Origin of the sequence: Pseudomonas algeriensis, assembly GCF_048847255.1 — a bacterium.
GTDB lineage: Bacteria > Pseudomonadota > Gammaproteobacteria > Pseudomonadales > Pseudomonadaceae > Aquipseudomonas.
Genome location: NZ_JBKKRK010000003.1, coordinates 339,250 through 396,920, shown reverse-complemented (window position 1 = coordinate 396,920; position 57,671 = coordinate 339,250). Strand labels below are relative to the sequence as shown.

General features: G+C 62.4%; 39 protein-coding genes (2 of these 39 only partly in view). 21 read left to right on the top strand and 18 right to left on the bottom strand.

Annotated features, from left to right (window positions below; all coding sequences use genetic code 11):
* Positions 1 to 244 carry the beginning of a 3'-5' exonuclease gene (locus tag ACLK1G_RS07010; protein WP_420764765.1) on the bottom strand. 299 nt of this gene lie to the left of the window's left edge, so only the first 244 of its 543 coding nucleotides appear in the window; it begins with the start codon at positions 242 to 244; its stop codon lies beyond the left edge, outside the window.
* 213 nt (positions 245 to 457) lie between these two features.
* Between ACLK1G_RS07010 and ACLK1G_RS07005 the strand changes: the two genes are divergently transcribed.
* The 3 genes from ACLK1G_RS07005 to ACLK1G_RS06995 all read left to right on the top strand — a co-directional run bounded on the left by ACLK1G_RS07005 (position 458) and on the right by ACLK1G_RS06995 (position 3,032).
* Positions 458 to 1,117, top strand: a complete 660-nt coding sequence (locus tag ACLK1G_RS07005) for a TetR/AcrR family transcriptional regulator (protein WP_420764764.1) — start codon at positions 458 to 460, stop codon at positions 1,115 to 1,117.
* A gap of 54 nt (positions 1,118 to 1,171) precedes the next feature.
* On the top strand, positions 1,172 to 1,951 hold the full coding sequence (locus ACLK1G_RS07000) for a substrate-binding periplasmic protein (RefSeq protein ID WP_420764837.1): 780 nt from the start codon (positions 1,172 to 1,174) through the stop codon (positions 1,949 to 1,951).
* Between the two features lie 67 nt (positions 1,952 to 2,018).
* Entirely contained in the window at positions 2,019 to 3,032 is a 1,014-nt protein-coding gene (locus tag ACLK1G_RS06995) for a GNAT family N-acetyltransferase (RefSeq protein WP_420764763.1), read from the top strand.
* A gap of 104 nt (positions 3,033 to 3,136) precedes the next feature.
* Here the strand turns inward: ACLK1G_RS06995 and ACLK1G_RS06990 are convergent, their stop codons facing one another.
* Entirely contained in the window at positions 3,137 to 3,685 is a 549-nt protein-coding gene (locus tag ACLK1G_RS06990; protein WP_039589001.1) for an RNA polymerase factor sigma-70, read from the bottom strand.
* A gap of 282 nt (positions 3,686 to 3,967) precedes the next feature.
* Here ACLK1G_RS06990 and ACLK1G_RS06985 point away from each other — a divergent pair, with 282 nt between their 5' ends.
* Together ACLK1G_RS06985 and ACLK1G_RS06980 are read left to right on the top strand one after the other, a co-directional pair.
* Positions 3,968 to 16,954: a non-ribosomal peptide synthetase gene (locus ACLK1G_RS06985; RefSeq protein ID WP_420764762.1), complete on the top strand. Its 12,987-nt coding sequence runs from the start codon at positions 3,968 to 3,970 to the stop codon at positions 16,952 to 16,954.
* Between the two features lie 277 nt (positions 16,955 to 17,231).
* On the top strand, positions 17,232 to 18,044 hold the full coding sequence (locus tag ACLK1G_RS06980; RefSeq protein ID WP_420764761.1) for an alpha/beta fold hydrolase: 813 nt from the start codon (positions 17,232 to 17,234) through the stop codon (positions 18,042 to 18,044).
* A gap of 149 nt (positions 18,045 to 18,193) precedes the next feature.
* Here ACLK1G_RS06980 and dsbG read toward each other — a convergent pair whose 3' ends face one another.
* The 4 genes from dsbG to ACLK1G_RS06960 form a co-directional block, all read right to left on the bottom strand.
* Positions 18,194 to 18,961, bottom strand: a complete 768-nt coding sequence (gene dsbG / locus ACLK1G_RS06975; RefSeq protein ID WP_420764760.1) for a thiol:disulfide interchange protein DsbG — start codon at positions 18,959 to 18,961, stop codon at positions 18,194 to 18,196.
* Positions 18,937 to 19,806: a TlpA family protein disulfide reductase gene (locus tag ACLK1G_RS06970; RefSeq protein ID WP_420764759.1), complete on the bottom strand. Its 870-nt coding sequence runs from the start codon at positions 19,804 to 19,806 to the stop codon at positions 18,937 to 18,939. The genes dsbG and ACLK1G_RS06970 overlap by 25 nt, the downstream gene beginning before the upstream one ends.
* The gene (gene dsbD, locus ACLK1G_RS06965) at positions 19,806 to 21,533 is read right to left on the bottom strand and encodes a protein-disulfide reductase DsbD (protein ID WP_420764758.1); all 1,728 of its coding nucleotides are present in this window, start codon (positions 21,531 to 21,533) and stop codon (positions 19,806 to 19,808) included. Before dsbD ends, ACLK1G_RS06970 begins: the two co-directional genes overlap by 1 nt.
* Before the next feature lie 103 nt (positions 21,534 to 21,636).
* On the bottom strand, positions 21,637 to 22,575 hold the full coding sequence (locus ACLK1G_RS06960; protein WP_420764757.1) for an SEL1-like repeat protein: 939 nt from the start codon (positions 22,573 to 22,575) through the stop codon (positions 21,637 to 21,639).
* Between the two features lie 212 nt (positions 22,576 to 22,787).
* On the opposite strand from ACLK1G_RS06960, the gene ACLK1G_RS06955 reads away from it, so the two are divergent.
* From ACLK1G_RS06955 to ACLK1G_RS06940, 4 genes are all read left to right on the top strand, one after another.
* Positions 22,788 to 23,468, top strand: a complete 681-nt coding sequence (locus tag ACLK1G_RS06955; RefSeq protein WP_420764756.1) for a response regulator — start codon at positions 22,788 to 22,790, stop codon at positions 23,466 to 23,468.
* Positions 23,468 to 24,799, top strand: coding sequence for an ATP-binding protein (locus tag ACLK1G_RS06950; protein ID WP_420764755.1), 1,332 nt, complete (start codon positions 23,468 to 23,470; stop codon positions 24,797 to 24,799). The genes ACLK1G_RS06955 and ACLK1G_RS06950 overlap by 1 nt, the downstream gene beginning before the upstream one ends.
* Before the next feature lie 122 nt (positions 24,800 to 24,921).
* Positions 24,922 to 26,331, top strand: a complete 1,410-nt coding sequence (locus ACLK1G_RS06945) for an aspartate aminotransferase family protein (RefSeq protein ID WP_420764754.1) — start codon at positions 24,922 to 24,924, stop codon at positions 26,329 to 26,331.
* An 83-nt stretch (positions 26,332 to 26,414) separates the two neighbouring features.
* Positions 26,415 to 26,642 (top strand): MbtH family protein, encoded by a 228-nt coding sequence (locus ACLK1G_RS06940; protein ID WP_420764753.1) that lies wholly within the window; start codon positions 26,415 to 26,417, stop codon positions 26,640 to 26,642.
* A 121-nt stretch (positions 26,643 to 26,763) separates the two neighbouring features.
* On the opposite strand, the gene ppsR is transcribed toward ACLK1G_RS06940, so the two are convergent.
* Entirely contained in the window at positions 26,764 to 27,582 is an 819-nt protein-coding gene (ppsR, locus tag ACLK1G_RS06935) for a posphoenolpyruvate synthetase regulatory kinase/phosphorylase PpsR (RefSeq protein WP_420764752.1), read from the bottom strand.
* 184 nt (positions 27,583 to 27,766) lie between these two features.
* Between ppsR and ppsA the strand changes: the two genes are divergently transcribed.
* The 8 genes from ppsA (at position 27,767) to ACLK1G_RS06895 (ending at position 35,869) form a co-directional block, all read left to right on the top strand.
* The gene (gene ppsA / locus ACLK1G_RS06930; protein ID WP_420764836.1) at positions 27,767 to 30,142 is read left to right on the top strand and encodes a phosphoenolpyruvate synthase; all 2,376 of its coding nucleotides are present in this window, start codon (positions 27,767 to 27,769) and stop codon (positions 30,140 to 30,142) included.
* 136 nt (positions 30,143 to 30,278) lie between these two features.
* Positions 30,279 to 31,268, top strand: a complete 990-nt coding sequence (locus ACLK1G_RS06925; protein WP_420764751.1) for an alpha/beta fold hydrolase — start codon at positions 30,279 to 30,281, stop codon at positions 31,266 to 31,268.
* Positions 31,269 to 31,396: 128 nt separating this feature from the next.
* On the top strand, positions 31,397 to 31,888 hold the full coding sequence (gene rraA / locus ACLK1G_RS06920) for a ribonuclease E activity regulator RraA (protein WP_420764750.1): 492 nt from the start codon (positions 31,397 to 31,399) through the stop codon (positions 31,886 to 31,888).
* A 25-nt stretch (positions 31,889 to 31,913) separates the two neighbouring features.
* Complete coding sequence (locus tag ACLK1G_RS06915) at positions 31,914 to 32,909, top strand: zinc transporter ZntB (protein ID WP_420764749.1); 996 nt, start codon at positions 31,914 to 31,916, stop codon at positions 32,907 to 32,909.
* A 63-nt stretch (positions 32,910 to 32,972) separates the two neighbouring features.
* Positions 32,973 to 33,218 carry a CrfX protein gene (locus tag ACLK1G_RS06910; protein WP_420764748.1) on the top strand — a complete coding sequence of 82 codons (246 nt, stop codon included), beginning with the start codon at positions 32,973 to 32,975 and terminating at the stop codon, positions 33,216 to 33,218.
* 2 nt (positions 33,219 to 33,220) lie between these two features.
* Positions 33,221 to 34,045, top strand: coding sequence for a mechanosensitive ion channel family protein (locus ACLK1G_RS06905; RefSeq protein WP_045155488.1), 825 nt, complete (start codon positions 33,221 to 33,223; stop codon positions 34,043 to 34,045).
* Positions 34,046 to 34,136: 91 nt separating this feature from the next.
* Positions 34,137 to 34,727 carry an RNA polymerase sigma factor SigX gene (sigX, locus tag ACLK1G_RS06900; RefSeq protein WP_420764747.1) on the top strand — a complete coding sequence of 197 codons (591 nt, stop codon included), beginning with the start codon at positions 34,137 to 34,139 and terminating at the stop codon, positions 34,725 to 34,727.
* Between the two features lie 107 nt (positions 34,728 to 34,834).
* On the top strand, positions 34,835 to 35,869 hold the full coding sequence (locus ACLK1G_RS06895) for an OmpA family protein (protein WP_186609887.1): 1,035 nt from the start codon (positions 34,835 to 34,837) through the stop codon (positions 35,867 to 35,869).
* Positions 35,870 to 36,055: 186 nt separating this feature from the next.
* Here the strand turns inward: ACLK1G_RS06895 and cobA are convergent, their stop codons facing one another.
* From cobA to ACLK1G_RS06855, 8 genes are all read right to left on the bottom strand, one after another.
* On the bottom strand, positions 36,056 to 36,811 hold the full coding sequence (gene cobA / locus ACLK1G_RS06890) for a uroporphyrinogen-III C-methyltransferase (protein ID WP_420764746.1): 756 nt from the start codon (positions 36,809 to 36,811) through the stop codon (positions 36,056 to 36,058).
* Between the two features lie 10 nt (positions 36,812 to 36,821).
* Positions 36,822 to 39,539 (bottom strand): nitrate reductase, encoded by a 2,718-nt coding sequence (locus tag ACLK1G_RS06885; protein ID WP_420764745.1) that lies wholly within the window; start codon positions 39,537 to 39,539, stop codon positions 36,822 to 36,824.
* Entirely contained in the window at positions 39,536 to 39,856 is a 321-nt protein-coding gene (gene nirD / locus ACLK1G_RS06880) for a nitrite reductase small subunit NirD (RefSeq protein ID WP_420764744.1), read from the bottom strand. The genes ACLK1G_RS06885 and nirD overlap by 4 nt, the downstream gene beginning before the upstream one ends.
* Complete coding sequence (gene nirB, locus ACLK1G_RS06875; protein WP_420764743.1) at positions 39,853 to 42,306, bottom strand: nitrite reductase large subunit NirB; 2,454 nt, start codon at positions 42,304 to 42,306, stop codon at positions 39,853 to 39,855. Before nirB ends, nirD begins: the two co-directional genes overlap by 4 nt.
* 428 nt (positions 42,307 to 42,734) lie before the next feature.
* Entirely contained in the window at positions 42,735 to 44,405 is a 1,671-nt protein-coding gene (locus ACLK1G_RS06870) for a bifunctional protein-serine/threonine kinase/phosphatase (protein WP_420764742.1), read from the bottom strand.
* 9 nt (positions 44,406 to 44,414) lie between these two features.
* Positions 44,415 to 45,626 (bottom strand): nitrate/nitrite transporter, encoded by a 1,212-nt coding sequence (locus ACLK1G_RS06865; RefSeq protein ID WP_420764741.1) that lies wholly within the window; start codon positions 45,624 to 45,626, stop codon positions 44,415 to 44,417.
* A 333-nt stretch (positions 45,627 to 45,959) separates the two neighbouring features.
* Complete coding sequence (locus ACLK1G_RS06860; RefSeq protein WP_420764740.1) at positions 45,960 to 46,535, bottom strand: ANTAR domain-containing response regulator; 576 nt, start codon at positions 46,533 to 46,535, stop codon at positions 45,960 to 45,962.
* Between the two features lie 14 nt (positions 46,536 to 46,549).
* Entirely contained in the window at positions 46,550 to 47,761 is a 1,212-nt protein-coding gene (locus ACLK1G_RS06855; RefSeq protein WP_420764739.1) for a CmpA/NrtA family ABC transporter substrate-binding protein, read from the bottom strand.
* A gap of 234 nt (positions 47,762 to 47,995) precedes the next feature.
* Between ACLK1G_RS06855 and ACLK1G_RS06850 the strand changes: the two genes are divergently transcribed.
* On the top strand, positions 47,996 to 49,015 hold the full coding sequence (locus tag ACLK1G_RS06850) for a quinone-dependent dihydroorotate dehydrogenase (RefSeq protein ID WP_420764738.1): 1,020 nt from the start codon (positions 47,996 to 47,998) through the stop codon (positions 49,013 to 49,015).
* A gap of 205 nt (positions 49,016 to 49,220) precedes the next feature.
* Here the strand turns inward: ACLK1G_RS06850 and rmf are convergent, their stop codons facing one another.
* Positions 49,221 to 49,436 (bottom strand): ribosome modulation factor, encoded by a 216-nt coding sequence (gene rmf / locus ACLK1G_RS06845; RefSeq protein WP_003223300.1) that lies wholly within the window; start codon positions 49,434 to 49,436, stop codon positions 49,221 to 49,223.
* A 532-nt stretch (positions 49,437 to 49,968) separates the two neighbouring features.
* Here rmf and rlmKL point away from each other — a divergent pair.
* Both rlmKL and ACLK1G_RS06835 read left to right on the top strand, forming a co-directional pair.
* Positions 49,969 to 52,239 (top strand): bifunctional 23S rRNA (guanine(2069)-N(7))-methyltransferase RlmK/23S rRNA (guanine(2445)-N(2))-methyltransferase RlmL, encoded by a 2,271-nt coding sequence (gene rlmKL / locus ACLK1G_RS06840; RefSeq protein WP_420764737.1) that lies wholly within the window; start codon positions 49,969 to 49,971, stop codon positions 52,237 to 52,239.
* Between the two features lie 141 nt (positions 52,240 to 52,380).
* Entirely contained in the window at positions 52,381 to 54,765 is a 2,385-nt protein-coding gene (locus ACLK1G_RS06835) for a sensor domain-containing diguanylate cyclase (RefSeq protein WP_420764736.1), read from the top strand.
* 129 nt (positions 54,766 to 54,894) lie between these two features.
* On the opposite strand, the gene dacB is transcribed toward ACLK1G_RS06835, so the two are convergent.
* Positions 54,895 to 56,361, bottom strand: a complete 1,467-nt coding sequence (gene dacB / locus ACLK1G_RS06830; RefSeq protein WP_420764735.1) for a D-alanyl-D-alanine carboxypeptidase/D-alanyl-D-alanine endopeptidase — start codon at positions 56,359 to 56,361, stop codon at positions 54,895 to 54,897.
* Positions 56,362 to 56,594: 233 nt separating this feature from the next.
* On the opposite strand from dacB, the gene ACLK1G_RS06825 reads away from it, so the two are divergent.
* Positions 56,595 to 56,939 carry a YggL family protein gene (locus ACLK1G_RS06825; protein WP_249875505.1) on the top strand — a complete coding sequence of 115 codons (345 nt, stop codon included), beginning with the start codon at positions 56,595 to 56,597 and terminating at the stop codon, positions 56,937 to 56,939.
* 154 nt (positions 56,940 to 57,093) lie between these two features.
* Here the strand turns inward: ACLK1G_RS06825 and ACLK1G_RS06820 are convergent, their stop codons facing one another.
* Positions 57,094 to 57,671, bottom strand: the 3' portion of a protein-coding gene (locus tag ACLK1G_RS06820; RefSeq protein WP_420764734.1) for a benzoate/H(+) symporter BenE family transporter. It continues 613 nt past the right edge of the window; only the last 578 of its 1,191 coding nucleotides appear in the window; its start codon lies off the right edge, out of view; the stop codon is at positions 57,094 to 57,096.

Sequence of the window (57,671 nt, the reverse complement as noted above, 5' to 3'; positions counted from 1 at the left end):
CCGGCCAGACCTCGGTCAGAGGCCCGGCACTGTCGATGTTGGCCTGGCTGATGTGGGTCAGCGAGCGACAGAAAGGGGTGAGCAGCGGTCGCCTCAGCGGCCGTACGAACCGCTGGAAATGATCGATTTCCCGGCCGTCTCGATTCACCAGGGTCGCGCCGATTTCGATAATTTCCATTTCGGTTACCGGCCAGCCACCTTCATCGGTGGTGGCCTCCAGATCAATCACCAGCCAGTGAGGCATTGCAGAGTTCCCGGTATCGACGTGCTGATGGGTTTGAGCGTAGTCAAACCCGGCGCTTGCGCCTAGCCCTATCGTGAGGCGCCGACACGAAGGACCGAGCGCAGGTTCTTGCGCCCGAGCGCTTGCTTGGTTGCCCCGGCCAGCTTAAATTGCCGTGTCACTGCGATTCTGAGAGTGGCCGCGCATTGATCGTTCGACTGAGGAGCAAAGTAGGTGAACGAGCAAAAAGCCTTGGACGTGATGCGTGAGCTGGTCGACGCCGGGCAACTGACCGATCCGGACAGCGCTCGCGGCAAACTGCTCCAGACCGCCGCCCATTTGTTCCGCAACAAAGGCTTCGAGCGCACCACGGTGCGGGATCTGGCCAGCGCCGTGGGCATTCAGTCGGGCAGTATTTTTCATCATTTCAAAAGCAAGGACGAAATCCTGTGGGCGGTGATGGAAGAGACCGTCCGCTACAACACCGCGATGATGCGGGCAGCCCTGGCAGAGGGCGGCAGCATTCGCGAGCGGGTGCTGGCGTTGATCCGCTGTGAATTGCAATCGATCACGGGGGAAAACGGCGAGGCGATGGCGGTGCTGGTCTACGAATGGCGCTCTTTGTCCGAGGAAGGGCAGCGGCAAGTGCTGGCCTTGCGTGATATCTACGAACGTGTGTGGCTTGAAGTCCTGGGAGAGGCCAAGGAGGCCGGGTATATTCGCGGGGACGTATTCGTTACCCGACGTTTCCTGACAGGTGCATTGTCCTGGACCTCCACCTGGTTTCGCGCCGGAGGTAGCCTGAGCCTTGATCAATTGGCTAACCAGGCGCTGATTCTGGTATTGCAAGAAAACGATAAACCAGCGGCTGGCCAAGCGCCTGAAACCGCCTAGCTTGAACAAATTGAACGGACTTCTGGGGGAGTGGTTATCTTGACGTTTTCGCCGATGGGGGTGACCTCGCGCGTTCTGGCTGCTCTGGCCTTGTTATGGATGTTGCCCGTCGAGGCGGCGCAGCTGGTCCGGATCGGTGCGGCACATTTTCCGCCCTATACCGTTCGACCCGAAAAAGGTGCGGACACCGGCCTGCTACCGGAACTGGTCGAGGCGTTGAATCGCGCCCAGGCCGATTACCAGTTTGTGCTCGTCCCTACCTCGATCCCGCGGCGCTTCAATGATTTCAAGCAAGGGCGGATCGACATGGCCATCTTCGAAAACCCTGACTGGGGTTGGCAGGATGTGCCGCATACCACGGTGGACATGGGCCTGGAGGATGCGGAGATCTTCGTGACCCAGCGTTTGCCTGACCGCCAGCAGAGCTATTTCGCGGACCTGCGGGCCAAGCGGCTGGCTCTGTTCAGCGGTTATCACTACGCTTTTGCCGAGTTCAATGCCGATCCCAAGTTCCTGATCGGCCAGTTCAACGCCACGCTGACGTATTCCCATGACAGCAATCTGCAAATGGTCTTGCGTGGGCGCGCGGACGTTGCGCTGGTGACCCGTTCGTACCTCAGCGACTATCTGCTGCGCAATCCTCAAGTCGCTCCGCAACTGCTCGTGTCCGAGCGTATCGACCAGATTTATCACCATTTCGCGCTGCTGCGACCCCAGGCGCCGATCTCCGGGGAGGCGTTTGGGCAATTGCTGGGCAAGTTGAGAGACAGCGGGCAGCTGTTGGAGATTTTCAAGCCCTACCAGATCGAGCTCGTGTCGACCCCTCGCCACTGAGGCGACACTAAATTTCCCCTTCCGGCTCACGTCACACGTTGACTACCGACGAATACGTGAGCCTTCAATGCCAGACCTCAATCCTGCAGCGACGCTGCCCTTGCCCGGCGGTCGCTGCCTGGGCGCCGATGAAACCGAACGTCACCTGAGCCTGATGCTCGAAGGCGCGCCGCTGATCCGGCTGCGCCTGGAACGAGGCGCGCCCTTGCACGTGCATTTGCAGGAAACCAACGGGCGCCCGGTGGGGCCGGCGCTTTGGGCGGCCTGCTATTGGCTGTTTACCCGGGATCCGGGCTGCCAGTGCCTGGTCTGGCATCTTGACGAGCGTCCTGGTGAAGCATTGCTCAGCGGCCTGCTGGTGGGTACCGCGCAACCCAACGAATACGCATGCGAACGTACGCTGTTCTGGCAACTGCCGCAGCCCTGGCTGGGGGAGTCGTTCAGTAGCAGTTATCCGCAACAGATGATCATCACCGATGGCAAGCGTCATCCTCGCCGGCCCATCAAGCCTCGGGGCGAGGTGTATCGGCGTTTCGACGCGCGGCTGGGTGCCTGGGTGTCCTTGCGAACCCTTGAAATCGAGCAGGACCTGACGCGTTTCAATCGTTGGCAGAACAGCCCTCGGGTCGCCAGCTTCTGGCAGGAGGAGGGTAGCCTGGAGCAGCATCGGGAGTACTTGGGCAACTTGCAGCACGACCCTCGGGTCTTGACGCTGATCGGCTGTTTCAACGACGAGCCATTCGCCTATTTCGAGGCCTACTGGGCCAAGGAGGATCGAATCGCACCGTTCTACCAGGCCAACGATTATGACCGTGGCATTCACATGCTGGTGGGCGAGGAACAACACCGTGGCCCGCATAAGGTCGCCAGCTGGCTGTCGGCATTGGTGCACTATCTGTTTCTGGACGATCCGCGCACCCAGCGCGTGGTAGCCGAGCCCCGGGCCGACAACGCCCGCATGATCGGGCATCTGCACAACCAGTGTTTCCACTGCGAAAAGGAATTCGACTTTCCGCACAAGCGAGCGGCGCTGATGATCCTGGGGCGCGAGCGGTTTTTTGACCGGTGTTCGTTGATGTAGATCTCACCGCAATTCTCTAGGCCCCATCGCGAGCAAGCTCGCTCCCACCTGGACTGCGACGACGCTTGCGTGGGAGTGAGTTGCTCGGTCAGCCCACCGCGGAATCACCGCCGAGCGAAGGTATCTCCACGCACCCCGGACACCTTGCGGCAATGCACCAGGGCATCGCGGATCATGAAGTTCACCAACGTCGGCGAGACCCCCAGCTCCTTGGCGATGTCTTTCTGCGGCACGCCGTGCAGGCGATACATCTCGAAGGCATAGCGGGTGCGGCTCGGCAACTCGGTCAGGGCCTCGGCAATGTGCTCGAGCGTGGAGAAGTTGATGTGAGACGTTTCCGGCGAAGCACCCTGGATCACCACGTTCAGCCCTTCCTCTTCCGGCCCCGAGTATTTCTGTTCCAGCGCTTGCTTGCGGTAATGATCGATGGCCAGGTTGCGCACGATCTGGAACAGATAACTGAGCTGGGCCTTGAAGGACGAGGTGATCTGGGGCGCCGACTGCAACCGGAAAAACGCATCCTGGACCACATCTTCGGCCCGGGACCGGCAGCCCGTGATACGCGCTGCGATCTTGACCAGGATGGTTCGGTTATCGACGAATGCCTGGAGTAGCGGTGAGTCGCACCTGCTTGTGGATACTTGTTCCGTCATGGAATTCACCTTGCTGCAAATAGTTAGCAGGACGACCGGTCCGGCGGACATGTCCTACACATCGACGGCCAAATTATGCGTAATGATAATTATTGTCAATTGAGAAGAAGAATTATTGATGAAAGGAAGTCCAGCCCGATAGCTGCGACCCGTTGTCGCGGCGCGTGATGGCCTGCAGTTCTGCCACCCGCGTGAGGACAAGGTCGCCGACTAATTATTTGCCGGTGTTATCCGTCCCCATGGGTGACCACTTGCAAGCCGAATTTCAGGCAGGAACCCCCCATGACCGACGCGTTCGAACTTCCCCGCACCCTGGCTCACGCACTCCAGCGCCGCGCCGCGTTGACCCCGGATCAGGTGGCCTTGCGCTTCCTGGCCGATACCCCGGAGCAGGGCGTGGTGTTGAGTTATCGCGACCTGGATCAACGCGCCCGGACCATCGCCGCCGCCTTGCAGGCCGAGGCCCGATTCGCTGATCGAGCGGTGCTGTTGTTCCCCAGCGGCCCGGATTATGTCGCGGCATTCTTCGGTTGCCTGTATGCCGGCGTGATCGCCGTACCGGCCTATCCGCCGGAATCCTCCCGTCGGCATCATCAGGAGCGCTTGCTGTCGATCATCGCCGATGCCGAACCGCGGCTGTTGCTGACCACCGCTGACCTGCGCGACACCTTGCAAGCCATCGAATCGGCACCGCCGGTGCTGTGCGTCGATACGCTCGATCCGACCCGCGCCGAGCAATGGCAAGCGCCGCAGCTGCAATGCGATGACATTGCTTTCCTGCAATACACCTCCGGTTCCACCGCCTTGCCCAAGGGCGTGCAGGTCAGCCACGGCAACCTGGTCGCCAATGAACTGTTGATCCGCCGTGGCTTCGGCATCGATGTGAACCCCGACGATGTCATCGTCAGCTGGCTGCCGCTTTACCACGACATGGGCCTGATTGGCGGCTTGCTACAGCCGATCTTCAGCGGCGTGCCTTGCGTGCTGATGTCGCCGGCCTATTTCCTCGCCCGGCCGTTGCGTTGGCTCGAAGCGATCAGCGAGTACGGCGGCACCATCAGCGGCGGCCCGGACTTCGCCTATCGCTTGTGCAGCGAACGGGTCAGTGAGTCCGCCCTGAGCCGCCTCGACCTGAGTGGCTGGCGCGTGGCCTATTCCGGCTCCGAGCCGATCCGCCTAGACAGCCTGGAGCGCTTTGCCGGGAAATTTGCCGCGTGCGGCTTCACGGCCGACCGTTTCATGGCCTCCTACGGGCTCGCCGAGGCGACGTTGTTCGTGGCCGGCACGCCACGTGGCCGAGGCATCCCGTCGATGCGCATGGACGATGCAGCCTTGACGCAAAACCGTGCCGAGCCGGGGCAGGGCTGCGCGGTGATGAGTTGTGGCGTGAGCCAGCCGGATCATGCGGTGCTGATCGTCGAACCCAACACCCTGCAACCGCTGGCCGACAGCCAGGTGGGCGAGGTCTGGGCCGCCGGCCCGAGCATCGCCCACGGTTACTGGCGCAACCCCGAGGCCAGCGCCAAGACCTTCGTCCAGCATGACGGCCGCACTTGGCTGCGCACCGGCGACCTGGGTTTTATGCGCGAAGGCGAGCTGTACATCACCGGCCGCCTGAAGGACATGCTGATCGTGCGCGGGCACAACCTCTACCCCCAGGACATCGAGCAAACCATCGAACGGGAAGTGGAAGTGGTGCGCAAAGGACGGGTTGCCGCCTTCGCCGTCGATGAGGCGGGCGAGGAAGGCATCGGCATCGCTGCTGAAATCAGCCGCAGCGTGCAGAAGATCCTGCCCCCCGACGCCTTGATCAACGCGATTCGCCAGGCCGTGGCCGACGCCTGCCAGCAAGCGCCGAGCGTGGTGGTGTTGCTCAACCCGGGGGCGCTGCCCAAGACGTCCAGCGGCAAACTGCAACGTTCGGCGTGCCGCGCCCGGTTGGCGGACGCCAGCCTCGACAGCTATGCACGGTTCCCCTCGGCCAAGGCTGAAACCGGCGATGAAACCGCGCCATCATCCGAGCTGCAAGAACTGATCGGCCGCCTCTGGTGCGAGCAGCTACATGTTGAGCGGGTTCGTGGCGACGATCATTTTTTCCTGTTGGGCGGCAATTCCATCGCAGCCACCCAAGTCATTGCGCGGCTGCGTGAAGTGCTTGGTCTGGAACTCAACCTGCGCCTGCTCTTCGAAGCGCCGACCCTGGACGCGTTCGCGACGGCAGTGGCAAATCTGCAACAGGACGGCGGCCAGGCCCAAGGCGCCATCAAAGCGTTGGCGCGCGATGAAGCCCTGCCGCAGTCCCTGGCCCAGAACCGTTTGTGGCTGACTTGGCAGCTGGACCCTGCCAGCCGCGCCTACAACATCCCCGGCGCCCTGCGCCTGCGCGGTGAGTTGGACGAACAAGCGCTGCGCGCCAGCCTCCAACAATTGACCGAGCGCCATGAATCCTTGCGCACACGGTTCCTGGAGCGCGACGGCGTGGCCCTGCAGCGGATCGATCCGGCCGGCGAGTTCAATCTGCAGGTGATCGACCTCAGCGACGTGGCCACCGATCAACGCGAAGCCCAGGCCCAGCGTATCCGCGAAGACGAAGCAGCCACTCAATTCGACTTGGAAAAAGGCCCGCTGCTGCGGGTCGCCTTGCTGCGCCTGGCGGAAGACGATCACCTGCTGTTGGTGACGATGCACCACATCATTGCCGATGGCTGGTCGATGAATGTGTTGATCGAAGAATTCTCGCGACTGTACGCCGCAGCGTCCCAAGGACAAATCGCCGCGCTGGCGCCGTTGCCGCTGCAATACGCCGACTACGGCAGTTGGCAACGGCAATGGCTTGCCCAGGGCGAAGCCGATCGCCAACTGGCGTATTGGAAACAGCAGTTGGGCGACGAGCACCCGACCCTGGCGCTGGGCACCGACCACCCGCGCAGTGCCCAACTGCGTCGCAGCGCCGCGCGCCATAGCCTGCGCGTGGACAAGTCACTCAGTGATGCTCTGCGCCAGATCGCCCAGGCCCATGACGCGACGGTGTTCATGCTGTTGCTGGCGGCGTTCCAGGCCTTGTTGCAGCGCTACACCGGTCAGTCCGACATTCGCGTCGGCGTACCCAACGCCAACCGCCCGCGCCTGGAAACCCAGGGCTTGATCGGTTTTTTCATCAATACTCAGGTGCTGCGCGCGCAAACCGATTCGCGTCAACCCTTCGCCGCGCTGCTGGCCCAGGCCCGGGAGGCGACGCTCGCCGCCCAGGCCCATCAGGACCTGCCCTTCGAACAGCTGTTGGAAGCCTTTCCCCAGGCTCGCGATCAAGGTCTGTTCCAGGTGATGTTCAACCACCAGCAGCGCGACCTCGGCGCGTTGCGGCGTCTGCCGGGACTGTTGGCGGATGAGTTGCCATGGCACAGCCGCGAGGCCAAGTTCGACCTGCAGTTGCACAGCGAAGAAGACCGCAACGGTCGGCTGACACTGTCGTTCGACTACGCAGACGAGTTGTTCGAGGCGGCAACCATCGCGCGCCTGGCCGAGCACTTTTGCAGTTTGCTGCGGGCGGTCTGCGCTGATCCGCAGCAGGCCCTGGGCGATTTGCCGTTGTTGAGCGCCGATGAACTCGCCCAGCAGCAGCGTTGGGCGGCGGCACCCTGCGCGCCCGCCACGCAATGGCTCCCGGAACTGCTTAATGACCAGGCCCGGCTCACACCGCAACGCAGGGCATTGCAGTGGGATGGCGGCTCGCTGGACTACGCTGAATTGCACGCCCAGGCCAATCGGCTGGCCCATTATCTTCGGGACAAAGGCGTGGGCCCGGACGTGTGCGTGGCGATTGCCGCCGAGCGCTCGCCGCAATTGCTTATCGGCGTGCTGGCGATCATCAAGGCAGGTGGCGCCTACGTGCCGCTGGATGTCGATTACCCGAGCGAACGCCTGGCCTACATGCTCCACGACAGCGGCGTCGATCTGCTGCTGACCCAAACCGCGCTGCTCGAACGCTTGCCTGCCTGCGAGGGCGTCAGCGTCATCGCCATGGATGCGCTGCACCTGGAGCAATGGCCGAGCAATCCGCCGCGGTTGCACCTGCACGGCGATCATCTGGCCTACGTGATCTACACCTCCGGCTCGACCGGCCAACCCAAGGGTGTCGGCAATACCCACGCGGCCCTGGCTGAACGCTTGCAGTGGATGCAGGCCGCCTATGAGCTGGATGAAACCGACGTGTTGATGCAAAAGGCGCCGATCAGTTTCGACGTGTCGGTGTGGGAGTGCTTCTGGCCGCTGATCACTGGCAGCCGATTGGTCCTGGCCGGCCCGGGGGAACACCGCGACCCGCACCGCATCGCTCAATTGGTCGAGCAGTTTGGCGTAACCACGCTGCATTTCGTCCCGCCGTTGCTCAGCCTGTTTATCGACGAGCCGTTGAGTGCCCGTTGCACCGGCCTGCGGCGGATTTTCTCCGGGGGCGAAGCGTTGCCAGCCGAATTGCGTAACCGGGTGCTGGCGCAGTTGCCGGCGGCGCAATTGCACAACCGTTATGGCCCGACCGAAACCGCGATCAACGTCACTCATTGGCACTGCACCGCAGACGATGGCGAGCGCTCGCCCATCGGCCGGCCCTTGGCTAACGTGCTGTGCCGCATCCTCGACAGTGAACTCAATCCCGTGCCCGTCGGCGTGCCGGGTGAGCTGTGCATCGGTGGCCTGGGCATGGCCCGGGGTTACCTCGGGCGCCCCGGGTTGACCGCGGAGCGCTTCGTCGCCGACCCCCAAGGGCTGGCGGGCGCGCGGCTCTACCGGACCGGGGACCGGGCGCGCTGGGGTGTCGACGGCGTCATCGAATACCTCGGCCGCCTCGATCAGCAGGTGAAGCTGCGCGGTTTCCGCGTCGAACCTCAGGAAATCGAGGCGCGGTTGCTGGCCCAGGACGGCGTCGCCCAGGCGGCGGTGCTGGTGCGCGATACGGCGGCCGGTCCGCAGTTGATCGGCTATTACACCGCAGCAGTCCTTGATGAAGACGATATCGCCCAGGCCGCGCGCTTGAAAAACGCCCTTGCCAGTGAGCTGCCTGACTACATGGTGCCCGCCCAACTGCTGCGCCTGGACGCCATGCCCCTGAGCCCGAGCGGCAAGCTCGACCGTCGTGCCTTGCCCGAGCCGCAATGGCAGGTGCGCGAACACGTCGAACCGGCCAGCGCTCTCGAACAGCAGATCGCCGCGATCTGGCGCGACGTGCTGGGCCTTGCCCGCGTCGGCTTGAGGGACGATTTTTTCGCCTTGGGCGGCCATTCGTTGCTGGCGACTCAGATCATTTCCCGCACGCGCCAGGCCTGCGATGTCGAGCTGCCGTTGCGTGCGTTGTTCGAAGCCAGTGAGCTGGGAGCGTTCGCCGAGCAAGTGCGGTTGATCCAGGCCAGCGGCCGGACCAACCGTCAGCCGCCGATCGAGAAAGTCGACCGCAGCCAACCGGTGCCGTTGTCCTATTCCCAGCAACGCATGTGGTTCCTCTGGCAGATGGAACCGCATAGCCCGGCCTACAACGTCGGTGGCATGGCGCGGCTGCGCGGGGTGCTGGATGTCGGGCGCTTCGAAGCGGCGTTGCAGGCGTTGATCCTGCGCCATGAAACCTTGCGCACCACGTTCCCGAGCGTCGACGGCGTGCCTCGCCAGCACGTACACGACGAGACGGGCCTGCGCATGGACTGGAAGGACTTCTCCATGCTCGACGCCGACATTCGCCAGCAACGGGTGCAGCAACTGGCCGACAGCGAAGCTCACGAGCCCTTTGACCTGGAAACCGGGCCGCTGCTGCGGGCCTGCCTGGTCAAGACCGCCGAGCACGAACATTACCTGGTGCTGACGCTGCATCACATCGTCACCGAGGGCTGGGCGATGGACATCTTCGCCCGGGAGCTAAGCGCGCTGTACGAAGCCTTTATCGATGATCGCGAGTCGCCGCTGGAACCGTTGCCGGTGCAGTACCTGGACTACAGCGCCTGGCAGCGCCAGTGGTTGGAATCCGGCGAGCGCCAACGCCAACTCGATTACTGGACCGCGCAGCTGGGCCGCGAACATCCCTTGCTGGAATTGCCGGGGGACCGCCCGCGTCCGCCGGTACAAAGCCATCGCGGTGAACTGTTCCGTTTCGACCTCAGCGATGACTTGGCCGCACGGGTTCGTGCCTTCAACGCCGAGCATGGCTTGACCCTTTTCATGACGATGACCGCTGCCCTGGCCGTGCTGCTCTATCGCTACAGCGGCCAGACCGACCTGCGCATCGGCGCGCCGGTGGCCAACCGCATCCGTCCGGAAAGTGAAGGGTTGATCGGCGCGTTCCTCAACACCCAAGTGCTGCGTTGCCAACTCGACGGGCAGATGTCCGTTGGCGAGCTATTGGAGCAGGTGCGCCACACCGTGATCGAGGGCCAGTCCCACCAGGACCTGCCGTTCGATCATCTGGTGGAAGCGTTGCAGCCACCGCGCAGCGCGGCGTACAACCCGCTGTTCCAGGTGATGTGCAACGTGCAGCGGTGGGAATTCCAACAAAGCCGCACGCTGGCCGGCATGAGCGTCGACTATCTGGTCAACGATGCGCGGGCCACCAAGTTCGACCTCAACCTGGAAGTCACCGATCTGGACCGGCGCCTGGGTTGCTGCCTGACCTACAGCACCGATTTGTTCGACGAGCCACGCATCGCCCGCATGGCCGGGCACTGGCGCAACCTGTTGGAGGCGCTGCTGGTGGATCCGGCCCGGCGGCTGAGCGAGCTGCCGTTGCTGGAGGCCGGCGAACAGCGGCAGTTGCTCGAGAGTCTGGGCGAAGAACCGGGCGAGCATCGCCTGGATCGATGCATCCATTCATTGTTCGAAGAACAGGCCAGGGTGCGCCCGGACGCGCCGGCGCTGACGTTCGCCGAGCAGGCCCTGACCTATGGCGAACTCGAACGCCGGGCCAATCGCCTGGCCTGGATGTTGCGCGAACGTGGTGTCGGGCCTCAGGTTCGCGTGGGCCTGGCCCTGGAGCGCTCGCTGGAAATGGTCGTCGGCTTGCTGGCGATCCTCAAAGCGGGTGGCGCCTACGTGCCGCTGGATCCGGAATACCCGCTGGACCGCTTGCTCTACATGATCGAGGACAGCGGCGTCGGTCTGTTGCTCAGCGATCGGGCCATGTTCCAGGCCCTAGGCCAACTGCCGGAAGGCGTGCAGCGCTGGTGCCTGGAAGACGACAGCGCGGCCGTGGCGGATTACCCCGACCAGTCGCCAGGGCTGATCAATCTGCCGCAACACCAGGCTTACTTGATCTACACCTCCGGCTCCACCGGCAAACCCAAGGGTGTGGTGGTGTCCCACGGCGAAATCGCCATGCATTGCCAGGCGGTGATCCAGCGCTTCGGCATGCGCTTTGATGACTGCGAGCTGCATTTCTATTCGATCAATTTCGACGCCGCCACCGAGCGCTTGCTGGTGCCCTTGCTCAGCGGGGCCCACGTGGTGCTGCGCGCTCAGGGCCAGTGGGATGCCGAGGAAATCTGCGGCCTGATTCGCCAACACCGCATCAATATCCTCGGTTTCACCCCCAGCTATGGCAGCCAATTGGCGCAATGGCTGGCGACCCAGGGCCAGACGCTGCCGGTGCGCATGTGCATCACCGGTGGTGAGGCCCTGACCGGCGAGCATTTGCAGCGTATCCGCGCCGCGTTCAGCCCGGATCTATTCTTCAACGCCTATGGGCCGACCGAAACCGTGGTCATGCCGCTGGCGAGCCTCGCCCCGGAGCGACTGGAGGAGGGCGCCGGCAGCGTGCCCATCGGCAGCGTGATCGGGGCTCGGGTCGCCTACGTTCTCGACGCCGACCTGGCATTAGTGCCGCAGGGCGCGACCGGTGAGTTGTACGTTGGCGGCGCCGGGCTGGCCCAGGGTTATCACCAGCGCCCGGGCATGACCGCCGAGCGTTTCGTTGCCGACCCGTTTGCCGCCAATGGCGGACGGTTGTATCGCACTGGCGATTTGGTGCGCCAGCGCGCCGACGGCCAGGTGGAGTACCTTGGACGCATCGACCATCAGGTGAAGATTCGCGGTTTCCGCATCGAGCTGGGGGAAATCGAAAACCGTTTGTTGGAGCACGATGCCGTGCGCGAGGCCGTGGTACTGGCCCTGGACATGCCCGGCGGCAAGCAACTGGCCGGTTATCTGGCCACCGACATCGCCGCTCAGGACGCCGCCGGGCAAGCGGCGCTGCGCGAAGCGCTGAAGAACCACCTCAAGGCGCAACTGCCGGACTACATGGTGCCCGCGCACTTGATCCTGCTGGCGAGCATGCCGCTGACCGCCAACGGCAAGCTCGACCGCCGCGCCTTGCCGATGCCGGACCCGGAACTCAATCGCCAACAATACGTGGCGCCGAGCAATGCCTTGGAGCAAGCGCTGGCGGCAATCTGGTGCGACGTGCTGAACCTGAAGCAGGTCGGCCTCAACGACAACTTCTTCGAGCTGGGCGGCGATTCGATCCTGTCGATCCAGGTCGTCAGCCGGGCCCGGCAACAGGGCCTCCACTTCACGCCACGCGACCTGTTCCAACACCAGACCGTGCAGGCCCTGGCGGCGGTCGCGACTCGCAGCGAACAGGTGAGCGCCGAGCAAGGGTTGTTGAGCGGTGAGTCGGGGTTGACGCCGATCCAGCACTGGTTCTTGGCCAACGAAATACCCAACCGTGAACATTGGAACCAGGCGTTGTTGCTGGAGCCGACCACGCCCTTGGAAGCGGATGGTCTGGAGCAAGCGTTGCGCGCCGTTTTCGAGCAGCACGACGCCTTGCGCCTGGGCTTTGGCAACAGCGCCGGTCAGTGGCGCGCCGAGCATCAGCCAGTATTCGAGGGAGCGCTGCTGGAGACGGTATCGGTGGGCTCGCCGCACGCCTGCGAAGCCGTGTTTGCCCAGGCTCAGCGTGGCTTCGAACTGGCGACTGGGCCGCTGCTGCGGGCCGTGCTGGCGCAGCTGCCGGACGGTCGGCAGCGCCTGCTGATCGCGATTCACCACCTGGTGGTGGACGGTGTGTCATGGCGGGTGCTGATGGACGATCTGCAAACGGCTTACCGCCAATGCGTCGCCGGACAAACGCTGCAATTGCCAGCCAAGACCAGCCCCTTGCGTGATTGGGCCGCGCGTTTGCGGGCCTACGCCGGTAGCGAATCCCTGCGCGAGGAAATGAGCTGGTGGCAAGGTCAGTTAAGTGGCCCGCAGGTGACACTGCCTTGCGCGCGGCCCGACGGCGGGCGGCAGGAACGGCATGCCGACATCGTCAGCCTGCGCCTCGACGCCGAGCGCACCCGGCAATTGTTGCAACAGGCGCCCAGTGCCTACCGCACCCAGGTCAATGACCTGTTGCTCACGGCGCTGGCCCGGGTGCTGTGCCGTTGGAGCAATCACGATTCGGCGTTGGTCCAGCTCGAAGGTCATGGTCGCGAGGCGCTGTTCGATGACATCGACCTGACCCGCACCGTGGGATGGTTTACCAGTGTCTATCCGCTGCGCCTGAGCCCATCGGCCGATGATATCGGCACCTCGATCAAAGCCATCAAGGAGCAACTGCGCGCCGTGCCCCATAAGGGCCTCGGCTATGGCGTGCTGCGTTACCTGACAGACAGCGGCACCCGCGAGGCGATGGCTGGCCTGCCGCAAGCGTTGGTCACTTTCAACTACCTCGGCCAGCTCGACCATGCCCTCGGCCAGGACGCGCTGTTCCAACCGCTGGACGAGCCGCTTGGCGCGATTCACGACCCCGACGCTCCGCTGCCCAACGAGCTGAGCCTCGACTGCCAGGTCAGTGGCGGCGAATTGGCGTTGCGCTGGACCTTCAGTGCCGAGCGTCATGACCGCCAGAGCATCGCCGTGCTGGCCAACGCTTACCTCGACGAACTGCAGCACTTGATCGAACACTGCCTGACGGACGAGGCGGGCGGCCTGACGCCGTCGGACTTCCCGCTGGCGAAACTGACCCAGGCGCAACTGGACAACCTGCCGGTGCCGGCCGCGGAGATCGAAGACGTCTACCCACTGACGCCGATGCAGGAAGGCATGCTGCTGCACACCTTGCTGGAACCGGGCACGGGCCTTTACTACATGCAGGACCGCTACCGCATCAACAGTGAACTCGACCCTCAGCGTTTCGCCCAAGCCTGGCAGGCGGTGATCGCCCGTCACGAAGCCTTGCGCGCCTCGTTCTGCTGGAATGTCGGTGAAGACATGCTGCAGGTCATCCACAAACCCGGCCGCACGCCGGTGCAATACCTCGACTGGACGCAAGTACCCGACGACGCCCAGGAGCCCAAACTCCAGGCGCTGCTCAAGAGCGAACGGGAGGCCGGTTTCGATCTGTTGAACGAGGCGCCGTTCCAGTTGCGCTTGATCCGGGTTGGCGCGGCGCGTTACTGGTTCATGATGAGCAACCACCACATCCTCATCGATGCGTGGTGCCGTTCGCTGCTGATGGACGATTTCTTCGAAATCTACACGGCCCTTGGCGAACAGCGCGAGCCCCACCTGGCCGTGCCGCCGCGCTATCGCGACTACATCGGTTGGCTGCAACACCAGGGCCTGGCCGAAGCCCGGCAGTGGTGGCAGAAGAACCTGCAAGGCTTCGAGCGGACCACGCCGATCCCCGCGGATCGACCGTTCCTGCGCGAGCACGCCGGTGACAGCGGCGGCATGGTCGTCGGCGATTGCTACACCCGGCTCGACGTTCGAGACGGTGCGCGTTTGCGCGAGCTGGCCCAGGCCCATCAGCTGACTGTCAACACCTTCGCCCAGGCCGCGTGGGCCTTGGTGCTGCGTAGGGTCAGCGGCGATCGCGACGTGCTGTTCGGCGTCACCGTGGCCGGCCGTCCGGTGGAGCTGCCGCACATGCAGCGCACGGTGGGGCTGTTCATCAACAGCGTCGCCTTGCGAGTGCAGATTCCGTCGGATGACCAGCGTTGCAGCGTGCGCCAATGGCTCAACGGTTTGCTGGACAGCAACATGCAACTGCGCGAGTACGAATACCTGCCGCTGGTGAGCATCCAGGAGGTCAGCGAACTGCCCAAGGGCCAGCCGTTGTTCGACAGCCTGTTCGTGTTCGAGAACGCGCCGGTGGAAGTCTCGGTGCTGGACCGCGCCCAGAGCCTCAACGCCACCTCGGATTCAGGGCGCACCCACACCAACTTCCCGCTGACGGCGGTGTGTTACCCGGGCGACGATCTCGGACTGCACCTGTCCTACGACCAGCGTTACTTCAATGAGTCGACGGTCCAGGGGCTGCTGGGTGAGTTCAAGCGATTGCTGCTGGCGCTGATCGAAGGTTTCCACGGTGACATGGCCGAGCTGGCGCTGATCGGGTCTGAAGAAAAGACTTTCCTCATCGAGGGCTGCAACCAGAGCGAACGTGCCTATCCGCTGGAGCAGAGTTACGTGGAGCTGTTCGAGGCCCGGGTGGCGGCTCATCCGCAACGCATTGCCGCCAGTTGCCAGGACGACAGCTGGACCTACGCCGCGTTGAACGAACGCAGCAACCGCCTCGGTCATGGGCTGATCGAGGCGGGCGTCGGTCTCGACCAGCCGGTGGCGCTGCTGGCCGAGCGCGGCCTGGACTTGCTGGGCATGATCATCGGCAGCTTCAAGGCCGGCGGCGGTTACCTGCCGCTGGACCCAGGCCTGCCGAGCCAACGCCTGAGCCGCATCATCGAGCTGAGCCGCACGCCGTTGCTGGTGTGCACGAGAGCTTGTCGCGAACAGGCGTTGGCCTTGCTGGAAGAGTTCGCCTGTGCCGGGCGGCCGAAGCTGCTGGTCTGGGAAGACGTCCAGGCCAGTGATACGGCGGTGGACAATCCTGGCGTTTACAGCGGGCCGGACAACCTCGCCTATGTGATCTACACCTCTGGCTCCACCGGCTTGCCCAAAGGCGTGATGGTGCAACAGCGCGGCATGCTCAACAACCAGCTCAGCAAAGCGCCGTACCTGGCGCTGGATGAAACGGACGTGATCGCCCAGACCGCGTCCCAGAGCTTCGATATTTCGGTGTGGCAGTTCCTGGCCGCCCCGTTGTTCGGCGCCCGGGTGGACCTCGTGCCCAATGCCATCGCCCACGATCCCCAAGGACTGTTGGACCATGTGGGTCGTCAGGGCATTACCGTGCTGGAAAGCGTGCCTTCGTTGATCCAGGGCATGCTCGCCCAGGAGCACACCGGTCTGGATGGGTTGCGCTGGATGCTGCCCACCGGCGAAGCGATGCCACCGGAACTGGCCCATCAATGGCTGGTACGTTACCCCGACATCGCCCTGGTGAATGCCTACGGACCGGCGGAATGTTCCGATGACGTGGCGTTCTTCCGGGTCGACATGGCCTCGACCCGTGGCACCTACCTGCCCATCGGCACGCCGACCGACAACAACCGTTTGTACGTGCTCGACGGCGCGCTGGAACTGGTGCCATTGGGTGCGGTGGGCGAGTTGTGCGTCGCCGGCACCGGAGTGGGGCGTGGTTATGTCGGCGATCCGTTGCGTACGGCGCCGGTCTTCGTGCCCAACCCGTTCGGCGCGCCGGGCGAGCGGCTGTACCGCACTGGCGACCTGGCGCGCCGCCGCAGCGATGGCGTGCTGGAATACGTCGGGCGCATCGATCATCAAGTGAAGATCCGCGGTTACCGCATCGAACTGGGGGAAATCGAAGCACGGCTGCATGAGCAGCCCGAAGTCCGCGACGCGGCGGTCGGGGTGCAGGAGGGCGTCAATGGCAAGCATCTGGTGGGTTATCTGGTTGCTGCCGACTCGACGCTCAGCCCGAGCGAACGCCTGGATCGGATCAAACAGCGCCTGCGCAGCGAGCTGCCCGAATACATGGTGCCGCTGCACTGGCTGTGGCTCGACCGCTTGCCCCTCAATGCCAACGGCAAGCTCGATCGCAAGGGGCTGCCGGCGTTGGAAATCGGCCAGTTGCACGGCCACGACTACCAGGCGCCCGCCAATGCGCTGGAGCAGACCCTGGCGGATATCTGGGCCGAAGTGTTGAAGGTCGAGCGGGTGGGGGCGCGGGACAATTTCCTTGAGCTGGGCGGGCACTCCTTGCTGGCGACACAAATTGCCTCCCGCGTGCAGAAGGCCTTGCAACGCAACGTGCCGCTCAGGGCGATGTTCGAGTGCAGCACCGTGGAGCAATTGGCTGAATACATTGCGGGGTTGCAAGCCAGCGAAATGACCGAGGAGAAAGTGGACCGCTTGAATGATCTGATGGCGGAGTTGGAGGGATTGTAGTGCTGTGATGCCTGTCGCGGCCTCATCGCGACAGGCTCGCTCCCACAATGGATCGGAGTCCAGAGATCAAAATGTGTGAGCGAGCCTGCTCGCGATGGGGGGCGAGACTTTTGTCGCGGTTTTGCGATCGAACCGTCGAGCTATCGCCAGTGGCTGCGTTTATCTACTGTCAGACCTTACAGGTCGTTACGAAGCGGTTTAGGCCAGCGGTTGACGCTCAGTGCGGGTCACGGCAGTCTCCCCTGGGCCATTCCATTGCCAAACAAGGAGGTCACCGATGCCCTTTGCAACGATTGACGGACAACCGCTCCATTACCTGGACCAGGGCCAAGGCCCGGTAGTGGTGCTGGGTAGCAGCTATTTGTGGGACCAGAGCATGTGGGCGCCACAGGTCGATGCCCTGTCGAAACACTATCGGGTCATCGTCCCGGAGCTATGGGGCCACGGGCAATCCGGGCGACTTCCCGAGGGCATGACCTCACTGGACGACCTGTCCCGCCAGACACTGGCGTTGATGGATCACCTGGATATCGACTGCTTCAACCTGGTCGGCCTGTCGGTGGGCGGAATGTGGGGGGCGCGGTTGGCGCTGGCAGCGCCTAAGCGAGTGAGTTCGCTGGTGTTGATGGACACCTACGTCGGGGTAGAGCCGGAACCGACCCGCCAGTATTATTTTTCACTGTTCGACAAGATCGAGGCCAGTGGCAGCGTGCCCGAGCCGCTGCTGGATATCATCGTGCCGATTTTCTTCCGGCCGGGCATCGATCCGCAGTCGGCGCTCTACCAGCAGTTCCGTGCCACCTTGGCCGCGCTGCCAACGGATCGCCTGAGGGACAGTATCGTGCCGTTGGGGCGGATCATTTTTGGTCGGGACGACATCCTGTCGCGCCTGCCTGAACTGGATGCAAGGCGCACGCTGGTGATGTGTGGCGACCAGGACAAGCCGCGGCCACCGTCCGAGGCCCGGGAAATGGCCGAGCTGATCGGTTGCGAACACATGCTGATTGCGCAGGCGGGGCATATATCCAACCTGGAGAATCCGGAATGTGTGACTGAAGCGTTGTTGGGATTTCTGAAACGGATGCACTGACTTTGTGGCGAGGGGATTTATCCCCGCTGGGCTGCGCAGCAGCCCAAAACCAGATACCTCGGTGAAGCTGCCAAACCAAGTCGACAGGATTGGGGCCGCTTCGCGACCCAGCGGGGATAAATCCCCTCGCCACAGTTCAGTGTTCCGGATCACTTAGGCCCGAGAATCTTCACCAGTTTGTCCGACGACGGCGCGCCTTGCTGCTGTTGCAGTTCGCCCTGGTCATCGAGGTAGAAAATGGCTGGAGTGGAGGACAGCTCCAACTCGTCCATCAATTGCTGATTGGCGTCCAGTTTCGCCTGGATGGCCGGTGGTATTTCCTTGAGCGGCTTGAGCGAGCTGCCCTTGCCGGCTTTCTCATGGTCGGCCAGCGCCTTTTCTGGCGCCTTGGCCGCGAGCAGGGCGGCCGATTTGCCGGGGCTGTCTTCGCGGATGATGCCCACCATGATGTGACGCAACTGCACCTTGCCGGCCTTGACCCACGGCCGGGCCTGTTCCCAGAACATGTTGCAATACGGGCAATTGGGGTCACTGAACAGGTACACGGTGCGCGGTGCGTCCTTGCTGCCGTCGGCGATCCAGTTGCTGGCCTCCATTTTCGCCCAGATTTCCTTGGCCATCGGGGCATAGACCAGTTTTTGCAGCGGTTCGGCGCTCAAGTCCTTGCCGTCGGCGTCGTACAGGTTGCCCAGCAGGACGTGTTTGCCGTCCGGCGTCAGGTACAGCGCCATCCCACGGTTCTGGTATTGCGCCGCGTAGCCGCGCAGGCCGTCCGGTGCTTGGAAGGTGCCGACGATTTTCGCGCCCTTGGCTTCGATCTTCTTGATGGCCGCTGGCAATTCTTCGGCGTGAAGCAGCGGTGCCTGCAGCAACGCGCCGGCGAAAGCCAGGGTCAGCAGGTGGTGGAGGCGGGGCATGGCAGTTTCCTTGTAGAAGGTGGGATCGCCGAGGTTGGACCCGGCGTTTCGAAATTTTCCAGGGCGCGGGCCAGGCTGGCTTCCGACAGTTCACCCAGATGACTGCCGAGCAGGCGGCCATCGGCGCCATAGAACAGGGTCGTCGGCAAGGCCATTGACCCGACGGCCTGAGCGAGACGGCCACTGCCGTCGAACAGCACGTTGTGCAGGCTCAGGCCCTGGGTGGCGAGGTAAGTGCTGACGCTATGCATGCTTTCGGCCTGATTGACGAACAGGAACGTCAGGTCCGGGCGTTCCAGTTGAGCGGCTTCCAGCACCGGCATCTCGCGACGGCAGGGCGGGCACCAGGTGGCCCACAGATTGACCACCAGAGGCCCGCCCTGATAGTCGGTAAGTTTCACCGTTTGGCCGTCGGCGTTGCGCAGCTCGATCTCCGGCAACCGCGTGCCTTGGTCATAGATGGTCAATGACATTGTCGCCACCAGCCAGAACAGCAGGCCGCTGCCCACACCAAAGCCCAATGGCCGGCGCAGGGTCGGTCGGCGCCGCGCCCACAGCAGCGCCGCGGCCAACAGCACCAGTATCCCCGGCCATGCAAGGAAACCGCCATCGCGCAGATCGACGATCTGCCAGCGGTCGTCTCGATAATGATTCCAGTACGCCACGACAAAACCTGTTCGCGCGGCGAGCAGCCCGAGGAGAAACAGCACGAACAGCACCGACTCGGGGTTCTCGCCCCCGCGCTTGGCCACTCGCCAGCCGACGAACGTCGCCAATGCCAGCGCGCTGATCAACAGGAGGTGATGGATAGCGATGGCAAAGGTGCCCAGGGTAAAGGTCAGCATCAGCCTGCATCCCGGGTCAGGTTCCAACGCTCCAGGAAGCCTTTGGCATCGATCTCGCCCGTGATGCGCTGGCCACGGCGTTCTTCTGCGTCGGGCCCGATCCACAGCAGGCTGGGCGGGCCCGGCACCTGGTAGCGCTGGAGCAGCGCTCGGCTGGCGGCGTTGTCGGCAGTGACGTCCAGGCGCAGCAGGCGCACGTCGCTAAGCGCGGCCATGACTTCGGCGCGGCCAAACACCTGTTTCTCGATGATTTTGCACGACACGCACCAATCGGCGTAGTAATCCAGCAGGACCCATTGGCCCTGGGCCTTGGCGCTGTCCAATTCCCGTTGCAGGGCGGCGGGCTCGCTGACGGTGATGAAGGCGTCGTGTGCCTGGGCAGTCGCATTGCCCCGGGCACCGCTGTAGACCTCCAGCGGCTTGAACAGATCGTCGCTGCCTCCCGCCGCCCCGACCACCAGCAGGCTTCCCCACAACCCGAACAGCAGCGATACGCTGCCCCACAGATAGGGCGCGCGACCGAACCCCTGGGTCTGGCGCCAGGCGCAGTAAGCGGCAATCAGCAGCAGAGCGCCCCAGAGGCCGATCCACAGCGAGCCGTCGATGACCGGGCGGATCATCAGCAACGCGGTACCCAGGAACAGGAAGCCGAATACGCCCTTGAGCAGGTTCATCCAGGCGCCTGGCTTGGGCAGGAAACGATTGCCGACGGTCACCAGCAACAACAGCGGCAGGCCCATGCCGACACCCATGGTGAACAGGATCAGGCCGCCATGCAGCGCGTTGCCGCTCTGGGCGATGTACAACAGCGCGCCGGCCAGCGGCGCAGTCATGCACGGCCCTACCAACAGACCGGACAGGGCTCCCAGAACGCCGGCACCCACCAGGCTGCCACCGCGGCGCTGGCGGCCGGCGTTTTCCAAGCGATCACGCAGGGCGGCTGGGAGTTGCAGTTCGAAAAAGCCAAACATCGGCAGTGCCAATACAACGAAGATGGCCGCGAAGGTGCCCAGCAACCACGGCTGTTGCAGCAATGCCTGCAGATTGGCTCCCAACAGCGCGGCAAGCACGCCCATGGCGGCGTACACCATCGCCATGCTGATCACGTAGCTGCCGGCCAACGCCAGGCCGCGCCGGGGGCCGGCGCCGCTACCCACCACCAATCCCGCCAGGATTGGCAGCATCGGCAGCGAACAAGGGGTAAACGCCAGCAACAGCCCAAGGCCGAAGAACACCAGCAGGCTCCAGCCCAGCGCGCGCTGCTGCAAGCCGCTGGCCAGCGCCTGGTCTTGCGCCTCGCCAGTGCTTGCCACCGGTGCGGCGCCGCCCAGGTCTACGATTTGGGTCTGGGGCGGATAGCACAGGCCCGCATCGGCGCAGCCCTGGAAACCGACCTTGACCTTGCCGGTAGCCCCGGCGGGAATCTTCAGCTCCAATGCCTGGCGGTAGACTTGCTGGTCGCCGAAGAACTCGTCGCTGTGGGCTTCGCCCTCGGGCAGCTTCGGTTTCTGCGCTTCGGCCAGGCCATCGAACTTGAGCCGCTGCTGATACAGGTAATACCCGTCGGCGATCTGCCAGAACAACTGAGTTTCACCGGAGTCCAGGCGTTCGGAAGTAAAGACGAATGCCTTTTCCACCGGCAGGAAGTCGGGCTTGGTTTCGAAGGGATTGGCGGCCTGGGCCAGGCCCGAGATCAGAAACAGCCACAGCAAAAACAATCGACGCATGGGGTAGAGCCTTAGAACCAGGAGAGTGAGGCGCACAGTGGCGGCTGGCGATTAACCTTAAGTTAACGCCAGCCTACAAACGTGCCGGCACCCGTCGGGCCAATCAGAATTCCTGATAGGTTAACCGGTATTCGGACATCGGGGGATGGCTCAGTTTCCACGCTTGGGCCTGTTGCTTGGCGTCGGTGATTTCTTGCGCGGTCAATTGCGCTTCGAGGTGGGCGAGATTTTTGACAGTATCAGCGTGGCGCTTGAATTGGCGCGTTGTATCACTGACCAGCCAGAGCAGAGCGTAGGCTTTGACAAGGTCTTTTTCGTAGCCGTATTCCTGTTCATCCTCGTCCATGTCGTATTCCGTCGAGATCGCAAAGGCGTAGTCCAGCAAGGCATTGACATCATTGAGCTGAAGCCTCTTTTCCAGCCAGGCACGTCTGGTTGTCTTATCGCGTACTGTTAACAGTCTGGGGTACCACGCCATGGCTTTGGGCAAGCCCGCAATCGCGGCCTCCAGCAGGAGTCTCGTCTGTTCAGCCGTTGGGGTGAGGCCGGAGGGGACAAGTTTTTCATCCCTTCCATACAAGTAAGCCAGGATACATTTGGCCTCGGAGGAACCGGCTCGCTCGGATTTTCTCAACGACTCGATGTCCCCCGTCAATTCGTAAAGCTGTAGCAGGCGCTCAGCCGGGTCTGCGTTGGCTTCAGCCAATGCCTTGGCCTTGGCCAACGACGTTTCGTCCGCCAGTCGCAGCAGGGCGTAGAAATGATCTTGACCAGCAGCCTTTTGGTACCAGTTTCGCGCCTCTTCGGTCATGTTTCCGGCGTCACGCCTCAGCACCTCCGCCAAGGCATATTGCGCTTCTTTGTTGCCATCCGTGGCAGCTATCAATAGATGGAGTTTCGCTCTGTTGAATTCTCCCAGGTTGTATAACTCCAGGCCCTCGTTTGTCGCCATTGTTCGTTGCTTTTTTACATGGTCGACCAGGTTTTGGATCGCGGTGACAAAGTCGGCGTAACTGAGCAGCGCGTTCGTATGCGTATACATGTTGGGATACCTGCTTCAATAAGGAAAATATGTGTCCAGCGGGTACCAAAGTAAAAGCGACGGTCCATTCGGGTGCGGTATATATGTATGGCGATGGGTTCGAATGTTTCCAACGGTTACTGGTATGCCTCGCACCCACGGCTTTGCGGGCTGCCATAATTGCGCCTTAATGTTCACTTGGTTCAATCGCGGCTTTTGCCCATGGAGCGTTCATGCACGTATTGGTATGCGAAGATGACGCGCTGATTGCCAGCGGCATCGTGGCCGGGCTCACGGCTCAAGGCCTGACGGTCGAGCACGTCGCCACAGCATCGGCGGCGCGGGCCATGGTCGGCGTGGCGACGTTCGATGTCATGGTGCTGGACCTCGGCTTGCCCGATGAAGATGGCCTCAAGCTGCTCAAGCAATTGCGCCAGCAGGGCCTGGAAATCCCGGTGCTGATCCTGACCGCGAGGGACTCGGTGACCGACCGTGTCGACGGCTTGCAGGCCGGCGCCGATGACTATCTGCTCAAGCCCTTCGACCTGCGCGAGCTGGCGGCGCGCCTGCATACGTTGTTGCGGCGCGTTGCCGGGCGCAGCGTCAACCTGATCGAGCACGGTCGCCTGACGTATGACCCCAGCAGCCGGGAAACCACCCTGGACGGCCAGCCGGTTGACCTCTCCCGGCGCGAGCAGGCGCTATTGCAGGCGTTGTTGCACAGCCGTGGCCGGGTGCTCTCCACCGAGCAACTCAAGGACAGCGTCTACGGCTTCAATGACGAGCTGGAAAGCAATGCGCTCAACGTCCATATCCACCACCTGCGACGCAAACTGGGCAATGGCGTTGTCGAGACGGTGCGCGGGCTGGGCTATCGCCTGGGGCCGGCCGACGGCGGGGAATCTTCCAAGTGATGAGCCTGCGATTGCGCTTGAGCCTGACCCTGGGCGCGGCATTTGCCCTGATCTGGGCCTTGGCGGCGGCGTGGATGCTCAGCGACCTGCGCAATCAGATGATGTTTTCTCTCGATCAGCGCCTGGTCGCCTCGGCACAGATGGTCGCCGGGCTGCTGGAGCAATTGCCGCCGGTGCCCAGCAAGGGTGAGGGTACGCATTTCAGCGCCGAACAACTGAGCGTCCCGGGGGGCATGGCTTGTCAGGTTACCTCGTTGCGGGGCGAGATCCTGGCACGTAGCCACGACACCCCGGGACAACCGCTGGAAGCCGAGAAGATGGGCTTTCATGACCAGATGATCGATGGCGCGCCGTGGCGCAGCTTCACCCTGGCCCGTGGCGACTTGCGTATCACCACCGCCGACCGCCAGATTGAACGCGAAGCCTTGAACATGTCGGTGCTGCTGGCGGCGTCGGTGCCGGTCGGCGTGGCGTTGCTCGGTTGCCTGTGCCTGTTGTGGCTAGGCGTCGGCCAGGGCTTGGCGCCGCTCAATCGCATGCGCGATGCGTTGACGCGGCGTAACGCGGACTCCCTGGAGCCGTTGCAGATCCAGCCGTTGCCCAGCGAGTTGCAACCCTTGCTGGAAACCCAGAACCAGCTGCTGCTGCGCATCGGCAAGGCCATCGAGCGTGAGCGCCGCCTGACCGGTGACGCGGCCCATGAATTGCGCAGCCCCTTGACCGCCATCAAGACGCACCTGCAGGTGGCGCGCATGACCGACGGCGCCGCTCGCGACCAGTCCCTGGCGCGGGCGGAGGAGGGCGCCGATCGGTTGCACCGTACCCTGGAACAATTGTTGTTGCTGGCCCGGGTCGAGGGCAGCCTGTCGTTTGACGACGGTGTGCAATGCAATGCCGCGCAAGTCGCGCGGCTGGCTATCCAGGACGCGGCCAATGGCGCTCCCCAGCGAATCAGGCTGCATGTCTCGCCGCAATTGTCCGATGCGCCGGTCCAGATGCCGGCGGTCTTGTCCATAGCCGCGCTGCGCAATCTGTTGGACAACGCCTTGCGCCATACCCCGGACGATACTGACGTCGAGCTGAATCTGGAAATGGTGGGCCAGCGCGTGCGTTTCCAGGTACGCGACCACGGGCCCGGCATTGCCGCCGACGATGTCCAGCACCTGACGCAGCGCTTCTGGCGCAATGGGCAGAGCGAAGGTTGCGGGTTGGGGCTGGCGATCGTCCAGGCCATCGTTCAGCGATGCGGCTGCGGCTTGCAGTTCGATAGCCGCCCGGACGGGCTGCGGGTCGAGCTGACCGTGCCGGTGCAAGCCTCTTTGACTCAGTAGATAGCCCGAGGCAGTAAATCCGTGCCTCGCTGATGCGTTCCCACAACAGGAAACCTGCATGTGCGCTGCGAATGCGCACCTGCCCGGTGCGCCGTTTGGTCACTCATTGCGGGGTCGAGAACATGTCAGTCACAAGTCCTATCGAAGCATCGCCAGTACGAGGCGGCTCCACGCCGGTCGAGACGCTTTACCAATTCGACGAATCACCGTTGCTGGCGCGCCAGAACCGCCAGGAATCCAATGCACGCAGTTATCCCCGACGCATACCCCTGGCGCTCAAGCGCGCCAAGGGGCTGTACGTCGAAGACGTCGAGGGCCGTACTTTCATCGATTGCCTGGCTGGCGCCGGCACGCTGGCGCTCGGGCACAACCACCCGGTGGTGATCGAGGCGATCCGGCAAGTGCTTGCCGATGAACTGCCCCTGCATACCCTGGACCTGACCACGCCGGTGAAGGACCGCTTTGTCCAGGATCTGTTCGGCCTGTTGCCGGCAGCCCTGGTCGCCGAGGCGAAGATCCAGTTCTGCGGCCCCACCGGCACCGACGCCGTAGAAGCGGCGCTCAAGCTGGTACGTACCGCGACGGGGCGTAGCACGGTGCTGTCGTTCCAGGGCGGCTATCACGGAATGAGCCAGGGTGCGTTGAGCCTGATGGGCAGCCTGGGGCCGAAGAAGCCCTTGGGCGCCTTGCTCAGCAACGGCGTGCAGTTCATGCCGTATCCCTACGATTACCGCTGCCCGTTCGGTTTGGGCGGCGCGGAAGGCGTCAAGGCCAACCTGCATTATCTGCAAAACCTGCTGAACGATCCGGAGGCCGGCGTGCAATTGCCAGCGGCCGTCATCGTCGAAGTGGTGCAGGGCGAGGGCGGCGTCGTACCGGCCGACCTCGACTGGCTGCGTGGCTTGCGGCGGATCACCGAGCAGGCCGGGGTGGCGTTGATTGTCGATGAAATCCAGAGTGGCTTCGGCCGGACCGGCAAGATGTTTGCCTTCGAGCATGCCGGAATCGTCCCGGACGTGGTCGTGCTGTCCAAGGCCATCGGCGGCAGCCTGCCGCTGGCGGTCGTGGTGTATCGCGACTGGCTCGACACCTGGGCGCCGGGCGCCCATGCCGGCACGTTCCGGGGCAACCAGATGGCCATGGCAGCCGGTTGCGCTGTGATGCGTTATCTGGTGGAACACGACCTGCCGGCCCACGCCACCGCCATGGGCGAGCGCTTGAGCGAGCATTTGCTAATCCTGCAACGGGATTTCCCGCAGATGGGCGATATTCGCGGTCGCGGCCTGATGCTCGGCGTCGAGTTGGTCGACCCTGCGGGCGTGCCGGACACCCAAGGTCACCCACCGGTGCATGCGCGTCTGGCGCCACGCTTGCAGCGCGAGTGCCTCAAGCGTGGGCTGATCCTGGAATTGGGCGGCCGACAGGGCGGCGTGGTGCGGTTCCTGCCGCCATTGATTATCACGGCGACGGAAATCGATCGGGTCGCCGACATTTTCCGGCGCGCCCTGGAAGCCGCCGTGGCCGATGCCTAATTTTCCCTCGGCCCGGTACGTTTCTTTCATACCTTGGCTGCGCCCGTGGCGCGGCGAACCTTGAGCAATGACGGAGAAACACCATGACTTCAGTATTCGATCGCGAGGACATCCTCTTCCAGGTCGTGGTCAACCACGAAGAACAATATTCGATCTGGCCGGACTACAAAGCCATCCCGGAAGGCTGGCGTACGGTCGGCAAAAGCGGCTTCAAGAAGGAATGCCTGGCGTATATCGAAGAGGTCTGGACCGACATGCGCCCGTTGAGTTTGCGCAAGAAGATGGAAGAGCAGGCGGCCTTAGCGCAGTAGACCGCGGACACATGTGGGAGCGAGCCTGCTCGCGATGCAGGCAACTGGGTCTGTCAGTCAGACCAAGGTGATGCTATCGCGAGCAGGCTCGCTCCCGCAGGGCTTTGTGGTGTTGCGGGTTTTATTTGAACCGCCGCTCCACGCCTTTCTCCACCAGGATCTTCGCCGATATCTCTTCCACGGAAAAATGCGTGGAGTTGATATGGGGAATGTTCTCCCGCCGGAACAGGTTTTCCACTTCGCGCACTTCGAACTCACACTGGGCGTAGCTCGAATAGCGGCTGTTGGGCTTGCGTTCGTTGCGGATCGCGGTGAGGCGGTCCGGGTCGATGGTCAGGCCGAACAGTTTGTGCTGGTGGGCGCGCAACGCATTGGGCAGTTGCAGGCGCTCCATGTCGTCTTCGGTCAACGGATAGTTGGCCGCGCGGATGCCGAATTGCATCGCCATGTACAGACACGTCGGCGTCTTACCACACCGCGACACACCCACTAGGATCAGGTCGGCCTTGTCGTAATAATGCGTGCGGGCGCCGTCATCGTTGTCCAGCGCAAAGTTGACCGCCTCGATCCGCTCCATGTAGTTGGAGTTGTGACCAATGGAATGGGACTTGCCGACCGAATAGGAAGAATGTTCGCTCAGTTCCTGTTCCAGGGGCGCCAGGAACGTGGAAAAAATGTCGATCATGAAACCATTGGACGTTGCGAGAATCTCACGGATGTCCTGATTGACGATGGTGTCGAAGATAATCGGGCGAAAACCGTCGTTTTCGGCGGCTTTATTGATTTGCTGTACCATGGCCCGCGCCTTGTCGACGCTGTCTATGTAGGGGCGTGTCAGCTTGGTGAAGGTAATGTTTTCGAACTGCGCCAACAGGCTCTGGCCCAGCGTTTCGGCCGTGATGCCGGTGCCGTCGGAGATAAAGAAAGCAGATCGTTTCATTTGCGCCTTGGGCCTTAAGCTAGTGAGCTAGTCACGATTCTTGGATATGATAGGCGCGATTTGCCGGCCGCCCGTGGCCCGCATTCTCACTTATTTTCCAGGTCCAGGCCATATCGCCGGTGAGCGCTCCCCTGGAGCCGCCGGTACCTTGAGCTTTTCCAACACAGTCAGTGGAGAGATCACCTTGGTAGAGTACGTAGTTTCCCTCGATAAGCTCGGCGTCCATGATGTAGAGCATGTGGGGGGCAAGAACGCATCCCTGGGCGAGATGATCAGTAACCTCGCGGGCGCCGGAGTATCGGTGCCGGGTGGCTTCGCCACGACCGCCCAGGCTTATCGTGACTTCCTGGAACTGAGCGGCCTGAACCAGCAGATCCACGATGCGCTCGACGCCCTGGACGTCGATGACGTCAATGCCCTGGCCAAGACCGGTGCCCAGATCCGCCAATGGATCATGGAAGCCGAGTTTCCCGAGAAGCTGAACAGCGAAATCCGCACGGCTTTTGCCAAGCTCTCCGAAGGCAACCCCGACATCGCTGTCGCCGTACGCTCCTCGGCCACCGCCGAAGACTTGCCGGACGCCTCGTTCGCCGGCCAGCAGGAGACTTTCCTGAATATCCGTGGCGTGGAAAACGTCATCCGAGCCGCCAAGGAAGTCTTCGCCTCCCTGTTCAACGACCGGGCCATTTCCTACCGCGTGCATCAGGGCTTCGACCACAAACTGGTCGCCCTGTCCGCCGGTGTGCAGCGCATGGTCCGCTCCGAAACCGGCACCGCCGGCGTAATGTTCACCCTCGACACCGAGTCGGGCTTTCGTGACGTCGTGTTCATCACCGGCGCCTATGGCCTGGGTGAAACCGTCGTGCAAGGCGCGGTGAACCCCGATGAATTCTATGTCCACAAGGGCACCCTGGAAGCCGGTCGTCCGGCCATCCTGCGCCGCAACCTGGGCAGCAAGGCCATCAAGATGGTCTATGGCGACGAAGCCAAGGCGGGTCGTTCGGTCAAGACCGTCGATGTCGACAAGGCTGATCGCGCGCGCTTCTGCCTGACCGACGCCGAAGTCAGCGAGCTGGCCAAGCAGGCAATGATCATCGAGAAGCACTACAAGTGCCCGATGGACATCGAGTGGGCCAAGGACGGCGACGACGGCAAGCTGTACATCGTGCAGGCCCGTCCGGAAACCGTGAAGAGCCGCACCCAGGCCAACGTCATGGAGCGCTACCTGCTCAAGGAAACCGGCACCGTGCTGGTGGAAGGCCGCGCAATCGGCCAGCGCATCGGCGCCGGCAAGGTGCGGATCATCAAGGACGTCTCGGAGATGGACAAGGTCCAGGCCGGCGACGTGCTGGTCTCCGACATGACCGACCCGGACTGGGAACCGGTGATGAAGCGCGCCAGCGCCATTGTCACCAACCGCGGTGGACGCACTTGCCACGCGGCGATCATCGCCCGTGAGCTGGGCATTCCGGCCGTGGTCGGTTGCGGCAACGCCACCGAGCTGCTCAAGGATGGCCAGGGCGTGACCGTTTCCTGCGCCGAAGGCGACACCGGCTACATCTTCGAAGGCGAGCTGGGCTTCGACATCAAGAAGAACTCCGTGGACGCCATGCCGGAGCTGCCGTTCAAGATCATGATGAACGTCGGCAACCCGGACCGTGCCTTCGACTTCGCGCAGCTGCCGAACGCCGGCGTGGGCCTGGCCCGCCTGGAGTTCATCATCAACCGCATGATCGGCGTGCACCCCAAGGCACTGCTGAACTATGACGGCCTGCCACAGGACATCAAGGACAGCGTCGACAAGCGCATTGCCGGCTACGACGACCCGGTCGGTTTTTACGTCGAGAAGCTCGTGGAAGGCATCAGCACCTTGGCGGCGGCGTTCTGGCCGAAGAAAGTCATCGTGCGGCTGTCGGACTTCAAGTCCAACGAATACGCCAACCTGATCGGCGGCAAACTCTACGAGCCCGAAGAAGAGAACCCGATGCTGGGCTTCCGTGGTGCGTCGCGCTACATCAGCGAATCGTTCCGCGATTGCTTCGAACTCGAATGCCGTGCCCTCAAGCGCGTGCGTAACGAGATGGGCCTGACCAACGTCGAGATCATGGTGCCGTTCGTGCGCACCCTCGGCGAGGCGAGCCAAGTGGTCGACCTGTTGGCGGAAAACGGCCTGGCCCGTGGCCAGAATGGCCTGCGCGTCATCATGATGTGCGAACTGCCGTCCAACGCGATCCTGGCCGAAGAATTCCTCGAGTTCTTCGACGGCTTCTCCATCGGCTCCAACGACCTGACCCAACTGACCTTGGGTCTGGACCGCGATTCGGGGATCATCGCCCACCTGTTCGACGAACGTAACCCGGCGGTCAAGAAGCTGTTGGCCAATGCTATCGCCGCCTGCAACAAGGCCGGCAAGTACATCGGCATCTGCGGCCAGGGCCCTTCGGACCACCCAGACCTGGCCAAGTGGCTGATGGAGCAGGGTATCGAAAGCGTTTCGTTGAACCCGGACTCGGTACTGGAAACCTGGTTCTTCCTGGCTGAGGGGCAGGCTGCGGTCTGATCGAGTGAAGGGGCCTGATCGGTAATGTAAGCCGGGGTAATTCCTTGTGGTATCCGGCGGCCAGTCTTCCGGCCCCTTTTGATTTGAAGTAGGGCGGGCTCCATTTGGAAGCCGCCCTTTTTTGTGCAAGAAGATCATGCAAAGCAGCAGCAACCTATTTCCTGTCGCCCTGATCAGCGCCGAGCGGCGTGGCGATCTGAGCGAAGATGTCTATCGTTTGAAACCCGGTAACAGCCCCGACTACAGCGTCGAGCTGGCCGTCACCCGGCTGGGCATGGCCGATGTCGGCGATACCCGGGGTGTCCCGGTGATCCTGTTGCACGGCAGTTTTTCCAACCGTCGCTTCTGGTATTCGCCCAAGGGGCTGGGGCTGGGGGCGCACCTGGCGCGGTTGGGGTTCGATGTCTGGATTCCCGAAATGCGCGGGCATGGCTTATCCCAACGAAACCAGGGCTACCGCAACAACCGCGTGGCCGACTACGCCCGGTATGACTTGCCGGCCATCGGCGCCTTCGTGCGCGAGCAGAGCGGGCAGGTGCCCCATTGGATCGGTCACTCGCTGGGCGGCATCACCCTGGCAGCGGCGTTGGGCGGCCATTACCTGGGCGCGCCTGCCGTGGCATCGGCGGCATTTTTTGGTACACAGGTCAGCCGTACCTATTGGCCACTGAAAATTCCCCCGGTTGAATGGAGCGGGCGCTTCATCCTCAAGCGTTTCGCCCATTTGTCCGGTACAAGGCTCAAGCGCGGCCCAGAAGATGAGCCCATCGGCCTGGCCCTGGAGAGCCTGCGCTGGTATGGCCTGTTCGGGCGTTTCGGCGATGCCGAGAAAAACTGGTGGGCGGGCCTGGCCGACGTGCAGGTGCCGGTGCTGGCGGTGAGCGCCGCCGGCGATCAGCAGGATCCTACCTGGGCATGCCGCAAACTGTTCGAGCAGATCGGTTCCGAGCACAAGCAATTTGTCTGCCTTGGGCGCGAACAAGGCTTCGGCGATGATTTCGGCCACGTCGAAATGCTCGTCAGTAAAGCCGCTCAGGCCGAGGTCTGGCCTTTGGTGGCTCGGTGGCTGGAGGATCTGTGTGGACGGTTGTCGGCGGATCAACCCCACCTGGCGGAGGCGGTTTGACGCGAAGGCTCTGAGGAGGGCATTTCGCTCTGGACTGCTTGCGGCTAAGATATGACGCGTTCCGCTGTTCCGGTCACAAACAGCGGTTCACTTCAGCCCGACGTTCCAGCCCATACAGGAGTTGTTCGATGAACCATTACCTCACGCCTGACCTGTGCGATGCCTATCCAGACCTCGTGCAAGTGGTGGAACCGATGTTCAGCAATTTCGGCGGCCGCGATTCCTTTGGTGGCGAGATAGTGACCATCAAGTGTTTCGAAGACAATTCCCTGGTCAAGGAACAGGTCGAGCTCAAGGGGGACGGCAAGGTGCTGGTGGTCGACGGCGGCGGTTCCCTGCGTCGGGCGCTGCTGGGAGACATGCTGGCGGAAAAGGCGGCGAAAAATGGTTGGGAAGGGTTGGTGATCTACGGTTGCATCCGCGACGTCGACGTCATTGCCCAGACCGACCTCGGCGTCCAGGCCCTGGCTAGCCATCCGATGAAAACCGACAAGCGTGGCATCGGCGATCTCAATGTGGCGGTCACCTTTGCTGGCGTGACGTTCCGTCCGGGTGAATATGTCTATGCGGACAATAACGGCGTGATTGTCTCGCCGAGCCCGTTGAAGATGCCTGAATAAAGCGTTGCAGCCATAAGGGATGAGGATGTTCGAGGAAGAAAACGCGCAATGGGGGCTGGTGCATGCCCTGGTGCTGGATGGTAAAGGTGGCGCGCGTTCGATAGCCCGGACCGAACTTGACGATCTGCAGCTGCAGGCCCATGAAAGCCTGTGGCTGCATTGGGACCGCAGTCATCCGCAAACCCACACGTGGCTGCGCAAATCCAGTGGCTTGAGTGAATTCAACTGCGACCTGCTGCTTGAAGAGAACACCCGCCCACGACTGCTGCCGCTGCCCAACGCCGAACTGCTGCTGTTTTTGCGTGGGATCAACCTCAATCCGGGGGCCGAGCCGGAAGACATGGTGTCGGTGCGCATCTTTGCGGCGGCGCAGCGAGTGATTTCCCTGCGGCTGCGCCCTTTGCGCGCCACCGATGAGCTGCTGGCCGAGCTGTCCGAGGGCAAGGGGCCCCGGACAGCTTCGGAACTCATCCTTTATATGGCGCAGTACCTGACCAATAAGGTGCAGGACCTGGTGACGTGCCTGTCGGAAATCGTCGACACCGAGGAAGAAAAGCTCGATACCGACGAACGGTATACGCCTGAACACGATGCCATTTTGCACATCCGTCGCCGGGCTGCTGGGCTGAAGCGATTCCTGGCGCCGCAGCGGGATATTTTCGGCCAGATGTCGCGAATCAAGTTGCCCTGGTTCGTCGAGGACGACGGTGACTACTGGAATGAATTGAACAACAGCCTGACCCGCTATCTCGAAGAGCTGGAACTGACTCGCGAGCGCGTGGGGCTGGTACTGGAGGCCGAGGACCGGCGCCTTTCAGTGCGCATGAACCGCACCATGTACCGCTTCGGCATCATCACTGGGATCTTCCTGCCGATGAGTTTCCTCACGGGGCTGCTGGGCATCAATGTCGGCGGCATTCCGTTTTCCGAGAGCCCCTATGGTTTCCTCGTCGCTTGCCTGCTGATGGTCTGCGTTGCGCTGGGGCAATGGTGGCTGTTTCGCCGTTTGCGTTGGGTGTGATGGGGTTTCATGTGACCCGACGAAATCTGATCGCGTCTTCCACAGACATCACGAGAGGTGCGTATGCACGATCCGTTTGAACAGTCTCTGCGCGACATGCTCAAGGCCTCGCCGTCCAGCCGGGACGACGATGCATGCCTGGGCCGTGTACTCAAAACCGCCAACCGCCAGGTGGGCGCCGGCGATCTGTTCAGCCTGCTGGGCCGTTGGGTGCCAGCGCTGATGATCGCCCTGAACAACGGGTCGGCCCACGTCTCGCCGGTTTCCCGTCGCAAACCTGTTACTCGCACCGCTGATAAGGCTGACTGAATATGGAACTTGATCTCTGGACCCAGAGCCTCGTCACGGCAATGACTGCGTTGTGGACCAAGATAGCTAACTTTATTCCCAATCTCTTCGGCGCCTTGGTGGTGCTGTTGTTGGGTTTTGTCGTGGCCAAGCTGCTGGACACGTTGCTGTCCAAGCTGCTCGCCAAATTGGGCCTCGATCGCCTGATGGGCGGCACCGGCCTGACCAAGCTCTTGTCCCGTGGCGGCATCCAGGTTCCGATCTCGACCTTGGTGGGCAAGATCGTCTATTGGTTCGTGCTGCTTATATTCCTGGTTTCCGCGGCTGAGTCCCTGGGCCTGGAGCGCGTTTCAGCGACCCTGGACATGCTGGCGCTGTATTTGCCGAAGGTGTTCGGCGCTGCGTTGGTGTTGCTGGTGGGCGTGTTGCTGGCGCAACTGGCCAACGGCCTGGTGCGCGGCGCCGCCGAAGGTGTCGGGCTCGATTATGCTTCGGGACTTGGACGGATTGCCCAGGGCTTGGTGATCATCATCAGTATTTCGGTCGCGATCAGCCAGTTGGAGGTCAAGACTGACCTGCTCAACCATGTGATTGTGATTGTCTTGATTACCGTTGGTCTGGCGGTTGCGCTGGCCATGGGGTTGGGAAGCCGGGAAATCGCCGGTCAGATTCTTGCGGGAATCTATGTGCGTGAGCTCTACGAGGTTGGGCAACAAGTGCGTGTTGGAGAGGTCGAAGGCCAGATCGAAGAGATCGGCACGGTGAAGACCACATTGCTGACCGAGGAAGGCGAGCTGGTGTCGCTGTCCAATCGGATTCTGCTGGAACAGCATGTGAGTAGCCGCTAACCCGGCAAATCCTGCTAATGTATGCCGCCGCAAAATGCCTGGTACCGCAGGCTGCGGCGCACATTGACCTAGACTGTCGGCCCGACTTGTTTTGAACAAACCCCAATCGCTATCCACGCGCTACGACCCCCGTGATCTCTCCGATGAGGAGTTGGTCGCGCGCGCGCATTCGGAGCTGTTTCACGTCACACGCGCATACGAAGAGTTGATGCGCCGTTACCAGCGAACATTATTTAACGTTTGTGCAAGATATCTTGGGAACGATCGTGATGCTGATGATGTCTGTCAGGAGGTGATGTTGAAGGTGCTGTACGGCTTGAAGAACTTCGAGGGGAAATCGAAGTTCAAGACGTGGCTATATAGCATCACCTACAACGAATGCATCACACAGTATCGCAAGGAGCGGCGAAAGCGTCGGTTGATGGACGCGTTGAGCCTTGACCCTCTCGAGGAAGCGTCCGAGGAAAAGGCGCCCAAGCCCGAGGAAAAGGGTGGACTCGATCGCTGGCTGGTTTATGTGAACCCGATCGACAGGGAAATTCTGGTGCTACGATTTGTCGCAGAACTGGAATTCCAGGAGATCGCAGACATAATGCACATGGGTCTGAGCGCGACAAAAATGCGTTATAAGCGCGCGCTCGATAAGCTGCGTGAGAAATTTGCGGGCATAGCTGAAACTTAGTTCAGCGCAAATATCTCTTACGTGTAGGCAAGTTCTGATAGACTTGCCGCCGAGTTGTCCCCCGGTTTGCGGGACTGCTTCACAATCACCAGATGGGGATTTAACGGATGAAACTGAAAAACACCTTGGGCTTTGCCATTGGTTCTTTGATTGCTGCCACTTCGTTCGGCGCTCTGGCACAAGGCCAAGGCGCAGTTGAAATCGAAGGCTTCGCCAAGAAAGAAATGTTCGACAGCGCTCGTGATTTCAAGAACAACGGCAACCTGTTCGGCGGTTCGGTTGGTTACTTCCTGACCGACGACGTTGAACTGCGTCTGGCCTACGACGAAGTGCACAACGCACGTACCGACGATGGCACCAACGTCAAGGGCGCGAACACCGCTCTGGACGCTCTGTACCACTTCAACAACCCAGGCGACATGCTGCGTCCTTACGTTTCGGCCGGTTTCTCCGACCAGAGCATCGACCAGAATGGCAGCAACGGTCGTAACCGTTCTACCTTCGCCAACGTTGGTGGCGGCGCCAAGCTGTATTTCACCGACAACTTCTACGCCCGTGCTGGCGTTGAAGCTCAGTACAACATCGACCAGGGCGACACCGAGTGGGCTCCTAGCGTCGGTATCGGTGTGAACTTCGGTGGCGGCTCCAAGCCAGCTGCTGCTCCAGTTCCAGCACCTGCTGAAGTCTGCTCCGACAGCGACAACGATGGCGTGTGCGACAACGTCGACAAGTGCCCTGACACCCCAGCCAACGTAACCGTTGACGCTGATGGCTGCCCAGCTGTTGCTGAAGTCGTACGTGTTGAGCTGGACGTCAAGTTCGACTTCGACAAGTCGGTCGTTAAAGAAAACAGCTATGGCGACATCAAGAACCTGGCTGATTTCATGAAGCAGTACCCATCCACCAGCACCACTGTTGAAGGTCACACTGACTCCGTCGGTCCTGACGCTTACAACCAGAAACTGTCTGAGCGTCGTGCAAACGCCGTTAAGCAAGTTCTGACCAACCAGTACGGTGTTGAATCGTCCCGCGTTCAGTCTGTTGGCTACGGCGAATCCCGCCCAGTTGCCGACAACGCCACTGACGCTGGTCGTGCAGTCAACCGTCGCGTAGAAGCGCAGGTTGAAGCTCAAGCTAAGTAATTAGCCCACAGCACTAGAAAAACCCGGCTTAGGCCGGGTTTTTCTTTGTCTGGGATTTAATGGGACGGCTTGTGCAGAACCTGTGAGAGCGAGCCTGCTCGCGATGGCAGTGTGTCAGTCAATGTATGTGCGACTTAACCACCGCCATCGCGAGCAAGCTCGCTCACACAGGTTTTGGTTTGTCTGTTAGAGGGCGCAAACCTGGGCCCAGGCAGGCGGGGAGGTGGCAAGCTCAGCGGCAGCCGCCACCGCACCAATCACCAGGATCGCCGGACTCTTGAGTTGAAACGCGCTGGCGTCGGTTTCCATCGATGCCAGGTCGCTGCGGCAGTCGCGCTGGTGGGGCAGGGAGGCGTTTTCAATCATGGCGACCGGTGTATTCGCCGCCATACCGCCCGCCAGCAATTGCTCACGGATCTCGCTCAGTTTCGCCACCCCCATATACACCACAAGGGTCGTCCCGCCCTGGGCCAGGGCTTGCCAGTTCAGGCTGCTGCCGTCCTGGGTATGGGCGGTGACCAGCGTCACACCACGGGCAACGCCGCGTAAGGTCAGTGGAATATCGCATTGGGTGGCTCCGGCAAGACCCGCCGTGATGCCATTGACCAGTTCCACCTCGACCCCGTGTTCGCGCAGCCACTGCGCTTCTTCGCCGCCCCGGCCGAAAACGCACGGGTCGCCGCCCTTGAGGCGTACCACGCATTTGCCTTGGCGGGCATAACGCAGCATCAGTCGATGAATGAACGCTTGTGGCGTGGAGCGGCAACCGCCGCGCTTGCCCACGGCGATGATGCGCGCGCCCGGACAATGTTCCAGCACTGCCTCGTTGACCAGGTCATCGATCAACACGACGTCGGCTTCGCCCATGGCGCGCACGGCTTTGAGGGTCAGCAATTCAGGGTCGCCAGGACCCGCACCTACCAGCCAGACTTTTGCGTTCATAGTGTTTTCCTCACGAGATAGCCGCCAGCGGTTGCGTGTTGGCAACCACCAGGCGTTTGATTTCCGGTACGCAGGAACCGCACTGTGTGCCGCAACCCAGTTCTTTTTTCAGGCCCTGCAAATCCAGGCCGCGCTCGATACCCGCGCAAACGGCGCGCTGGCTGACATTCATGCAATTGCACAGGGTTTTCCCGCCGCCCATGGCGGCACCGGTGTTGCCCGGTGGCGCGCTCAAGGGGGCCAGCAGCCAGCGCCGCAGTTGCTCGTCGGCGCGACCTTCGAGCCACAGGTTCTGCAGCCAATGGCGAGCCAGGGTTTCTCCGGCCAGCCGAATGGCCGTGATGCGGCCGTTTTCGATCCGCACCCGCTTGCCAATGGAGCGGCGCGGATCGTCATAGGCCAAGACGGGCCCGTCGATAAGGCCGAGTTGCTCGTCGATCGCCTGGAGCAGCTGCGGTTCGGGCGCAGCAGCGCTGGCGGCGCGAATCAGCAATGCGGGACGTTCACGTCCGGTAAGGCTAAGGCTGACGTAGGCAAACGCCTCACACAGAGGACGCAAAGTCTCCAGATGCTGTTGAACATCGCCTTCGATCAAGGCGAAAAGCTGCCATGGCAGGTTCACCGGTTCCAGGCGCACGCCGCTGTGCTTGAGCTCCGGCTGCTTCGACAAAGGGTCGAACGCCGGTTGAGTCAGGACGTTGACCCCGCCCTTGAGAAACCGGTCGCCCCAGTGCATGGGCAGGAATGCCTGTCCGGGGCGCACGCTTTCGTCGCTGTCCACCGCCACGATCAGGCTGCCGCGACGGCTTTTGAGGCTGACCAGGTCGCCCGCTTGCAGGCGATGGCGAAGCAGCTCGTCGGGATGCAGGCTGAGCACCGCTTCGTTGACATGGCCGAACAATTGCGCGGCGGTGCCGGTGCGGCTCATGCCGTGCCACTGGTCACGCAAGCGGCCGGTGTTCAGGGTCAACGGATAGCGCGCGTCACGCAATTCCTTGGCGGCGCGATAGGGGTCGGCTACAAACCGAGCCCGGCCGCTTTCCGTAGGAAACACGCCGTCTACGTATAAACGGGCGGTGCCGACCGTAGCGCCCTCGCGGAAAGGCCATTGCTGGGGGCCAAGCTGATCGATCAGCGCGTGGCTGATACCGGACAGGTCCAGGTCGCGACCACGGGTCAGTTGCTTGTATTCATCGAACAGTTGGGCCGGGGTTTCGAAGCCGAACAGGCTGGAGGGGGCCGGACGCAGGCGTTTTTCCAGACGCTGTGCGAAATCCACGGTGATGGCCCAGTCCGGACGTGCTTCACCCGGGGCGTTTATTGCCCGGCGAACGTGTGAAATGCGCCGTTCGGAGTTGGTGACCGAGCCTTCTTTCTCACCCCAACTGGCCGCTGGCAGCAGCAGGTCGGCGAAGGTGGCGGTCTCGGTGGTGCGGAAAGCCTCCTGCAATACCACGAATGGGCAGGCTTGCAGGGCTTCGCGTATGGCGGCCTGGTCAGGCATCGATTGGGCTGGGTTGGTGCAGGCGATCCACAGCGCCTTGATCTTGCCGTTGCGTACCTGCTCGAACAACTCGATGGCGCTGAGGCCGGGGGTTGCCGGCAATTGTTCGACGCCCCAGTAATCGGCTACTTCAGCGCGATGTTCCGGGTTGGCTACTTCGCGATGGCCGGGCAGCAGGTTGGACAGACTGCCCGTTTCGCGGCCGCCCATGGCGTTCGGCTGGCCGGTCAAGGAAAACGGGCCCGCGCCCGGACGGCCGATCTGTCCGGTGGCCAGGTGCAGGTTGATCAGTGCGCTGTTTTTGGCGCTGCCGGCGGTGGACTGGTTCAGGCCCATGCACCACAACGACAGGAAACTGGGCGAGGTGCCGACCCATTCGGCGCATTGGTGCAGTTGCCCGACACTGATACCGCACAGCTGGGCGACCATGGCGGGCGTGTAGTCGCGTACCAGGCTCTTCAGGTCCGCGAGGCCTTCGGTGTGTGCCTTGATGAAACTGCGATCAATCCAGTCTTCCCACAACAGCAGGTGCAAAATCCCATGAAATAAAGCGACGTCGGTGCCCGGCAGGATCGCCAGGTGCAGGTCCGCCAGGTCGCAGGTGTCGGTGCGCCGGGGGTCGATGACGATGATTTTCATCTCTGGCCGGCGGGATTTGGCTTCTTCGAGGCGACGAAACAGGATCGGGTGGGCGTAGGCCATGTTACTGCCGACGATCATCACGCAGTCGCTCAGTTCCAGGTCCTCGTAGCTGCAAGGCGGGGCGTCGGCGCCGAGGCTTCGCTTGTAGCCCACCACGGCGGAGGACATGCACAGCCGCGAGTTGCTGTCGATATTGTTGGTGCCCACCAGAGCCCGGGCGAGTTTGTTGAAGGCGTAGTAATCCTCGGTGAGCAATTGACCGGAGATGTAGAAGGCCACGCTGTCGGGGCCGTGCTCGGCGATGGTCTCGGCGAAAATACTGGCAGCGTGATCCAGCGCACTGTCCCAGTCGGTGCGGGCCCGGGCCAGGCCTTTGCCCAGGCGCAGCTCGGGGTAGAGCGCGCGGGCGGCGAGGTCGCCGGTCAGGTGCAGCGTCGAGCCCTTGCTGCACAGTTTGCCGAAGTTGGCCGGATGGGCAGGATCGCCACTGACGCCGAGGATCCGCTCGCCGTCATGCTCGATCAACACGCCGCAACCGACCCCGCAATAACAGCAGGTCGAGGCTGTGGTCTGGCGGCTCATGAGCTTGCTTCCCGCAGGGCCAGCATGACCCGGCCGTTTTCTACCCGGGCCGCATGGTGGTGGGCGCAACCCACGTCCGGGGCTTGGGCCAGGCCGGTTTCCAGGTCGATCTGCCAGTTGTGCAGCGGGCAGGCCACGCGCTTGCCGTAGATCAGGCCTTGGGACAATGGGCCGCCCTTGTGCGGGCAGCGGTCGTCGAGTGCGAAAACTTCATCGTCGCTGGTACGAAAAATCGCGATATCGCCCTTCGGCCCCTGGATGATGCGTGAGCCCAGGGCGTTGATTTCGTCCAACGCGCAGATATCCAGCCAGTTCATGCCGGCACCTCCAGGTTTTTCACGGGGATGGCCTCGAACTCTTTTTTCAGTTGAGGCTGTTCCAGCCGCTGTTTCCAAGGGTCCTGTTCCAGGGACAGGGAAAACTTCAGACGTTCGTTGAGGGCTTTGCGCCGCTCCGGGTCTTCCAATACCGCTTTCTTGATGTGCTCCATGCCGACCCGCTGCATGTAGTGCACGGTGCGTTCGAGGTAGAAGGCTTCCTCGCGGTACAGCTGAAGAAAAGCACCGTTGTATTCGCGTACTTCTTCGGCGGTCTTGAGCTTGACGAAAAACTCGGCGACCTCGGTCTTGATCCCGCCGTTGCCGCCGATGTACATCTCCCAGCCGGAATCGACGCCGATAATGCCTACGTCCTTGATGCCTGCTTCCGAGCAGTTGCGAGGGCAACCGGAGACAGCCAGCTTCACTTTGTGCGGCGACCACATATTGAACAAGTCATGTTCCAGCTCGATGCCAAGCTGGGTGGAGTTCTGCGTGCCGAAGCGGCAGAACTCACTGCCCACGCAGGTCTTCACCGTGCGGATGGATTTGCCGTAGGCATGGCCGGACGGCATATCGAGGTCTTTCCACACGCCGGGCAGGTCTTGCTTCTTGATGCCCAGCAAGTCGATGCGCTGACCGCCAGTGACCTTGACCATGGGCACGTTGTACTTGTCGGCGACATCGGCAATACGCCGCAGCTCGGACGGGTTGGTCACGCCGCCCCACATCCGCGGCACTACGGAGTAGGTACCGTCTTTCTGGATATTGGCGTGGGCGCGTTCGTTGATCAGGCGCGACTGCGGATCGTCCTTGGCTTCGCCGGGCCAGGTGGAAATCAGGTAATAGTTCAGCGCAGGTCGGCAGGTGGCGCAGCCGTTCGGGGTGCGCCAGTTCAGGTAGCTCATGGTTCCGGCGATGGTCAGCAGGTGCTGGTCGCGGATCGCCTGGCGAATCTGGCCGTGGTTGAGGTCGCTGCAGCCGCAGATGGCTTTCTCGCTTTTGGGCTTGACGTCCGCCGCGCCGCCCACGGTGTTGATCAGGATCTGCTCCACCAGGCCGGCGCAGGAGCCGCAGGAACTGGCGGCCTTGGTGTGTTTCTTCACGTCATCGACGCTGAACAGCCCGTGTTCCTGGATCGCCTTGACGATGGTGCCCTTGCACACGCCGTTGCAGCCGCAGACTTCGGCAGTGTCGGCCATGGTCATGGCTTTGTCCTGGCCCTGATGGCCTACATCGCCAAGTGCGTTTTCGCCGAACATGAGGTGGTCGCGGATCTCGCTGATGGCGTGATTCTCACGGATCTGGCGGAAATACCAGCCGCCATCCGCCGTATCGCCGTACAGACAGGCACCGACCAGCACGTCATCCTTGATCACCAGCTTTTTGTAGACGCCGCCGATCGGGTCGGAAAGGGTGATGGTCTCGGTGCCTTCGCCGCCCATGAAGTCACCGGCGGAGAACAGGTCGATGCCGGTGACTTTCAGCTTGGTTGACGTGACTGACCCCTTGTAAGTGGCGAAACCCAGTTGCGCGAGGTGGTTGGCGCAGACTTTTGCCTGTTCGAACAACGGCGCCACCAGGCCATAGGCGGTGCCACGGTGGCTGGCGCATTCGCCGATGGCGTAAACGCGAGGGTCGTAGGTCTGCATCGTGTCGTTGACCAGGATCCCGCGGTTGCACGGGATGCCGGATTTTTCCGCCAGCTCGGTGTTGGGACGGATGCCAGCGGCCATTACCACCAGGTCGGCGGGAATGACGTCGCCGTTCTTGAACTGTACCGAGCCGACACGGCCATTGCCGGCGTCATGCAGGGCCTGGGTCTGTTCGCTGAGACGGAATTTCAGGCCACGGCTTTCCAGGGCGGTTTGCAGCAGTTGGCCGCTGGTCTTGTCCAATTGCCGTTCCAGCAGCCATTCGCCGATGTGCACGACGGTCACGTCCATGCCGCGCAGCTTCAGGCCGTTGGCGGCTTCCAGGCCCAGCAGGCCACCACCGATCACCACAGCGTGTTTATGGGTCTTGGCGGTGTCGATCATCGCCTGGGTGTCGGCGATGTCGCGGTAGCCGATCACGCCATTGAGGGTGTTGCCGGGGATCGGCAGGATGAACGGCGTGGAACCGGTGGCGATGAGCAAGCGGTCGTATTCGGCTTCGCTGCCGTCTTGGGCGATGACCCGGCGCTTGACCCGGTCGATCTCCACTACCTTGCGGTTGAGCAACAGCTTGATGTTGTTTTCCTGATACCAGTTCAGGTCGTTGAGCACGATTTCTTCGAACGTCTGTTCCCCGGCGAGCACGGGTGAGAGCAGGATGCGGTTGTAGTTGGCGTGGGGCTCGGCGCCGAACACCGTGATGTCGTAGAGCTCATTGCTCAACTTGAGCAGTTCCTCGAGGGTTCGAACCCCGGCCATGCCGTTGCCGATCATTACCAGTTTGAGTTTTTTCATCAGGGTTCTCCGCAAGCTCAGGCCTGTTTCATCACGGCGGTCAGGCTGGCTCGACAATTTTTCGAAAACAAAAAAAGGCGTCCCGCTAGCACAGCTAGCGAGGACGCCTTTGTCCTGGTCCCGTTCTCTCGGGAAGCACCGCCTTCATCGTTGGAAGCGTTGCTTTATGTATGGTGAGGGAGGATATGCAGTGGTTGTGCCAAGTGCTTCGGGAACGCGGATTTGTTGGGTGATCGGCGGGTCGGGTGAAACCGAGGAGAATTTATTGCACCGAATCAAAGCGTGTTGCTCGCTAATGGAGCGTGGGGCCGATAGCTTTGTAGTGGTAGACAGGCCGCCATCGCGAGCAAGCTCGCTCCCACACTGGATCCTCAGTGGAAACAAAACCTGTGGGAGCGAGCTTGCTCGCGATGGGGGGCGACCGGATTTCAGCTGTTAAACACCAGGAACAGCAGCACCACATTCACCACCAACGACACCAGCGCCAACGTCCGCCAGACTTTCAGCGGCTCCCTCTCGAGCAAAGGCCTGGGCCTTACGCTCATGCTGCGCCGCTCGCCCTGTTCCAGAGCCAACAGCCATTCCTCGGCTGTTTCAAAGCGCTGCGCGGGGTCTGCCGCCACGGCCCGTTCCAGGCTTTGTCCAAGCCATTCGGCAAGGTCCGGTCGATAGCGGCTGGCGTTGATCGGCACGCCAAAGCGCGGGCGCTGGAAGGCTTCGATTTCGCCGTAGGGATAGTGCCCCGTCAGCAGGAAATACAAGGTCACGCCGACCGCATACAAATCCTGTTGCGCCGTAGGGGCGTTGCCGCCGAAGGCTTCCGGGGCAATGTAGCTGGGCGTTCCGGGCAGCACGTTGGCCTGGTCCTCGGACAGGCCGGGGCAGTACGCGAGGCCAAAATCCAGCAGGCGCAATTCGCCATCGTCTCCCAGGTGCAGGTTTTCCGGCTTGATGTCGCGGTGGTAGATCTGCCTTCGATGCAGCAGACCCACCGCTCGCACCAACCGCTGCGCCAGATCTTGCCATTGGGCCAGCGACAGCGGACCGCCCTGGTTGAACAGCTCGGCCAGGGTCGCGCCCGGGTATTCGCGCATCACGTAGTACAGATGCTGGCGCTGAGGCACGCCATGCACCTCCGGAAATTGCCTGCCCGCGACCCGCTTGAGAAACCATTCTTCCGAAAGCAGCGCCTGGCCGGCCCGGGTGTCGTCCCGTAACTGCCCGGGCAAGGTTTTCAGCAGCCAGGGTTGGCCCTGGCCATCGCGTATCCGATAGAGCAACGACTGCTGGCTCTGGCCGAGCGCGCCTTCGATCTGCCAGCCCTCGAACACTTGGCCCGCCTTCAACGCAGGTGGCAGGGGCCACTGCTGCAATTGGATCAACGCGTCGCCGATGCTCGCTTCGCCCACCGCATCGACCCGCACCAGCAGCGCGCTGGCGTTGTCCTGGCTACCGGCCAGATGCGCGGCGTTGACCAGCGTCTGCGCGGCGAGATTGAGGTCCGGCTGGTCGCGCAGGATGCCGGCGATGGCCGTGTCCCCGAGTACCGCCCAGACCCCGTCGCTGAGCAGCACGAAGGTTTCGTCTTCGCGTAGCTCCCCGTCCAGGAAATCGAGGATCAGATGCTGATCCAACCCCAGGGCGCGCTTGAGCACATGCTGCATGCCCTGTTGTTCCCAGACATGGTCTTCGCTGACCCGTTGCAGGTGGTCGGCGTGCCAGCGGTAGACCCGGCAATCGCCGACATGGGCGAGGGTGAAGCGCCGGCCCCGCAGCACCAGGGCACTGACGGTGGTGAGCAGCGGCTGCCCGCCACCGTTGGCCTGCAGCCAGCGGTTCTGCGCCGACAGCAGCCGGTCGAGTGCCTGGGCCACGCCCCAGGTTTGCGGCGTGGCGTAGTAGTCCAGCGCCAGTGCCTGCAAAGTAGAGCGCGCCGCCAACCCGCCATCGGCGCATTGGCTCACACCGTCGGCGATAGCGAACAGGTAACCCTTGCTGGCGGCCAAGGCCGGGGCAGGGGTCACCAGGCGCAGGGCGTCCTGGTTCTCCTCCCGTGGGCCGATGGCACTGGCTTCGGCAAAACTCAATTGCAGGCTCATGATGGGCGGTCAGACCCGAGCAGCGGTGACGGCGGCCGAACCCCAGGTGGTTCTCCAGCGACGCTTGACGCCGTGCAGGCCGAACCAGGCCAGGACACCAAGGCTGGCGAACAACCACAACGCCAACTGGTAGCTGCCGGTGCTCTGCTTGATCGCGCCCATGCCCGCCGCGAGGGCGAAGCCGCCGATGCCGCCGGCCATGCCGATCAGCCCGGTCATCACGCCGATTTCCCGACGGAAACGTTGTGGCACCAGTTGGAACACCGCGCCGTTGCCCGCACCCAGGCCAAGCATGGTGCAGACGAACAAAGCCAATGCCGCGTAGGAACTTGGCAGGTTGAACCCCACCGCGGCGATGCAGACGGCCGCGACGGTGTACATGCCGAGCAAGGTGCGGATGCCGCCAAAACGGTCCGCCAGGGCGCCGCCCAATGGGCGCATGAGGCTGCCACCAAAGACGCAAGCGGCGGTGTAGTAGCCGGCCGTGACCGGGCTCAGGCCATATTGGTCGTTGAAGTAGCCGGGCAGGGCGCTGGCCAGGCCGATGAAGCCGCCGAAGGTCACGCTATAGAAAAACATGAACCACCAGCTGTCCCGGTCGCCCAGGGCCTTGAGGTAGTCGGCCATGGATTTGGCCTTGGGGCGCTCGGGGGCGTTCTTGGCCAGCCAGGCGAAGAGGACAAGGGTCAGCACCAGCGGGATCAGCGCGAAGCCGAACACGTTGGTCCAGCCGAAGGCCACGGCCATGACCGGTGCGATCAATGCTGCGAGCACGGTGCCCGAGTTGCCGGCCCCGGCGATGCCCATGGCCTTGCCCTGGTGCTGCGGCGGATACCACTGGGACGCCAGCGGCAGGGCCACGGCGAACGAAGCGCCGGCCACACCGAGGAACAGGCCTAGCAGCAGCGCTTGCTCGTAGCTGTGGATGCCCACCTTCCAGGCGCAGAACAGCGCACCAATGACGATCACCTGACCGACCATGCCGGCGGTCTTCGGCGAAATCCGGTCGGCCAGCAGGCCCATGAACAGGCGCAGTACGGCACCGGCGAGGATCGGGGTGGCGACCATCAGGCCGCGCTGTTGCGTGGTCAGGTGCAGGTCGGCAGAGATCTGCACCGCCAACGGGCCAAGCAGGTACCAGACCATGAAGCTCAGGTCGAAATAGAGGAAGGCCGCGAACAATGTCGGGGTGTGGCCGGATTTCCAGAAGCTTGAATTCATCGCGCACCTCAGCTGTAAAAGTCTCGAGAAATGAGTCAGTGCTTTGAGCAGTGCGCCGCCTGTGGTCGCACCACCGGTCCCGCCGGGACCAAAACAAAAAAACGCCGCAACCCGGATTGCCTGAGTGGCAAGAGGGTGTGCGACGTCTTTGTCGTAGGTGGGGCAACCGCCGTTGGTTACCTGTGGGGTTGCTTAAGCGAGATCTGTGCCAACCCGAGGGAGGGGGATGGCTATCGCGAGCAGGCTCGCTCCCACATGGGGATTTGAGGCGTTCACCGATTCTGTGGGAGCGAGCCTGCTCGCGAATGGGGCAGGCCAAGCACTACAAGGCTTTCAGCCAAGCAATTCATTCATCGCAATGATCTGCTCCGCCACCTGGATCAGCTTCTGCTGGCGGCTCATGGCCTGGCGGCGCATCAGCGTGTAGGCCTGTTCCTCGTTGCACTCTTTCATTTTCATCAGCATGCCCTTGGCCAGTTCGATGCGCTTGCGTTCAGCCAGTTGCTGGTCGCGGGCCAGCAATTGGGCGCGCAGGGCCTGGTCGCTTTCGAAGCGCGCCATGGCGACATCAAGGATCGGTTGCAGGCGCGCGGCGTGGATGCCTTCGACGATGTAGGCACTCACACCCGACTTGATGGCCTGGCGCATCACATCCGGATCGTGCTCGTCGGTAAACATGACGATAGGTCGCGGCTGGTCGCGACTGACCAGCACTACTTGCTCCATCACATCGCGTCCGGGTGACTCGGTATCGATCAGGATCACGTCCGGACGCACCGTTTCGACGCGCGCGGGCAGGTCGATGGTCAGGCCGGATTCGTCGATCACTTCGAAGCCGGCCTCAATCAAGGCCGCTCTAAGGCGGCCGACTTTTTTCGCGGTGTCGTTGATCAGCAGGATACGCAGCATAATCGTGGCTCCTGTCAGCGGCTGGCGAGAAGGGGAGCCGCATCGCTCAAGGCGTGCAGTTTGAAGCTGCGGGCGTACCCGGCCGGGTCCGTGCCGTCCCAGGTGGTGCCGTCGATCAGTTGGCTGCTGCGCATGTCCTGGCCTGGGGGCGTCATGCCCAGTGTCGCAGCGGCTTCACGGTACAGCTCGAGTTGCTGGACCTGGCGCGCGACGGCCAGGTAATCCGGGTCTTCGCGCAGCAGGCCCCAGCGGCGGAACTGTGTCATGAACCACATGCCATCGGACAAGTATGGCAGGTTCACCTCGCCGCCTCCGTGGAAGCGCATGGCATGGGGATCCTGCCAGCTGTTGCCCAGGCCGTCGGCGTAGATGCCCAGCAGGCGCGGCTCGATGCAATCCAGCGGCGCATCGAGGTATTCGGGCGCGCTGAGCAATTGCGCGGTACTGCGACGGTTCTCGACGCTTTGCTCGATGAAACGGCTGGCTTCAAGGATCGCCATGACCAATGCCCGGGCGGTATTGGGGTATTGCTCGACGAAAGCGCGGGTGCAGCCGAGGACTTTCTCCGGGTGATCGGGCCAGATCGTCTGGGTGGTCGCCAGGGTAAAACCAAGGTTCTGCTTCACCGCGCTGGCGCACCAGGGTTCGCCCACGCAAAAACCGTCGATACGACCAGCTTGCAGGTGCGCGACCATTTGCGGCGGCGGCACCACGACGCTGTCGACATCTGATAAAGGATGAATGCCCTGGGCCGCGAGCCAGTAGTAGAGCCACATGGCGTGGGTGCCGGTGGGGAACGTCTGGGCGAACGTCAGTTTCGGGCGAGTTTGGTGCACGTGCTGTTCCAGTGCCTCAGGACTGGTCACGCCTTGGGCCTGGAGGCCGTGGGACAGGTTGATGCTCTGGCCGTTCTGGTTCAGCCCCATCAGCACGGCCATGTCGGTGGGCGCGACGCCGCCGATGCCCAGGTGCACGGCATAAATCAGGCCGTACAGGCTGTGGGCTGCGTCGATTTCGCCACTGACCAGTTTGTCCCGCAGGTTGGCCCAGGACGCCTGGCGCTTGAGGTTCAAGGTCAGGCCGTAGGGTTGGGCGAAGCCTTGGGTGGCGGCAACCACCACCGGGGCGCAGTCGCTCAGGGCCATGAAGCCAAGATTGATCGCGCTTTTTTCCGGGGCATCGCTGCCATTGACCCAGGCCAGGGGCGTGGCTGGAACTTCATTCATCGATATCACCTTCCACATCAAAAAGCGCCGTGTCCGGGCCAAGGAAGGCCGGACGCCGACGCCGTTGTCCTTTGAAACAGTGCGGCACTCATTCCGTCGTTGGCATGGGGCGCTGATGACCAAAAAGGTGCAAGGCATATGCCAGCGCTGCGGTTTTGTGCGAGCGCCTCGCTTGCGACGCCGTTGCGCGGCTATAATCGCGGCCTCATTTCGTCGCCCGAGTCAAAGCCGCCCATGTACACCCTGGCCCGTGAACTGCTGTTCAAACTCTCCCCGGAAACCTCCCACGACCTGTCCCTGGACCTGATCGGCGCGGGCGGGCGCTTGGGCCTCAACGGTCTGCTATGCAAGGCTGCGGCGAAACTGCCGGTGACGGTCATGGGCCTGGAATTTCCCAACCCGGTCGGGTTGGCGGCGGGTCTGGACAAGAATGGCGCCGCCATCGACGGCTTTGCGCAACTGGGTTTCGGCTTCGTCGAGATCGGCACCGTGACGCCGCGGCCACAGCCGGGCAACCCGAAGCCACGATTGTTCCGTCTGCCTCAGGCCGAGGCGATCATCAATCGCATGGGCTTCAACAACCTGGGCGTCGATCACCTGCTGGCCCGTGTCGCGGCGGCCAAGTACAAGGGCGTGCTGGGCATCAACATCGGCAAGAATTTCGACACCCCGGTGGAGCGCGCCGTCGACGACTATCTGATCTGCCTGGACAAGGTCTACGCCCATGCCAGCTATGTCACCGTAAATGTCAGCTCCCCGAACACTCCGGGGCTGCGTAGCCTGCAATTTGGTGACTCCCTCAAGCAATTGCTCGCCGACCTGGCCCGGCGCCGCGCGGAGCTGGCGGTTATCCATGGCCGGCATGTTCCGTTGGCCATCAAGATCGCCCCGGACATGAGCGACGAGGAAACCGTCCAAGTGGCCCAGGCCCTGATCGAGACCGGCATGGACGCGGTGATTGCCACCAATACCACCCTGGGACGCGAAGGCGTCGAAGGGCTGGAACACGGTGACGAGGCGGGCGGTTTGTCTGGTGCGCCGGTGCGTGACAAGAGCACCCATACCGTGAAAATCCTGGCGGGTGAACTGGCGGGACGCTTGCCGATCATTGCGGCGGGCGGGATCACCGAAGGCCGGCATGCCGCCGAGAAAATCACCGCTGGGGCAAGCCTGGTGCAGGTTTATTCGGGTTTCATCTACAAGGGGCCGGCGCTGATTCGAGAGTCGGTGGATGCGATTGCGGCGTTGGGGTGATTCCTCAGGTTGGTGAGGTCCATTTGTGGCGAGGGGATAAAGCCCCTCGCCACACAGTGTTTTCAGCTCAAATCCGCGAATCCCGGGCATTAAAAAGGGCTCCAGAAGGAGCCCCTTGGGCCGTAGCCCGCCGTCCGGATGGGACGTGCGTGGTTAAATCGGTTTGGATGTCAAGTTGTCGAGTTCTTGAGTAATAAGCCCTGTGTCAGCCGACGGCGTGAAGTTCGTTGAGTCTATGGATACCCGCAGTGCCGGTCATACCGTCCCAGTTGTCGCCGCGTCCTTCCCGCCAGCCATTGATCCAGGCTTGACGTACCGACGGTAGAGTAAAGGGGCAAAGCTCACGGGATTTACCACCAACGCCATATTGGTAACCGCGTAAAAATGCTCTTTCCAACGGATCACGCTTAAGTCTTCTCATAGGGTGTTGCCCTCACTTGTTGACTGTTGCTTAGCGTCGACCTCTATTGAGGCCGGGGCAGAATCATTCTGCCGTTGGCGGCTCGTTGCCGGCGTGACGAGCCGAGGTGTTGACGCCGTTGCGACGTCAACCTGTGGTGAGTTCTAACCAAAGCGTCACACGGATGGAATGATCGTTTTGTCATAAGCACGTAACATTAAAGATGCTAGTGCGATAAGTAACATGATGTTCAACACCCGCTTTCGAGCAAGACCCCTGTATGATCAGCCCTGCGCCGAAAGGCGGTCACCATGGTCGGATGAGAATGTCCCCCTGTTGCACTCGGGTACTATTCGACGAAAGGGGTGACTTTTCACAATTTGTTGCACAGAATTTTCTTATCTGTACACGCATCTAAGCTCTTTGAACCTGAGCGGCGAGTACGGAACGGCACACGCTCGTGCCACGCGGGTGCTCTTGAGAAAAGCACCTGATTGAACCCGGCCCGGCAATGCGTTGCCCGGCCCACTTAGCCAAAGGCTCTGGAAATCCCATGTCCGACCGTTTCGAACTCTTCCTCACCTGTCCCAAGGGCCTCGAAGGCCTGCTTCTTGAGGAAGCCGTCGGGCTTGGCCTTGAAGAGGCGCGCGAGCACACCTCGGCCGTTCGCGGCAGCGCTGACATGGAGACAGCCTATCGGCTCTGCCTATGGTCGCGCCTGGCGAACCGCGTGTTGCTGGTGCTCAAGCGCTTCCCGATGAAGGACGCTGAAGACCTTTACCACGGCGTACTGGATGTCGATTGGCAAGACCACATGCTGCCCGATGGCACCCTGGCGGTGGAATTCAGCGGTCACGGCTCGGGCATCGACAACACCCATTTCGGCGCCTTGAAAGTCAAGGACGCTATCGTCGACAAATTGCGCACCCCTTCGGGCGACCGTCCTTCCATCGATAAGCTCAACCCGGACCTGCGCATCCACCTGCGCCTGGACCGTGGCGAAGCGATCCTTTCCCTGGATCTCTCGGGCCACAGCCTGCACCAGCGCGGCTATCGCTTGCAGCAAGGCGCCGCACCATTGAAGGAAAACCTCGCCGCCGCGATCCTGATCCGCGCCGGCTGGCCGCGCATTGCCGCTGAAGGCGGGGCGCTGGCCGACCCGATGTGCGGCGTCGGCACGTTCCTGGTGGAAGCCGGCATGATCGCCGCCGACATGGCGCCCAACCTGCGTCGTCAGCAATGGGGCTTTACCGCCTGGCTCGGCCATGTGCCGGCGCTGTGGCGCAAGCTCCATGAGGAGGCCACCGAGCGCGCCGCCGCCGGACTGGCCAAGCCGCCGTTGTGGATTCGTGGCTACGAGGCCGACCCACGGCTGATCCAGCCGGGCCGCAACAACGTCGAACGCGCGGGCCTGAGCGAGTGGATCAAGATCTACCAGGGCGAAGTCGCCACTTTCGAACCACGCCCGGACCAGAACCAGAAGGGCCTGGTGATCTGCAACCCACCGTATGGCGAGCGTCTGGGTGACGAAGCCAGCCTGCTGTATCTCTACCAGAACCTCGGCGAACGCCTGCGCCAGGCCTGCCTCAACTGGGAAGCGGCGGTGTTCACCGGCGCGCCGGACCTGGGCAAGCGCATGGGCATTCGCAGCCACAAGCAGTATTCGTTCTGGAACGGCGCCTTGCCCTGCAAGCTGCTGTTGATCAAGGTGCTGCCGGATCAGTTCGTCACGGGCGAGCGTCGCACCCCGGAACAACGCCAGGCCGAGCGTGAACAATCCGCCTACGACCAGGCCCCGGATGTCCCCCAGGAGCGCCAGTACAACAAGAACGGCAACCCCATCAAGCCAGCCCCGGCACCCGCCCCGGTGATCGAGCAGGCGCGCCTGAGCGAAGGCGGGCAGATGTTTGCCAACCGGCTGCAGAAAAACCTGAAGTTGCTGAGCAAGTGGGCCAAGCGTGAGGGCGTGGAGTGCTATCGCGTCTACGATGCCGACATGCCCGAATACTCGATGGCCATCGACCTGTACCACGATTGGGTACACGTCCAGGAATATGTCGCGCCCAAATCCATCGATCCGGAAAAGGCCTCGGCCCGGTTGTTCGATGCGCTGGCGGCGATTCCCCAGGCCTTGAATGTCGACAAGAGCCGCGTGGTCATCAAGCGCCGCGAGCGCCAGAGCGGCACCAAACAGTACGAGCGCCAGAGTGCCCAAGGCAAATTCACCGAGGTCAGCGAAGGCGGCGTGAAGCTGCTGGTCAACCTCACGGATTACCTGGACACGGGCTTGTTCCTCGACCACCGGCCGATGCGCCTGCGGATCCAGAAGGAGGCAGCCGGCAAGCGTTTCCTGAACCTGTTCTGCTACACCGCGACCGCCAGCGTCCACGCCGCCAAGGGCGGTGCGCGCAGCACCACCAGCGTCGATTTGTCGAAAACCTACCTGGACTGGGCGCGGCGCAACCTGTCGCTCAACGGTTTTTCCGACAAGAACCGCCTGGAGCAGGGCGACGTCATGGCCTGGCTTGAAGCCAGTCGCGACGAGTACGACTTGATCTTCATCGACCCGCCGACCTTCTCCAACTCCAAGCGCATGGAAGGCGTGTTCGACGTGCAGCGCGACCACGTGCAACTGCTCGACCTGGCCATGGCGCGCCTGGCGCCGGGCGGCGTGCTGTATTTTTCCAACAACTTCCGCAAGTTCCAGCTCGAAGAAAACCTGGCCGAGCGTTACGCGGTGGAGGAAATCACCGCCAAGACCATCGACCCGGACTTCGCCCGCAACGGCAAAATCCACCGCGCCTGGAAAATCATGGCGCGCTGATCTCGAGGCATTGGATCCAGGGGAGCCTTGAAATTCAAGGCTCCCGGGCATCATTGGGACTGGCTAAAGTGATGGCAGATAGCTATAACTAGGCTGTGGCCGGGGCTGTACATATGCCTGGTCCCTTTCTGAGTTATGTGTATGGCATTACATCAGGTGCGTCCCAGAATCCTGGGCTTTATCAGTGAAGATGTTTCGGCATGGCTAGTGGCGTCCCTGGTCCTGATGGCGGGCTTGCTGCTGACCGGTTTGCTGGCCTGGGGCACGCTGAATCTTTTCAACCAGCAATTGCGCCAGCGCTTCGAACTGCAAGCCGAAGAGCGCTATAGCCGCCTCCAGGAACGTTTTCAGGACCAGGAGCAACGCCTCGACAGCCTGAGACGTTTCTTCGCCAACTCCTCCGGGGTTTCCAACAGCGAGTTCCATGGCTACACCGAAGCCCTGTTGCGGCGCACCCGGGCCTTTGCCTGGGCGCCCCGGGTCTTTCGGGACGATCGGCAGCCGTTTGAACAACAGGCGCGGGCCGAGGTGTCTGGCACCTATACCATTCGCGAACAGGATGAAGCCGGTATGTTGCACCCGGCCATCGAACGGGACGAATACGTACCGGTGCTGTACGTCCAGAGCCAACCGTCCTATGGCTCGCCGCTGGGCCTGGATCTTCTTTCGCAGCCGTTACGCCGTGTGACGCTGGAGCGGGCCCGCCAGCGTAACGCCCTGGTGGTTTCCCAACCGGTTAACCTGATAGGGGTCGATCCGGCCTTTTCCCGTGGGGTCGTGCTCGCAGCCCCCGTGAGTCGGCATCTGGCCGGTGAGCCGTTCGGATACGTGGTGGCCGCCGTCAGCATGCGCCAGCTGGTCGCCGATGACCTGCCTGCGCCGGGCCGCGACAATCTGTCGATGCGTGTGATCGACCTGTCCGATGGCGATCATGGGGAGGTGCTGTACGAGACGTCGGACCAGCCGGGCAAAAGCGATTTGGCAGCGACCCGATTACTGCGCCTCGCGGACCGGGACTTCCGGGTCGAATTGCGTCCCAGCCGCCTGTTCCTGTCGAGCAACCATTCCAGCGTGACAAGCCTGACAGTGCTGGGCGCATTGCTCAGCCTGTTACTGAGCGCGTTGTTTTATACGCTGGTCAGCCAACGGCAGCGAGCCCTGGCACTGGTGGAGCAGCGCACCCGGGAATTGCGGGCCCGGGAGTCGGAACTGCGTGGCACCCACGGCCAATTGCGGGGCGTGCTCGATGCCGCGACCCAGGTTGCGATCATCGCCACTGACCTGCGCGGTGTCATCACTACGTTCAATGCCGGCGCCGAACAGATGCTCGGCTACCGCAGCTGTGACGTCCTGCAAAGCATGACCCTGGAGAGCCTCCACGTTCCCCGCGAGTTGCAACACCGGGCCGCACAACTGGCGGCCCGCTTTGGAAAACCGATCCCGACATGTCACGCGATGCTGCTCGAGGGCGGCGAACAAAGTGGACAACAGGCTCGTGAGTGGACCCTGGTGCGCCGCGACGGCAGTCACCTGACGGTCAACATGTTGGCCACGCCTGTGCTCGATGAGCAGGGATTATGGGTCGGGCACCTGGCGATCTGCATCGACGTCACCGAGCGCAAGCGCGTCCACGAAGCGCTGGCGGCGAGGGATCTGCTGTTGAAGAAACTCAGCGCCCATGTGCCTGGCGGCATCTATCAATTCAAGATGGATTTCAACGGCGGGTTCAGTGTGATCTACGCCAGCGATGGCATCCGCGACATTTATGAGTTGGAGCCCGATGTGCTGGTGCGGCACGCTGATGCGATTTTCTCGCGTATCCATCCATCCGACAGCGCACGGGTACGCGCGTCGATTCGCACCTCGGCCGATACCTTGAGCCCCTGGCGGGAGGAGTACCGGGTGCAACTGCCGCATCGCGGGTTGCGTTGGGTGCGTGGCGAGGCGACTCCCGAACAGTTGCCCGGCGGTGGCGTGTTATGGCACGGCTACATTTCCGACATCTCGGACCTCAAGCGCGTCGAGGAAGAGCTGCGGGCGCTGTCGGTCACCGACGCCTTGACCGGGATCCGCAACCGGCGCTATTTCCAGGAACGCCTGACGACGGAAATGACCCGGGTCGAACGTGGCTCCGGGGAGCTGACGGTGGTCATGCTCGATATCGATCATTTCAAGCGTATCAACGACCAGCACGGCCATGCGGTGGGGGACCGGGTGTTGCAGGCGGTCTGCCAGCGGATCACCCAGCGACTGCGCCGCACCGATGTGTTTTGCCGGCTGGGCGGGGAGGAGTTCGTGGTGCTATGCCCGGATACCGACAGCGAAAGCGCCTACACGCTGGCGTTGGGGTTGTGGGATGGTCTTCGCAGCGCGCCGATTGACGACGTGGGCATCATCACCGCCAGTTTTGGCGTGGCCAGTTGGCGCGCCGGCGAAGGCGCCGATGCGTTGCTGTTGCGGGCTGACGCTGGGGTTTACGCGGCCAAGCAGGCAGGACGGGATCGGGTCGAGGTGCAGTTGGCATAATGGCTTCACGCTAACCGCTGGGGAGTGAGCTTGCTCGCGATAGCGGTGTCTCAACCAGCATCGATGTGTGCTGGTCGACCGAATCGCGAGCAGGCTCGCTCCCACATTGGGTTGGTGTTGGGGCCTGGCTCAGAGCAGCGACGCTGCCTGTGGCAGTTTCGGCTGGCGATACAGGTCCAGCAGCACCTGGTCCAGCACGGAGGAAGCGCCCCATGGCTTCGGATCGTTGAGGATGGCCACTACCGCCCAGGTATTGCCATTGATGTCACGGCTGTAGCCGGCAATGGCGCGGACGGTGTTCAGCGTGCCGGTCTTGATGTGGGCTTCGCCCGCCATGGCAGTGGTCTTCAAGCGTTTGCGCATGGTGCCGTCGGTGCCGGCGATGGGCATCGAGCTGACGAATTCCGCCGCGTACGGGCTGCGCCATGCCGCTTGCAGCATCGCCGCCATTTCCCGGGCGCTGACCCGTTCCGCGCGGGACAGGCCCGAGCCGTTTTCCATCACCAGGTGCGGCGCCGTGATGCCTTTCTTGGCCAGCCATTGGCGTACCACTCGTTGCGCCGCCTTGGCGTCGTCACCGTCGGCCTCGTTGCGAAACTCCGCGCCCAGGCTCAGGAACAGTTGTTGGGCCATGGTGTTGTTACTGTATTTGTTGATGTCGCGGATGATCTCCGCCAGGTCCGGGGAGAACGCCCGGGCCAACAGTTTGGCGCTCTTCGGGGTCGCGGCCAGGCGGTCGTTGCCCTGGATGCTGCCGCCCAGTTCTTTCCAGATCGCCCGTACGGCGCCAGCGGTGTAGGTGGCATGATCGAGCAGCGACAGGTAGGTCTGGGAACTGCAACCCTCGCCGAGCTGGCCGCTGACGGTCACCGTCATGCTGCCGTCCGCCTGGGCCACCGGGTTGTAGCGCACGCCGCCGGTGCATTGCTTGGAGTTGGCGGCCTTGACCACGTTTTCGATGCGGATGTTGGCAATGGGAGGCTCCACCGACACCAGCACCCGGCCCCCGTCATTGCGGGCCACGAAGCGCAGGGCCTTCAGGTTGACCAGCAGCGAGTCGGGCTTGACCAGGAAGGGCTTGTTCACATCGTTGCCGTCGTCGTTGAACTCGGGCAATTGCGGCTGGATGAAAAAGCTGCGGTCGAGCACCAGGTCGCCGGTGACTTGTTGCACGCCGTTGGCCCGCAAATCGCGCATCAACAGCCAGAGCTTCTCCATGTTCAGCTTGGGGTCGCCGCCGCCCTTGAGGTACAGGTTACCGTTGAGGATCCCGCCGCTGAGGGTCCCGTCGGTGTAGAACTCGGTTTTCCACTGGTGGTTCGGCCCGAGCATTTCCAGGGCCGCGTAGGTCGTCACCAGCTTCATGGTGGACGCCGGGTTCACCGAGACGTCGGCGTTGTAAAGCGTCGGGGTGCCGGGGCCGTTGAGCGGCACCATCACCAGGGAGAGGGCGTTGTCTTGCAGCTTGCTGTTCTTGAGGGCCTTTTGCACATTGGGCGACAGGGCGGTGTTGATGGTGGCGGCGCTGGTGGAGACCGGAAGGGCCAGGGGAAGAAGAAGGCTGGCCAGAAGCAGTGGACGCAAAGATTTGATCATGTGAAGTAAAACCCTGCAGGCGAGGGGAGAAAAGACGAGGACATGAAAATGAACGTCCTCAACGGTCATGAAAGTTCGGCATTATGCCCCAAGGCGCAACGGCTTGTGCCGTGCCCAAGCCCGCCGAAGCGGTATTTTTTTACCGACGGTAGGCACAGATGCCCGATGAGTCGGGCAATCGACGCACCAAACTGGTAAAGTGCCGGCCGTTATTACTTATGAGGATTGTTTCAATGGCGACTAACCGTTCCCAGCGTCTGCGCAAAAAGCTGTGCGTGGATGAATTTCAAGAGCTGGGTTTCGAACTGAACCTGGATTTCAAAGAAGATCTGGCCGATGAGGCTATTGACGCTTTCCTCGACGCTTTCCTGAAAGAAGCCATGGAAGCCAACGGCCTGGGCTATGTCGGCGGTGACGACTACGGCCTGGTTTGCCTGCAGAAGCGTGGCTCGGTTACCGAAGAGCAGCGCGCTGCCGTCGAAGCCTGGCTCAAGGCCCGTCCTGAGCTGACCAGCGTTGAAGTCAGCCCGTTGCTGGACGTGTGGTATCCGGAAAAGCCGATCAATTCGAAGGCTTGATGGTGTAAAAAAACCGGCGACCTTTATGGGTGCCGGTTTTTTTGTGCCTGGATTTTTTACTGTCTGTCAGGCCGCTATCGTGAGCAAGCTCACTCCCACAGGGGATTTGTGTCGTTCACATAACCTTGTGGGAGCGAGCTTGCTCGCGATGCTTTCAGGCGCTACGCCAGTTCAGGATCAGCAACGTCAACACCCCCGCCACAATCCCCCAGAACGCCGAGCCGATGGAAAACAGCGTCAGCCCCGACGCCGTGACCATGAAGGTGATCAGCGCCGCTTCCCGTTCCTTCGCTTCGCTCATGGCGATGCTCAGGCCGTTGATGATCGACCCGAACAGGGCCAGCGCCGCGATGGACAGCACCAGTTCCTTGGGCAGCGCCGCGAACAACGCCGCCAGTGTCGCGCCGAAAACCCCGGCAATTCCGTAGAAGACTCCACACCACACGGCCGCCGTGTAGCGCTTGTTGCGATCTTCGTGGGCGTGCGGCCCGGTGCAGATCGCTGCGCTGATCGCAGCGAGGTTGATGCCATGGGAGCCAAACGGCGCCAACAGCAGCGAGGCGATGCCGGTGCTGGTGATCAACGGCGAGGCCGGTACGTTGTAGCCATCGGCGCGCAGCACCGCGATGCCGGGCATGTTTTGCGAGGTCATCGCCACCACGAACAATGGGATGCCGATACTGATGGTGGCGGCCAGGGAAAAGTGCGGCGTGGTCCAGACCGGCGTCGCGA

Excerpts from the sequence above, each read along its gene's own strand:
- ACLK1G_RS06895 (WP_186609887.1), top strand. The coding sequence starts at position 34,835 with ATGAAACTGAAAAACACCTTGGGCTTTGCCATTGGTTCTTTGATTGCT.
- ACLK1G_RS06940 (WP_420764753.1), top strand. The coding sequence starts at position 26,415 with ATGACTTCAGTATTCGATCGCGAGGACATCCTCTTCCAGGTCGTGGTC.
- ACLK1G_RS07000 (WP_420764837.1), top strand. The coding sequence starts at position 1,172 with ATGGGGGTGACCTCGCGCGTTCTGGCTGCTCTGGCCTTGTTATGGATG.
- ACLK1G_RS06825 (WP_249875505.1), top strand. The coding sequence starts at position 56,595 with ATGGCGACTAACCGTTCCCAGCGTCTGCGCAAAAAGCTGTGCGTGGAT.
- ppsR (WP_420764752.1), bottom strand. The coding sequence starts at position 27,582 with ATGAAACGATCTGCTTTCTTTATCTCCGACGGCACCGGCATCACGGCC.
- ACLK1G_RS06985 (WP_420764762.1), top strand. The coding sequence starts at position 3,968 with ATGACCGACGCGTTCGAACTTCCCCGCACCCTGGCTCACGCACTCCAG.
- ACLK1G_RS06885 (WP_420764745.1), bottom strand. The coding sequence starts at position 39,539 with ATGAGCCGCCAGACCACAGCCTCGACCTGCTGTTATTGCGGGGTCGGT.
- ACLK1G_RS06860 (WP_420764740.1), bottom strand. The coding sequence starts at position 46,535 with ATGCTGCGTATCCTGCTGATCAACGACACCGCGAAAAAAGTCGGCCGC.
- ACLK1G_RS06855 (WP_420764739.1), bottom strand. The coding sequence starts at position 47,761 with ATGAATGAAGTTCCAGCCACGCCCCTGGCCTGGGTCAATGGCAGCGAT.
- nirD (WP_420764744.1), bottom strand. The coding sequence starts at position 39,856 with ATGAACTGGCTGGATATCTGCGCGTTGGACGAAATCAACGCCCTGGGC.
- nirB (WP_420764743.1), bottom strand. The coding sequence starts at position 42,306 with ATGAAAAAACTCAAACTGGTAATGATCGGCAACGGCATGGCCGGGGTT.
- ACLK1G_RS06970 (WP_420764759.1), bottom strand. The coding sequence starts at position 19,806 with ATGCTGACCTTTACCCTGGGCACCTTTGCCATCGCTATCCATCACCTC.
- ACLK1G_RS06950 (WP_420764755.1), top strand. The coding sequence starts at position 23,468 with ATGAGCCTGCGATTGCGCTTGAGCCTGACCCTGGGCGCGGCATTTGCC.
- ACLK1G_RS06960 (WP_420764757.1), bottom strand. The coding sequence starts at position 22,575 with ATGTATACGCATACGAACGCGCTGCTCAGTTACGCCGACTTTGTCACC.
- rmf (WP_003223300.1), bottom strand. The coding sequence starts at position 49,436 with ATGAGAAGACTTAAGCGTGATCCGTTGGAAAGAGCATTTTTACGCGGT.
- ACLK1G_RS06915 (WP_420764749.1), top strand. The coding sequence starts at position 31,914 with ATGTTCGAGGAAGAAAACGCGCAATGGGGGCTGGTGCATGCCCTGGTG.
- ACLK1G_RS06980 (WP_420764761.1), top strand. The coding sequence starts at position 17,232 with ATGCCCTTTGCAACGATTGACGGACAACCGCTCCATTACCTGGACCAG.
- ACLK1G_RS06835 (WP_420764736.1), top strand. The coding sequence starts at position 52,381 with ATGGCATTACATCAGGTGCGTCCCAGAATCCTGGGCTTTATCAGTGAA.
- dsbD (WP_420764758.1), bottom strand. The coding sequence starts at position 21,533 with ATGCGTCGATTGTTTTTGCTGTGGCTGTTTCTGATCTCGGGCCTGGCC.
- ACLK1G_RS06850 (WP_420764738.1), top strand. The coding sequence starts at position 47,996 with ATGTACACCCTGGCCCGTGAACTGCTGTTCAAACTCTCCCCGGAAACC.
- rlmKL (WP_420764737.1), top strand. The coding sequence starts at position 49,969 with ATGTCCGACCGTTTCGAACTCTTCCTCACCTGTCCCAAGGGCCTCGAA.
- dacB (WP_420764735.1), bottom strand. The coding sequence starts at position 56,361 with ATGATCAAATCTTTGCGTCCACTGCTTCTGGCCAGCCTTCTTCTTCCC.
- ACLK1G_RS06995 (WP_420764763.1), top strand. The coding sequence starts at position 2,019 with ATGCCAGACCTCAATCCTGCAGCGACGCTGCCCTTGCCCGGCGGTCGC.
- dsbG (WP_420764760.1), bottom strand. The coding sequence starts at position 18,961 with ATGCCCCGCCTCCACCACCTGCTGACCCTGGCTTTCGCCGGCGCGTTG.
- ACLK1G_RS06955 (WP_420764756.1), top strand. The coding sequence starts at position 22,788 with ATGCACGTATTGGTATGCGAAGATGACGCGCTGATTGCCAGCGGCATC.
- cobA (WP_420764746.1), bottom strand. The coding sequence starts at position 36,811 with ATGAACGCAAAAGTCTGGCTGGTAGGTGCGGGTCCTGGCGACCCTGAA.
- ACLK1G_RS06945 (WP_420764754.1), top strand. The coding sequence starts at position 24,922 with ATGTCAGTCACAAGTCCTATCGAAGCATCGCCAGTACGAGGCGGCTCC.
- ACLK1G_RS06865 (WP_420764741.1), bottom strand. The coding sequence starts at position 45,626 with ATGAATTCAAGCTTCTGGAAATCCGGCCACACCCCGACATTGTTCGCG.
- rraA (WP_420764750.1), top strand. The coding sequence starts at position 31,397 with ATGAACCATTACCTCACGCCTGACCTGTGCGATGCCTATCCAGACCTC.
- ACLK1G_RS06870 (WP_420764742.1), bottom strand. The coding sequence starts at position 44,405 with ATGAGCCTGCAATTGAGTTTTGCCGAAGCCAGTGCCATCGGCCCACGG.
- ACLK1G_RS06925 (WP_420764751.1), top strand. The coding sequence starts at position 30,279 with ATGCAAAGCAGCAGCAACCTATTTCCTGTCGCCCTGATCAGCGCCGAG.
- ACLK1G_RS06905 (WP_045155488.1), top strand. The coding sequence starts at position 33,221 with ATGGAACTTGATCTCTGGACCCAGAGCCTCGTCACGGCAATGACTGCG.
- ACLK1G_RS06990 (WP_039589001.1), bottom strand. The coding sequence starts at position 3,685 with ATGACGGAACAAGTATCCACAAGCAGGTGCGACTCACCGCTACTCCAG.
- ACLK1G_RS06910 (WP_420764748.1), top strand. The coding sequence starts at position 32,973 with ATGCACGATCCGTTTGAACAGTCTCTGCGCGACATGCTCAAGGCCTCG.